At 71.2% G+C, this 55,303-nt stretch carries 50 protein-coding genes and 1 pseudogene (1 of these 51 cut by a window edge); 26 read left to right on the top strand and 25 right to left on the bottom strand.

Annotated features, from left to right (window positions below):
* The 3 genes from ACK4YQ_RS17425 to ACK4YQ_RS17415 all read right to left on the bottom strand — a co-directional run.
* On the bottom strand, positions 1–617 hold the 5' portion of the coding sequence (locus ACK4YQ_RS17425; RefSeq protein WP_409613086.1) for a hypothetical protein. 34 nt of this gene lie to the left of the window's left edge; 617 of the gene's 651 nt are visible here — the first part of the coding sequence; its start codon is at positions 615–617; the stop codon falls past the left edge of the window.
* A gap of 88 nt (positions 618–705) precedes the next feature.
* Complete coding sequence (secA, locus tag ACK4YQ_RS17420) at positions 706–3,459, bottom strand: preprotein translocase subunit SecA (RefSeq protein WP_409613085.1); 2,754 nt, start codon at positions 3,457–3,459, stop codon at positions 706–708.
* A 446-nt stretch (positions 3,460–3,905) separates the two neighbouring features.
* On the bottom strand, positions 3,906–5,072 hold the full coding sequence (locus tag ACK4YQ_RS17415; protein WP_409613083.1) for an acetyl-CoA C-acyltransferase: 1,167 nt from the start codon (positions 5,070–5,072) through the stop codon (positions 3,906–3,908).
* Between the two features lie 149 nt (positions 5,073–5,221).
* Here ACK4YQ_RS17415 and ACK4YQ_RS17410 point away from each other — a divergent pair, with 149 nt between their 5' ends.
* Together ACK4YQ_RS17410 and argJ are read left to right on the top strand one after the other, a co-directional pair.
* Entirely contained in the window at positions 5,222–6,187 is a 966-nt protein-coding gene (locus tag ACK4YQ_RS17410; RefSeq protein ID WP_409613082.1) for a peptidylprolyl isomerase, read from the top strand.
* 68 nt (positions 6,188–6,255) lie between these two features.
* Positions 6,256–7,659, top strand: coding sequence for a bifunctional glutamate N-acetyltransferase/amino-acid acetyltransferase ArgJ (gene argJ, locus ACK4YQ_RS17405; RefSeq protein WP_409613139.1), 1,404 nt, complete (start codon positions 6,256–6,258; stop codon positions 7,657–7,659).
* 87 nt (positions 7,660–7,746) lie between these two features.
* Here argJ and ACK4YQ_RS17400 read toward each other — a convergent pair whose 3' ends face one another.
* Positions 7,747–9,192, bottom strand: a complete 1,446-nt coding sequence (locus tag ACK4YQ_RS17400; RefSeq protein WP_409613080.1) for a DEAD/DEAH box helicase — start codon at positions 9,190–9,192, stop codon at positions 7,747–7,749.
* A gap of 284 nt (positions 9,193–9,476) precedes the next feature.
* Here ACK4YQ_RS17400 and mutT point away from each other — a divergent pair, with 284 nt between their 5' ends.
* Together mutT and ACK4YQ_RS17390 are read left to right on the top strand one after the other, a co-directional pair.
* Positions 9,477–9,884 carry an 8-oxo-dGTP diphosphatase MutT gene (gene mutT, locus ACK4YQ_RS17395; protein ID WP_409613078.1) on the top strand — a complete coding sequence of 136 codons (408 nt, stop codon included), beginning with the start codon at positions 9,477–9,479 and terminating at the stop codon, positions 9,882–9,884.
* Complete coding sequence (locus ACK4YQ_RS17390; protein WP_409613076.1) at positions 9,881–10,045, top strand: Flp family type IVb pilin; 165 nt, start codon at positions 9,881–9,883, stop codon at positions 10,043–10,045. The genes mutT and ACK4YQ_RS17390 overlap by 4 nt, the downstream gene beginning before the upstream one ends.
* An 18-nt stretch (positions 10,046–10,063) precedes the next feature.
* Here the strand turns inward: ACK4YQ_RS17390 and ACK4YQ_RS17385 are convergent, their stop codons facing one another.
* Positions 10,064–10,987 (bottom strand): methyltransferase domain-containing protein, encoded by a 924-nt coding sequence (locus ACK4YQ_RS17385; protein WP_409613074.1) that lies wholly within the window; start codon positions 10,985–10,987, stop codon positions 10,064–10,066.
* Between the two features lie 88 nt (positions 10,988–11,075).
* Here ACK4YQ_RS17385 and ACK4YQ_RS17380 point away from each other — a divergent pair, with 88 nt between their 5' ends.
* The 6 genes from ACK4YQ_RS17380 to ACK4YQ_RS17355 all read left to right on the top strand — a co-directional run bounded on the left by ACK4YQ_RS17380 (position 11,076) and on the right by ACK4YQ_RS17355 (position 16,853).
* The gene (locus ACK4YQ_RS17380; RefSeq protein ID WP_409613072.1) at positions 11,076–11,810 is read left to right on the top strand and encodes a ComF family protein; all 735 of its coding nucleotides are present in this window, start codon (positions 11,076–11,078) and stop codon (positions 11,808–11,810) included.
* Between the two features lie 33 nt (positions 11,811–11,843).
* Entirely contained in the window at positions 11,844–12,101 is a 258-nt protein-coding gene (gene grxC / locus ACK4YQ_RS17375) for a glutaredoxin 3 (protein ID WP_409613070.1), read from the top strand.
* A gap of 3 nt (positions 12,102–12,104) precedes the next feature.
* Positions 12,105–12,926, top strand: coding sequence for a carbon-nitrogen hydrolase family protein (locus ACK4YQ_RS17370; protein WP_409613068.1), 822 nt, complete (start codon positions 12,105–12,107; stop codon positions 12,924–12,926).
* Positions 12,927–12,930: 4 nt separating this feature from the next.
* Positions 12,931–13,359 (top strand): DUF1178 family protein, encoded by a 429-nt coding sequence (locus ACK4YQ_RS17365; protein ID WP_409613067.1) that lies wholly within the window; start codon positions 12,931–12,933, stop codon positions 13,357–13,359.
* Between the two features lie 95 nt (positions 13,360–13,454).
* On the top strand, positions 13,455–14,864 hold the full coding sequence (locus ACK4YQ_RS17360; RefSeq protein ID WP_409613065.1) for a M20/M25/M40 family metallo-hydrolase: 1,410 nt from the start codon (positions 13,455–13,457) through the stop codon (positions 14,862–14,864).
* A gap of 72 nt (positions 14,865–14,936) precedes the next feature.
* Positions 14,937–16,853, top strand: coding sequence for an alpha/beta hydrolase family protein (locus tag ACK4YQ_RS17355; protein ID WP_409613063.1), 1,917 nt, complete (start codon positions 14,937–14,939; stop codon positions 16,851–16,853).
* Here ACK4YQ_RS17355 and ACK4YQ_RS17350 read toward each other — a convergent pair whose 3' ends face one another.
* The gene (locus ACK4YQ_RS17350) at positions 16,854–18,137 is read right to left on the bottom strand and encodes an OmpP1/FadL family transporter (RefSeq protein ID WP_409613061.1); all 1,284 of its coding nucleotides are present in this window, start codon (positions 18,135–18,137) and stop codon (positions 16,854–16,856) included.
* Between the two features lie 153 nt (positions 18,138–18,290).
* Here ACK4YQ_RS17350 and ACK4YQ_RS17345 point away from each other — a divergent pair, with 153 nt between their 5' ends.
* The 4 genes from ACK4YQ_RS17345 to clpB all read left to right on the top strand — a co-directional run bounded on the left by ACK4YQ_RS17345 (position 18,291) and on the right by clpB (position 24,675).
* A complete protein-coding gene (locus ACK4YQ_RS17345; RefSeq protein ID WP_409613059.1) occupies positions 18,291–20,522 on the top strand; it encodes an arylsulfatase in 2,232 nt (743 codons plus the stop codon).
* Positions 20,523–20,602: 80 nt separating this feature from the next.
* The gene (locus tag ACK4YQ_RS17340; protein WP_409613057.1) at positions 20,603–21,637 is read left to right on the top strand and encodes a sensor histidine kinase; all 1,035 of its coding nucleotides are present in this window, start codon (positions 20,603–20,605) and stop codon (positions 21,635–21,637) included.
* Positions 21,634–21,990: a response regulator gene (locus ACK4YQ_RS17335; RefSeq protein WP_409613056.1), complete on the top strand. Its 357-nt coding sequence runs from the start codon at positions 21,634–21,636 to the stop codon at positions 21,988–21,990. The genes ACK4YQ_RS17340 and ACK4YQ_RS17335 overlap by 4 nt, the downstream gene beginning before the upstream one ends.
* A 102-nt stretch (positions 21,991–22,092) precedes the next feature.
* The gene (clpB, locus tag ACK4YQ_RS17330) at positions 22,093–24,675 is read left to right on the top strand and encodes an ATP-dependent chaperone ClpB (RefSeq protein WP_409613054.1); all 2,583 of its coding nucleotides are present in this window, start codon (positions 22,093–22,095) and stop codon (positions 24,673–24,675) included.
* A gap of 89 nt (positions 24,676–24,764) precedes the next feature.
* Here clpB and ACK4YQ_RS17325 read toward each other — a convergent pair whose 3' ends face one another.
* The 4 genes from ACK4YQ_RS17325 to ACK4YQ_RS17310 form a co-directional block, all read right to left on the bottom strand.
* Positions 24,765–25,184 carry a hypothetical protein gene (locus ACK4YQ_RS17325; protein WP_409613052.1) on the bottom strand — a complete coding sequence of 140 codons (420 nt, stop codon included), beginning with the start codon at positions 25,182–25,184 and terminating at the stop codon, positions 24,765–24,767.
* A gap of 96 nt (positions 25,185–25,280) precedes the next feature.
* Positions 25,281–25,814: a hypothetical protein gene (locus ACK4YQ_RS17320; RefSeq protein ID WP_409613050.1), complete on the bottom strand. Its 534-nt coding sequence runs from the start codon at positions 25,812–25,814 to the stop codon at positions 25,281–25,283.
* Between the two features lie 66 nt (positions 25,815–25,880).
* Entirely contained in the window at positions 25,881–26,303 is a 423-nt protein-coding gene (gene arfB, locus ACK4YQ_RS17315; RefSeq protein ID WP_409613048.1) for an alternative ribosome rescue aminoacyl-tRNA hydrolase ArfB, read from the bottom strand.
* A 23-nt stretch (positions 26,304–26,326) separates the two neighbouring features.
* Positions 26,327–26,809 carry a Fur family transcriptional regulator gene (locus tag ACK4YQ_RS17310; RefSeq protein WP_409613046.1) on the bottom strand — a complete coding sequence of 161 codons (483 nt, stop codon included), beginning with the start codon at positions 26,807–26,809 and terminating at the stop codon, positions 26,327–26,329.
* Positions 26,810–26,914: 105 nt separating this feature from the next.
* Between ACK4YQ_RS17310 and ACK4YQ_RS17305 the strand changes: the two genes are divergently transcribed.
* Positions 26,915–28,954 carry a TonB-dependent receptor gene (locus ACK4YQ_RS17305; protein ID WP_409613044.1) on the top strand — a complete coding sequence of 680 codons (2,040 nt, stop codon included), beginning with the start codon at positions 26,915–26,917 and terminating at the stop codon, positions 28,952–28,954.
* 161 nt (positions 28,955–29,115) lie between these two features.
* On the opposite strand, the gene ACK4YQ_RS17300 is transcribed toward ACK4YQ_RS17305, so the two are convergent.
* The 3 genes from ACK4YQ_RS17300 to ACK4YQ_RS17290 all read right to left on the bottom strand — a co-directional run bounded on the left by ACK4YQ_RS17300 (position 29,116) and on the right by ACK4YQ_RS17290 (position 31,864).
* A complete protein-coding gene (locus ACK4YQ_RS17300; protein WP_409613042.1) occupies positions 29,116–29,964 on the bottom strand; it encodes a DUF4167 domain-containing protein in 849 nt (282 codons plus the stop codon).
* Between the two features lie 257 nt (positions 29,965–30,221).
* On the bottom strand, positions 30,222–31,091 hold the full coding sequence (gene prmC / locus ACK4YQ_RS17295; RefSeq protein ID WP_409613040.1) for a peptide chain release factor N(5)-glutamine methyltransferase: 870 nt from the start codon (positions 31,089–31,091) through the stop codon (positions 30,222–30,224).
* The gene (locus ACK4YQ_RS17290; RefSeq protein WP_409613038.1) at positions 31,088–31,864 is read right to left on the bottom strand and encodes an MOSC domain-containing protein; all 777 of its coding nucleotides are present in this window, start codon (positions 31,862–31,864) and stop codon (positions 31,088–31,090) included. The genes prmC and ACK4YQ_RS17290 overlap by 4 nt, the downstream gene beginning before the upstream one ends.
* Positions 31,865–32,039: 175 nt before the next feature.
* Between ACK4YQ_RS17290 and ACK4YQ_RS17285 the strand changes: the two genes are divergently transcribed.
* Positions 32,040–33,182, top strand: coding sequence for a YihY/virulence factor BrkB family protein (locus tag ACK4YQ_RS17285; protein WP_409613036.1), 1,143 nt, complete (start codon positions 32,040–32,042; stop codon positions 33,180–33,182).
* 3 nt (positions 33,183–33,185) lie between these two features.
* On the opposite strand, the gene prfA is transcribed toward ACK4YQ_RS17285, so the two are convergent.
* Positions 33,186–34,262: a peptide chain release factor 1 gene (gene prfA / locus ACK4YQ_RS17280; protein ID WP_409613035.1), complete on the bottom strand. Its 1,077-nt coding sequence runs from the start codon at positions 34,260–34,262 to the stop codon at positions 33,186–33,188.
* 83 nt (positions 34,263–34,345) lie between these two features.
* On the opposite strand from prfA, the gene ACK4YQ_RS17275 reads away from it, so the two are divergent.
* Entirely contained in the window at positions 34,346–34,933 is a 588-nt protein-coding gene (locus ACK4YQ_RS17275) for a pyridoxamine 5'-phosphate oxidase family protein (RefSeq protein ID WP_409613033.1), read from the top strand.
* Positions 34,934–35,021: 88 nt separating this feature from the next.
* On the opposite strand, the gene ACK4YQ_RS17270 is transcribed toward ACK4YQ_RS17275, so the two are convergent.
* From ACK4YQ_RS17270 to ACK4YQ_RS17230, 9 genes are all read right to left on the bottom strand, one after another.
* Complete coding sequence (locus ACK4YQ_RS17270; RefSeq protein WP_409613032.1) at positions 35,022–35,315, bottom strand: hypothetical protein; 294 nt, start codon at positions 35,313–35,315, stop codon at positions 35,022–35,024.
* Between the two features lie 30 nt (positions 35,316–35,345).
* Positions 35,346–35,870 carry a hypothetical protein gene (locus ACK4YQ_RS17265; protein WP_409613030.1) on the bottom strand — a complete coding sequence of 175 codons (525 nt, stop codon included), beginning with the start codon at positions 35,868–35,870 and terminating at the stop codon, positions 35,346–35,348.
* A gap of 93 nt (positions 35,871–35,963) precedes the next feature.
* The gene (gene ispG, locus ACK4YQ_RS17260) at positions 35,964–37,121 is read right to left on the bottom strand and encodes a flavodoxin-dependent (E)-4-hydroxy-3-methylbut-2-enyl-diphosphate synthase (RefSeq protein WP_409613029.1); all 1,158 of its coding nucleotides are present in this window, start codon (positions 37,119–37,121) and stop codon (positions 35,964–35,966) included.
* Between the two features lie 55 nt (positions 37,122–37,176).
* Positions 37,177–38,127, bottom strand: coding sequence for a helix-turn-helix domain-containing protein (locus ACK4YQ_RS17255; RefSeq protein ID WP_409613137.1), 951 nt, complete (start codon positions 38,125–38,127; stop codon positions 37,177–37,179).
* A gap of 193 nt (positions 38,128–38,320) precedes the next feature.
* On the bottom strand, positions 38,321–40,585 hold the full coding sequence (gene ptsP / locus ACK4YQ_RS17250) for a phosphoenolpyruvate--protein phosphotransferase (protein WP_409613027.1): 2,265 nt from the start codon (positions 40,583–40,585) through the stop codon (positions 38,321–38,323).
* A 131-nt stretch (positions 40,586–40,716) separates the two neighbouring features.
* Positions 40,717–42,414, bottom strand: a complete 1,698-nt coding sequence (locus tag ACK4YQ_RS17245; RefSeq protein ID WP_409613025.1) for a hypothetical protein — start codon at positions 42,412–42,414, stop codon at positions 40,717–40,719.
* 138 nt (positions 42,415–42,552) lie between these two features.
* Positions 42,553–43,215: a glutathione S-transferase family protein gene (locus ACK4YQ_RS17240; RefSeq protein ID WP_409613023.1), complete on the bottom strand. Its 663-nt coding sequence runs from the start codon at positions 43,213–43,215 to the stop codon at positions 42,553–42,555.
* Between the two features lie 16 nt (positions 43,216–43,231).
* Entirely contained in the window at positions 43,232–43,696 is a 465-nt protein-coding gene (locus ACK4YQ_RS17235; RefSeq protein WP_409613021.1) for an SRPBCC family protein, read from the bottom strand.
* Positions 43,693–44,052 (bottom strand): ArsR/SmtB family transcription factor, encoded by a 360-nt coding sequence (locus tag ACK4YQ_RS17230; protein ID WP_409613020.1) that lies wholly within the window; start codon positions 44,050–44,052, stop codon positions 43,693–43,695. The genes ACK4YQ_RS17235 and ACK4YQ_RS17230 overlap by 4 nt, the downstream gene beginning before the upstream one ends.
* Positions 44,053–44,165: 113 nt before the next feature.
* Between ACK4YQ_RS17230 and ACK4YQ_RS17225 the strand changes: the two genes are divergently transcribed.
* The 4 genes from ACK4YQ_RS17225 to ACK4YQ_RS17210 all read left to right on the top strand — a co-directional run bounded on the left by ACK4YQ_RS17225 (position 44,166) and on the right by ACK4YQ_RS17210 (position 47,210).
* Positions 44,166–44,879, top strand: a complete 714-nt coding sequence (locus tag ACK4YQ_RS17225) for a YceI family protein (protein WP_409613019.1) — start codon at positions 44,166–44,168, stop codon at positions 44,877–44,879.
* An 83-nt stretch (positions 44,880–44,962) separates the two neighbouring features.
* The gene (locus ACK4YQ_RS17220) at positions 44,963–45,334 is read left to right on the top strand and encodes a YciI family protein (protein ID WP_409613017.1); all 372 of its coding nucleotides are present in this window, start codon (positions 44,963–44,965) and stop codon (positions 45,332–45,334) included.
* The gene (locus tag ACK4YQ_RS17215; RefSeq protein WP_409613015.1) at positions 45,331–46,593 is read left to right on the top strand and encodes an RNA polymerase sigma factor; all 1,263 of its coding nucleotides are present in this window, start codon (positions 45,331–45,333) and stop codon (positions 46,591–46,593) included. Before ACK4YQ_RS17220 ends, ACK4YQ_RS17215 begins: the two co-directional genes overlap by 4 nt.
* Positions 46,594–46,685: 92 nt before the next feature.
* Positions 46,686–47,210 (top strand): SRPBCC family protein, encoded by a 525-nt coding sequence (locus ACK4YQ_RS17210; protein WP_409613013.1) that lies wholly within the window; start codon positions 46,686–46,688, stop codon positions 47,208–47,210.
* 6 nt (positions 47,211–47,216) lie between these two features.
* Here ACK4YQ_RS17210 and ACK4YQ_RS17205 read toward each other — a convergent pair whose 3' ends face one another.
* Entirely contained in the window at positions 47,217–47,837 is a 621-nt protein-coding gene (locus ACK4YQ_RS17205) for a helix-turn-helix transcriptional regulator (protein WP_409613012.1), read from the bottom strand.
* Positions 47,838–47,908: 71 nt separating this feature from the next.
* Between ACK4YQ_RS17205 and ACK4YQ_RS17200 the strand changes: the two genes are divergently transcribed.
* Positions 47,909–49,312 (top strand): MFS transporter, encoded by a 1,404-nt coding sequence (locus ACK4YQ_RS17200; protein WP_409613010.1) that lies wholly within the window; start codon positions 47,909–47,911, stop codon positions 49,310–49,312.
* On the opposite strand, the gene ACK4YQ_RS17195 is transcribed toward ACK4YQ_RS17200, so the two are convergent.
* Positions 49,303–50,553 carry an aspartate kinase gene (locus ACK4YQ_RS17195; protein ID WP_409613008.1) on the bottom strand — a complete coding sequence of 417 codons (1,251 nt, stop codon included), beginning with the start codon at positions 50,551–50,553 and terminating at the stop codon, positions 49,303–49,305. The genes ACK4YQ_RS17200 and ACK4YQ_RS17195 overlap by 10 nt on opposite strands.
* 135 nt (positions 50,554–50,688) lie before the next feature.
* Between ACK4YQ_RS17195 and ubiG the strand changes: the two genes are divergently transcribed.
* The 4 genes and pseudogenes from ubiG to ACK4YQ_RS17175 form a co-directional block, all read left to right on the top strand.
* Positions 50,689–51,447: a bifunctional 2-polyprenyl-6-hydroxyphenol methylase/3-demethylubiquinol 3-O-methyltransferase UbiG gene (gene ubiG, locus ACK4YQ_RS17190; RefSeq protein ID WP_409613006.1), complete on the top strand. Its 759-nt coding sequence runs from the start codon at positions 50,689–50,691 to the stop codon at positions 51,445–51,447.
* A gap of 27 nt (positions 51,448–51,474) precedes the next feature.
* Positions 51,475–52,278, top strand: a complete 804-nt coding sequence (locus ACK4YQ_RS17185; protein ID WP_409613004.1) for an FkbM family methyltransferase — start codon at positions 51,475–51,477, stop codon at positions 52,276–52,278.
* A 38-nt stretch (positions 52,279–52,316) separates the two neighbouring features.
* Complete coding sequence (locus ACK4YQ_RS17180) at positions 52,317–53,072, top strand: DUF4336 domain-containing protein (protein WP_409613003.1); 756 nt, start codon at positions 52,317–52,319, stop codon at positions 53,070–53,072.
* Between the two features lie 150 nt (positions 53,073–53,222).
* Positions 53,223–55,303, top strand: a pseudogene (locus ACK4YQ_RS17175) (autotransporter domain-containing protein); the annotation flags it as partial.

Raw genomic sequence — 55,303 nt, 5'->3', positions numbered from 1 at the left:
GCGCGGGTGCGCAGGGTGAGGTCGCGGCGGCGCATGAACAGGTCGCGGACCTCGGGCGCGGGATCGCGTGACGCTTCCCAGACGCCATGGTCGGCGTAGCGGGTGACCAGCAGCATCCGCAGCGTGCCTGCCCTGGCCTCGGCCTCGGTCTGGACCGTCCGGAACAGGCCGAAGATGTCGCTGTCGAATCCGCCCTCGAAGCCGGTCCAGGCCTTGCCCGAAAGCTCGACGAACAGGTCGAGGTCGCCAGCGGCGATCTCGAAGGTGCGGTGCACGAAGATTCCGCCGGGGGGCGGCACGTCGCCGGAGGCCGGCCGCAGGGTGGGGGCCAGGCGGTCGCGCCGGCAGGCGGCGAGGCCCGGGTCGGCGGCGATGGCGGCGAGGACCGCGTCCCGGCCCGGGGCGGCCTCGGGCCAGCGCAGCAGGAGGGCCGCTTCGTCCGAGCCCCAGCCGAGCTGCGGGGTGAAAAGGCCGATCAGCTCGCCGCCAGCCTCGGCGATGCGCGCGCTGCCCTCGGCGGCGAGCCGCCGGGCGAAGTCCCGCGGCGCCGTGCGGGCGGCGGCGACGTCGAACGTCAGGAACAGATAGTCGTAGTCGGCTGCGGCGGCGCTCGTCATGCCCATCTCCCTGGCGCGCCGCGGCCCGAGGGCGGCGCAGGAGGAACTGTCACGCCGGAGTGACGCCTAAGTCAACGCCGCGCCGGCGTCAGACCAGCGCGCCGTGGCAGTGCTTGAACTTCTTGCCCGAGCCGCAGGGGCAGGGGGCGTTGCGGCCGGTGTCCTCCCAGCCGTCGGGCAGGGCGGTGATCGGCAGCGCCTGGCGCTGCTCGGGCGAGAGCCCCTCGGGCAGGGCCCCCATCTGGGCGGCGTTCTCCCCGGTGAGCGGGTCCAGGTGCACCTCGGTGAAGGCCACCGGCGGCGGCTCCGGCTCGGCGAACTGGAACTCCACCGTCATCAGCCAGCGGGTCACGCTCTGGCGCAGGTCAACCAGCAGCTTCTCGAACAGGGAGAAGGCCTCGGTCTTGTACTCGTTGAGCGGATCGCGCTGGCCATAGCCGCGCAGGCCGATGACCGCCCGCAGATGGTCCAGGTGCATCAGGTGCTCGCGCCACTGCAGGTCGATCATCTGCAGCAGGAAGTTCTTCTCCAGCCCGCGCATCTGCTCGGGGCTGACCAGGGCCTCGCGCTCGGCCGCCCGGGCCTCGGCGGCCTTGAGCAGGCGCTCCTGGATCTCCTCGTTGGCGATGCCATCCTCGGCCGCCCAGGCCTTGATCGGCAGGTCCAGGCCCAGGAGCTCCTTGACGTGCTGCTCCAGCCCCTCCACGTCCCACTGCTCGGCGTAGGCCTTGGGCGGCAGGTGGCGGGCGACGAGATCGTCGATGGTGTCCTCGCGCATCTCGCGCACCACCGTGGACAGGTCCGGCGCCTCCATGAACTCCTGGCGCTGCTCGAAGACGGCCTTGCGCTGGTCGTTGACGACGTCGTCGTACTTCAGGAGGTTCTTGCGGATCTCGTAGTTGCGCTGCTCGACGCGCTTCTGGGCGGTGGCGATGGCGCTGTTCAGCCACTTGTGAGTGATGGCTTCGCCTTCCTGGACGCCGAAGGTGCGCATGATCGCGTCCAGCCGGTCGCCGGCGAAGATGCGCAGCAGGTCGTCCTCGCACGACAGGAAGAACTTGGAGCGGCCCGGGTCGCCCTGACGGCCGGTCCGGCCGCGAAGCTGGTTGTCGATGCGCCGGCTCTCGTGGCGCTCGGTGCCCAGGACGAACAGGCCGCCGGCGGCCAGGGCCTTTTCCTTCAGGTCCCGGATCTCGGCCTCGATCTGCGCCTTGTACTCGGCCGCCGCCTCGGGGGTGACCTCCAGGCCAAGGCCGCGCTGTTCCTCGCGCCAGCGGGCCACCTTCATGTCGACGTTGCCGCCGAGCTGGATGTCGGTGCCGCGGCCGGCCATGTTGGTGGCGATGGTCACCGCGCCGGGCACCCCGGCGTCGGCCACGATCATGGCTTCCTGCTCGTGGTAGCGCGCGTTCAGCACGCTGTGCGGAATGCCCTTTTGCGTCTTGCCGTCGATCTCGAAGGTGTGGGCGTTGAGCAGTTCGGACAGCTGCTCGGACTTCTCGATGGAGACGGTGCCCACCAGGATCGGCTGGCCGCGGCGATAGCAGTCCTCGATCTGGGCGATGATCGCGGCGTTCTTCTCGGCGCTGGTGCGATAGACCTCGTCGTCGTCGTCGATGCGGGCGATCGGCCGGTTGGTCGGGATCTCCAGGACGTCCATCTTGTAGATGTCGAGGAATTCCTGGGCCTCGGTGGCCGCCGTGCCGGTCATGCCCGACAGCTTGGAATAGAGGCGGAAGTAGTTCTGGATCGTGACCGAGGCCAGGGTCTGGTTCTCGGGCTGGATGTGGGCGCCTTCCTTGGCCTCGATGGCCTGGTGCAGGCCCTCGGACAGGCGGCGGCCGTGCATCATGCGGCCGGTGAACTCGTCGATCAGGATCACCTCGCCGGCGCGGACGATGTAGTCCTTGTCGCGGGTGTAGAGGATGTTGGCCCGGAGCGCCTGGTTGACGTGGTGCACCACCGAAACGTTGGCCGGGTCGTAGAGGCCGGCGGAATCCTCGGCCAGGTGGCCGCGCTCGGCCAGCATCTCCTCGACCTTCTCGGAGCCCTCTTCGGTCAGCAGCACTTGGCGCTGCTTCTCGTCGTGGTCGTAGGTGGCGGGGTCCTGGATCAGCTCGCGGACGATGACGTCGACGGTCTTGTAGAACTCGCTGCGGTCCTCGGTGGGGCCCGAGATGATCAGCGGCGTGCGGGCCTCGTCGATGAGGATGGAGTCCACCTCGTCGACGATCGCGAAGTTGTGGCCCCGCTGGACCATCTCCTCGACGTCGTAGACCAGGTTGTCGCGCAGGTAGTCGAAGCCGAATTCGTTGTTGGTGCCGTAGGTGATGTCGCTCTGGTAGGCCTGCTTGCGCTGGCCCTGGCTGAGGCCGTGGACGATGACGCCCACCGACAGGCCCAGGAAGTTGTAGATCTGGCCCATCCACTCGGCGTCGCGCTGGGCCAGGTAGTCGTTGACCGTGATGACGTGCACGCCCTTGCCGGACAGCGCGTTCAGATAGACGGGCAGGGTGCCGACGAGGGTTTTGCCTTCACCAGTGCGCATCTCGGCGATGCCGCCGATGTGCAGGGCCATGCCGCCGACCATCTGCACGTCGAAGTGACGCAGGCCGATGGTGCGCCGCGAGGCCTCGCGCACCACGGCGAAGGCCTCCTCCATCAGCTGGTCGAGAGTTTCGCCCTTGGCGATGCGCGCCTTGAACTCGTCGGTCTTGCCGCGAAGCTCGGCGTCCGACAGGGCCTGGATCTTGGGCTCCAGCGCGTTGATCTTGGCGACCCGCGCCTGGTAGGCCTTGACCTTGCGGTCGTTGGAAGAGCCGAAGAGCCGTTGGAAAATCATAAAGCGAGGCGTCCGATTGTGCCGTCTTGAGGGCGCTGTCGGCGGACGCGCGGGCGCGGTGAAACCTTTCGACTGCCCGGAATTCCGCTCTCTAAAGCGCGCGCGAGACTTAAGCAGGCGCCCCTGCGGTGTCAACGCAAGGGCGCGGTCCGCGGAGCCGCCGCCGCCGGGCGCGCCTCCCGCGCAAACGAAAAGGCCCTCCCGCGAGGGAGGGCCGATCATTCAGCAGAGGCCGAACCGTCGAGGTCTTAGTAGACCTCGAACAGGCCTGCCGCGCCCGCCGAAATCGCGGGGCGATTTCGGCCTAGTCCCTGTTGATGGGCGCGGGCGGACGGCCGATCGAGGTCTTAGTAGACCTCGAACAGGCCTGCCGCGCCCGCCGAAATCGCGGGGCGATTTCGGCCTAGTCCCTGTTGATGGGCGCGGGCGGACGGCCGATCGAGGTCTTAGTAGACCTCGAACAGGCCTGCCGCGCCCATGCCGCCGCCGATGCACATCGAGACGACGACCTTCTTAGCGCCGCGGCGCTTGCCTTCCTGCAGGATGTGGCCGGCCAGGCGCGCGCCGGTCATGCCGTAGGGGTGGCCGATGGCGATGGAGCCGCCGTTGACGTTGTACTTCTCCGGGTCGATGCCCAGGGTGTCGCGGCAGTAGAGGCACTGGGAGGCGAAGGCCTCGTTCAGCTCCCACAGGTCGATGTCGTCGACCTTCAGGCCGTGGCGCTCCAGCAGGCGCGGGATGGCGAACACCGGGCCGATGCCCATTTCGTCGGGGGCGCAGCCGGCGACCACCCAGCCCTTGAAGGCGCCCATCGGCGTCAGGCCCTTCTTCTCGGCGGCCTTGGCTTCCATCATCACCACGGCGGCGGCGCCGTCGGAGAGCTGGCTCGCGTTGCCGGCGGTGATGAACTTGCCCTCGCCGCGCACCGGCTGGAGCTTGGCCAGCCCCTCGAGGGTGGTGTCGGGGCGGTTGCATTCGTCGCGGTCGACCACGTAGTCGACGACGGACTCTTCCTTCGTCTCCTTGTTGACCACCTTCATCTTGGTCTTCATCGGGACGATTTCGTTGGCGAACTTGTTGGCCTGCTGGGCGGCGGCCATGCGGCGCTGGGATTCCAGGGAGTATTCGTCCTGGGCCTCGCGGCTGACGTTGTAGCGGGCGGCGACGATGTCGGCGGTGTCGATCATCGGCATGAAGATCGCCGGGTAGTTCTGCGTCAGCTCGGGATCGACGTTGCCCATGGCGCCGCCGCCGGGCATCGACAGGGACTCCACGCCGCCGGCGACCACGCACTCGGCGCCGTCGTTGCGGATGTAGTTGGCGGCCACCGCGATGGTGTTCAGGCCCGAGGAGCAGAAGCGGTTGATGGTCATGCCCGAGGTGGTGATCGGCAGGCCGGCGAGCAGACCGACCGTGCGGCCGATGTTGCCCGAGCCGTGCGCGACGTTGCCCATGAAGCAGTCCTCGACCTCTTCGGGGGCCACGCCGGACTTGGCGACGGCGTGCTTCACCGCATGGGCGCCCATCGACATGGTCGGGGTCATGTTGAAGCCGCCGCGGGCGGCCTTGGCCAGCCCGGTGCGGGCGTAGGAGACGACAACTGCTTCGCGCATCGGAAAAATCCTCCCTCAAAACGAATGGCGGCCGCGCGCCTTCGGCCGGCCGCGGCGCATGATCGGCGGGACCTTTGCATCCCGCCGCGTAAATAGCTAGGGACGGATGTCGCCGCGCGCGCGGTGCGCGGCCTTATGGATGCATCCCCATGGCGCATGCTGGTGCGGTTCGACTTTGGCGTGTCGCGGCGGCCCTGGCCGCGGGCGCCCTCGTCCTGGCCGCGTGCGGCGATCGGGGCGGCGACGAGCGTCCGCCGCAGCCCGGCGACGAGGCGGTGGCCCAGGTCAACGGCCGCACCGTCTGGGCCTCGGACGTCAAGCGCGAGGCGGTGGCCCAGGGCCTGATCGGCGAGGGCGAGCCGCTGGACGCCTCCTCCGAGCTGTTCCGCCAGGTGCTGGACGAGGTGATCGACCAGAAGCTGCTGGCGGCCGAGGCGCTGAAGCGCAAGCTGGACAAGGACCCCATCGCCCAGCGCCGGCTGGCGGCCGCGCGCGAGCGGATCCTGGGCGACATGCTGGTCGAGAGCGTGGTCGCCGACGCCGTGAATGAAAACGCCATCAAGGGGCTCTATCAGGAGCAGCTGAAGCTGGCGCGCCAGTCGGAGGAGATCCGCGCGCGCCAGATCGTTGTGGCCACCGAGGAGGAAGGGGAAGCGGTGAAGAAGCTGCTCACCACCGGCGCCTCCTTCGAGGCCCTGGCCATGGAGCGCTCCACCGATGCGGCGACCCGCTTCAACGGCGGCGATCTTGGCTACTTCACCGCCGACGTGATGCCCGAGGCCTATGAGGCGGCCCTGAAGGACGCCAAGGTGGGCGAAGTCGTCGGGCCCTTCCAGGTCGACGAGGGCTGGGCCATCGTGAAGGTCGAGGACCGCCGCTCGGAGCAGCCGATAACCCTGGAGGCCGCGCGGCCGCAAATCGTGCGCTTCCTCACCTACGACCAGATCCGCGACCTTCTGGAAAAGCTGCGGGCCAGGGCCAAGATCGAGACCCTGATCGGACCGCCGCAGGACGTGCCGGGCCAGCCGCAGGAGCCGGCCTCCGCGCCGCCCGCTGCCTCGGGCCCGCCGCCCGTGAAGGACGCCAAACCCCCCGCGAAGAGCCAGACGCCTTGACCCGCAAACCCACGCCCAAGAAGCCGCCGGCCAAGGCCGGAGCGCCGCGCACCTCTACCTCCAAGGCGCTGGAGGCGGCGGCCAAGCCGGTGGAAGTGGTCGGCCAGACCCTGGAGCGCGCCCTGGACCCCCTGGCCAGCGCCCTCAAGCGCGCGGCCCTGAAGCGCGCCGACAAGGAGAGCCGTCAGTTCGCCGCCGCCGAGACGTCCGCGGCGGGCGCGACCCCGGCCAAGGGCGCGCTGCCGGTCTCGCCCCTGGCCGTGCCGTTCCCGAAGATCCCGCCGATCGCCGGGGTGGAGCTGGCGACGGGCCGGGCCGGTTTCTACAAGCACGAGCGCCCCGACCTGATGGTCATGCGGTTCGCCGAGGGCACGACGGTGGCCGGCGTCTTCACCCGCCACGGCGTCGGCTCGGCCCCGGTGGACTGGTGCAAGCGCCAGCTTGCGGCGACCAAGGGGTCGGAGGTGCGGGCGCTGGTGGTCAACGCCGGCTGCGCCAACTCCTTCACCGGCCGGCCCGGGGCCGACGCCGTGCGGCGGGTGGCCTCGGCCGCGGCCAAGCGCTTCGACTGCCGCCAGCGCGACGTGATGATGGCGTCCACCGGGGTGATCGGCGTGCTGCTGGACGACGCCAAGATCACCGCCCGCCTGCCCGAGGTGGAGGGCCGCCTGGCCGAAGACGGCTGGGCCGCCGCGGCGCGGGCGATCATGACCACCGACACCTTCCCGAAGGGCGCCTACGCCGAGGCGGTGATCGAGGGCGAGACCGTGCGCATCGCCGGCATCGCCAAGGGCTCGGGGATGATCGCGCCGGACATGGCCACCATGCTGGCGTTCGTCGCCACCGACGCGGCGATCTCGCCCACGGCCCTGCAGACTCTGGCCAGCCTCTACACCCGCACCACCTTCAACTGCGTGACCGTGGACGGCGACCGCTCGACCAACGACACCCTGTTGCTGTTCGCCACCGGCCAGTCGCCGGCGCCGAGGATCAGCCGGGCCGGGGACAAGCGCCTGGCCGACTTCCGCGAGAAGCTGGAGGGGGTGCTGCTGGACCTGGCCCTGCAACTGGTGCGCGACGGCGAAGGCGCGACCAAGTTCGTTAAGATCAACGTGACCGGCGCGGAGACCCCCGCCTCGGCGCGCAAGATCGCCCGCACCATCGCCGAGAGCCCGCTGGTGAAGACCGCCTTCGCCGGCGAGGACGCCAACTGGGGCCGCATCGTGATGGCCGTGGGCCGGGCCGACGAGCCGATCGACCGCGACCGCCTGAGCGTCAGGTTCGGCCCGCTGACCGCCGCGCAGGACGGCCTGATCGCCCCGACCTACGACGAGGCCAAGATGAGCGCCTACATGAAGAGCCAGGAGCTGGAGGTCAGCGTCGACGTCGGCGTAGGCCGCGGTTCGGCCACGGTGTGGACCTGCGACCTGACCAAGCAGTACGTGGCGATCAACGGCGACTACCGCAGCTAGGCGCGTGTGGCGGCGCGCAGCCGCCACGACCAAACAGGAAGCCCTGACCCCCGCTCACCGCGCGGTGAGCGGGAGAAGGCTTCAATCTTAGTCCAGCGGGCTCCAGCGGGCTGGCTGGGGCTTGCGCTTGGGACCCTTGTAGGCGTTGGAGGCGGCGACGGCCTGGGCGGGACCTTGCGGGGCGTGGCTCTGGCTTTGCCCCTGGCCCTGGGCCTTGTTGGGCCGGCGGCGGCGCTTGCGGTTGGCCGGGGGCAGATCGCTCGCCGTCTCCGGGCGATGGCCGCCGGCGCGGTGGTGCGGCTCGTGGCTGCGGCTGCGCCCGCCGCCCTGGCCGCGGGTGTCGGGGCGGTCGGCCTTGACGCCGGCGACCTCGGGCAGAGCCGCGGTGGCCGCGCCGAGTTGACGGTCGTTGCGCCGGTCGAAGGACGGGATGGTCTGGCGCGTCACCTTCTGGATGTCGCGCAGGAGGTTGCGCTCGTCGTCGGCGCAGAAGGCCACGGCCGAGCCCGAGGCGCCGGCCCGCGCGGTGCGGCCGATGCGGTGGACATAGGCTTCCGGCACGTTGGGCAGCTCGTACTGGACGACGTGGGTGACCGCGTCGATGTCGATGCCGCGGGCGGCGATGTCGGTGGCCACCAGGGCCCGGACCTGGCCGGCCTTGAACGCGGCGAGGGCGCGCTCGCGCTGGCCCTGGGACTTGTCGCCGTGGATCGAGGCGGCCTCCACGCCCACCTGGACGAGGCCCTTGGCCACCCGGTCGGCGCCGCGCTTGGTGCGGGTGAAGACGATCACGCGGTTGAAGGACGCGTCGTCGAACAGCTCGGCCAGAAGGGCGCGCTTGCGCTGCTGCTCGACGAACAGGACCTGCTGCTTGATCCGCTCGACCGTGGTGGCGGCCGGGGTGACGGACACCTTGAGCGGATTGCGCAGGAGCCCGCCGGCCAGTTCGCCGATCTCGGCCGGCATGGTCGCCGAGAAGAACAGGTTCTGCCGCTGGGCCGGCAGGTGGGCGACGATCTTCTTGATCGGCTGGACGAAGCCCATGTCGAGCATCTGGTCGGCCTCGTCGAGGACGAAGATCTCGGTCCCGGAGAGGACGGCGCTCTTTTCGCCGAGGTGGTCGATGAGGCGGCCGGGGGTGGCCACCAGCACATCGACGCCGCCGGCCAGGGCGCGCATCTGCGGGCCGTACTTCACGCCGCCGAAGACGATGGCGACGGTGAGGCCCAGGTGGCGGCCATAGGCCTTGAAGCTCTCGGCGATCTGGGTGGCCAGCTCGCGGGTGGGGGAAAGGACCAGGGCGCGGCAGCCGCGGCGCGGCGCCGGACGGCGGTCCTCGGCCAGGCGGTGCAGGATCGGCAGGGCGAAGGCGGCGGTCTTGCCGGTGCCAGTCTGGGCGATGCCCAGCAGGTCGCGGCCGGCCATCACGCCGGGAATGGCCTGGGCCTGGATCGGGGTCGGCTGGTCATAGCCCTTGTCGGCCAGGGCCTTGAGGAGGGGCTTGGCCAGGCCAAGGTCGGTGAACTGGGTCAAACTGATGTCTTTCGCACATGCGCCGAACGCGGCCGCTCACAGGTCGTGAGGGTCGCGGGACGCGAGGTATCTGGGGAAGCGCCCCGCGTGGCCGGGCGATCTATGAAGCTTCAGGGCGCTCTACAGGCTGAGCCTCGCGGACGAGGCCCTCACGCGGCTGGAGCACCGATAGCGCCATTCCAGGCGCAAGATGCACATCGGGCTTCGGCGGCCACAAGTCAAGTTGCTGCAGCGCAATAGGTCGAGGCTGTTGCATTTACGGCGCAGAGCGGCGATCCAGCCGCATGGCCGAAAAGAAGATGCTCCTGGTCGCCGCCGCCGCCCTCGTCGACGTGGACGGGCGGGTGCTCATCTGCCAGCGCGCCAAGGGCAAGCAACTCGCCGGGCTGTGGGAATTCCCGGGCGGAAAGGTGGAGGCGGGCGAGACGCCGGAGGCCTGCCTGATCCGCGAACTGGAGGAGGAGCTGGGGATCGTGGTGACCGGCGCCTGCCTGGCGCCGTTCGTTTTTGCGAGCCACGATTATGAATCCTTTCACCTCCTTATGCCCCTCTTCCTTTGCCGACGCTGGACCGGCGTCGTCACGGCGAAAGAACATGAGGCCCTGGCATGGGTGAAACCCTCCAGACTCGGCGACTACCCGATGCCGCCGGCGGACGCGCCGCTGGTCGCCTGGCTGCGCGACCTGTTGTGAAGCGCCTGGCCGGCGACGAACGGGGAGCCACGGCCATCGAATACGCCCTGCTGGTGGCCATCCTGGGAATCGGCGTGATCACCGCCGCGAGCGGGCTGAAGAACCAGATCTACAACACGCTCAACGGCATCGCGAACGCGATGGACAACACCGCAGGCTGATCCCCCGGCCCCTGGCCGTCAGGACCGCGCCTCGTCGTCTCCCCGCGGCACGCGGGTCTCCTCCACCCCCAGGGCGTCGGCCAGGCGCATCTTGGCCGAGCCGGGCCGCAAGGGCTTCTGCTGGCTCTCGTGCGGCGCCCAGCCGGTGAGGGTGAGAATCTCGAAGGTCGCCGGGACCTTGCCGTCCGGTTCGGCGAACCGCTCGACATAGATCTCGCAGGCGCGGCCGACCAGGGCTCGGGTGAGCGGGCGCGGATGCCGCTCTGCCAGGACGTTGGTCTCGCCCATGCGGCGCAGGTCCGCCATCAGGTGCAGGGGATGGCGGTAGCGCACCGTCACGCGGTCCACGTCAGCCACCGGCAGGGCGAAGCCGGCCCGCTGCAGCAGGCCCGCCGCATCGAGGGCGTCGGCGAAGGGCGAGATGCGCGAGCCGGCCCCGCCCAGGAGCTCGGCCTCGGCGGCCATCAGGGACTGGCGCAGCTCGGTCAGCGTCGCTCCGCCCAGGAAGGCGCCGATGAACAGGCCGTCGGGCTTCAGGGCGCGGCGGATCTGGATCAGGGCCCCGACCACGTCGTTGACCCAGTGCAGCGACAGGGTGGAGACGGCCAGGTCGAAGGCGCCGGGGGCGAAGGGCAGGCGCTCCTCGTCGGCCGCCAGGCGCGCGCCGTCGCGGCCGCGCAGCATCGCCGAGGACAGGTCGGTCTCCACCAGCAAGCCGACGCGCGCGGCCGCGTCGCTGGCGGCCAGGGCCTGGCCGAACACGCCGGTGCGCGCGCCCAGGTCGACGGCGCGGGGGAAGTCGCGCAAGATCGTCTCCAGCCGGGCGACGGCGTCCTCGGCGGCGCGGCGCTTGAGGAAGTCGGCGTCGGCGTAGCCGGCGGCGGCGCGGTCCAGACGCTTCCTGTGCAGGGCGCGGTCGAAGATCAGGGGCGGGGAGGACATGGATCGGGAAATCAGGGCGGAGCGGGAATTCAGGGGGGCGGCGACAGGCCCGCAACATGGGCTTTCGACGGCTCCCTGGAAACCCGCCGTGACCGCGGCGTTTCGCGGCGCGCTCGACCTGGTGTTCCCGCCGCAGGCCCTGGACGGGGGGCCGGCCCCGCAGAGCCAGGGATTTTCGGCCGACGGCTGGAGCCGCATCGCCTTCCTGGACGATCCGGTGTGCGACGGCTGCGGGACGCCCTTCGACTATCCCCTGGGAGACCGCGCGCGCTGCCCGGCCTGCATGGCCCGGCCGCGGGCGTTTTCCAGGGCCCGGGCGGCCTGCCTCTACGACGAGGCCTCGAGCCCCGGCATCCTGCAGCTCAAGCACGCCGACCGGCTGGACCTGGCGCCGCTCTACGCCCGCTGGATCCTGCGCGCGGCACGCGAGCTGGTGGCCGAGGCGGACGTGATCGCGCCCGTGCCGATCCATCGCTGGCGGCTGCTGGCGCGGCGCTACAACCAGGCCGCCGAGATCGCCCGGCCGCTGGCCCGGCTGGCGGGGCGCCCCTACCTGGCCGACGCGCTGGTGCGCACCCGCGCCACGCCCAGCCAGGCCGGCCGGTCAGGGTCGGGCCGCCGGCGCAACGTGGCCGGCGCCTTCGCCGTGCCCGAGGCCAAGGCGCGGCGGGTGGCGGGCCGCGCGGTGCTGCTGATTGATGACGTCCTGACCACGGGCGCCACGGCGGAGGGCTGTGCGCGGGCGCTTCTGGCGGCCGGGGCCGCGCGCGTAGATGTCGCAGTGGCGGCGAGGGTGAAAGAAGCCGCTAACCTCGCCATATGACATTGCAGAGACAGGCGTTATGTACTGAGAGCCATGGCCAAGGTCACCATCTACACAAAGCCGTTCTGCCCCTACTGCATCCGCGCGCTCGACCTCCTGACCAAGAAGGGGGTCGCCTTCGACGAGATCGAAGCCGCCTTCGATCCGGAGAAGCGCCAGGAGATGATGCGCCGTTCGGGCCGCTCCACCTTCCCGCAGATCTTCGTGGGCGACACCCACGTGGGCGGCTGCGACGACATGATGGCGCTGGAGCGCGAGGGCAAGCTCGACCCGCTTCTGGCCGCGGCCTGAGGCATGCTGACGGTCGGCCTGGTCCAGACCCGCACGCCGGCCTCCCAGGCGGCCGCGCTCGACCACGTGCTGCCCCTCGTGCGCGAGGCGGCGGCCAAGGGCGCACGCCTGATCGCCACGCCGGAAGGCACGAACGTCCTGCAGAAGGACAAGGCCGCGCTGCTGCCGCAGCTTGCGAGCCTGGAGGACGACGCCTGCGTGCGCGGCCTGCGCGAGGCCGCCGCCGATCTGGGCGTCTGGCTCCTGATCGGCTCGGCCCTGGTGCGGCGCGAGGACGGCAAGGCGGCCAACCGCTCGGCCCTGGTCTCGCCGCAGGGCGAGATCACCGCCACCTACGACAAGCTGCACATGTTCGACGTGGACCTGCCGACCGGGGAGACCGCGCGGGAATCGGAGACCTACGAGCCGGGCGATCGCGCGGTGGTGGCCGAGGCGGCCGGCGCGAAGCTGGGCCTGACCATCTGCTATGACGTGCGCTTCCCCGCGCTGCACCGGGCCCTGGCCCTGGCGGGGGCCCAGGTGCTGACCGTGCCGGCGGCGTTCACCCGTCCGACCGGCGAGGCGCACTGGGAGGTGCTGCTGCGCGCCCGGGCGATCGAGACCGGCGCCTTCGTCGTCGCCCCCGCCCAGGGCGGCTTCCACGAGGACGGCCGCGGCACGTATGGGCGCACCCTGGCGGTCGCCCCCTGGGGCGAGCTGATCGGCAAGCTTGACCACGACGAGCCGGGCGTGTTGATCGCCGAGCTCGATCTCGCCCAGTCGGCCAAGGCCCGGGCGGCGATCCCGAACCTGAAGAACGCGCGAGCCTTCTGCGGCCCGGCCTGAGCAAATGATCCGCTACGCCCTCGTCTGCGACCACGACCACGAGTTCGAAGGCTGGTTCGGCGCCTCGGCCGATTTCGACGACCAGCTCGCCCGCGGGCTCCTGGAGTGCCCGATGTGCGCGTCCAAGGCCGTGCGCAAGCAGATCATGGCTCCGGCCGTGGCGGGCACCAAGCGCACCACCCCCGATGCGCCGCCGCAGATGCGCACCATGGTGATGGAAGCCATGCGCAAGGTGCGCGCCCACGTCGAGGAGAACTTCGACTACGTCGGCGACGCCTTCGCCGCCGAGGCGCGGGCGATCCACGAGGGCCGCTCGGAAGACCGCGGCATCTATGGCGAGGCCTCGCCCGCCGAGGTGCGGAAGCTGGTCGAGGACGGCGTGCCGATCGCCCCGCTGCCCCCCGAGCCGCCGAAGAAGACCGACGTCAACTGAGGCGCCGGACGGTCCGGCGGCCCGGAACGGCGGCCAGGCTTTGACTCCCGCGGCCTTGCGCCTACGGTCACGCTCCGCAGAGTCTGGAGGGCCGCATGTTCCGTTCGATGTCCGCCGCCGCCGTCGCGCTTGCGACCGCCACCTTCGCGCAAGGAGCCGGGGCCGCCGACCTCACGTCGGACCAGGCGGCGTTCCGGGGCCTTTACAAGGAGCTGGTGGAGATCAACACCACCCTGTCGTCGGGAAGCTGCACGGCCGCGGCGCAGGCCATGGCCACGCGGCTAAAGGCGGCGGGCTATGCCGACGCGGACATCCGCATCCTGGCGCCGGCCGAGCGGCGGAAGGACGGCAACCTGATCGCCGTGCTGCCGGGGACCGACCGCAAGGCCAAGCCGATCCTGCTCCTGGCCCACATCGACGTGGTGGAAGCCAAGCGCGAGGACTGGGAGCGCGATCCCTTCACCCTGGTGGAGGAGAACGGCTACTTCTACGGACGCGGGGCGAGCGACGACAAGGCCATGGCCGCGGCCCTGACCGACGCCATGATCCGCTACAAGACCGAGGGATTCAAACCGCGCCGGGGCCTGAAGCTGGCCCTGACCTGCGGCGAGGAGACGCCGGACGAGTTCAACGGCGTGGCCTGGCTGCTGGCCAACCATCCCGATGCGCTGGACGCCGAGTTCGCCCTGAACGAGGGCGCGGGCGGGCGCGTGGACGCGGCGGGCAAGCCGGTGTTCCTGGGGATCCAGGCGGGGGAGAAGGTCTACCAGGACTTCCAGCTGGAGGCGACCAACCCGGGCGGGCACTCCTCGCGGCCGGTGAAGGACAACGCCATCTACCATCTGGCCGGGGCGATCTCGCGGCTGGCGGCCTACGACTTTCCGGTGGCGATCAACGAGGCGACCCGCGGCCACTTCGAGGCCATGGCCGGGATCGAGGGCGGCCAGTCGGCGGCGGACCTGAAGGCCGCGGCCGCCGGCGACGCCGAAGCCATCGCCCGCGTGGCGCAGGACCCCAGCCGCAACTCGATGATGCGCACCACCTGCGTGGCGACCATGGTCGACGCCGGCCATGCGCCGAACGCCCTGCCGCAGCGGGCCCGGGCCAACGTCAACTGCCGGATCCTGCCGGGGGAGAGCATCGAGAGCGTGAAGGCGCGGCTGGAGGAGGTTTTCGCCGATCCGGCGGTGAAGGTGACGACGGTGGGCGAGCCCAGCCCGGTGACCCCGCCGCCGCCGCTGTCGGCCAAGATCGTCGGGCCGGCCAAGGCCGTGGCCGCCGAGCTCTGGCCCGGCCTGCCGCTCGTGCCGGCCATGGCGACGGGGGCGACCGACGGTCGCTTCACCAACGCCGCGGGCGTGGCGACCTATGGCCTGTCGGGGATGCTGGGCGACACGGACGGCAACGGGGCGCACGGCCTGAACGAGCGGATCCGGGTGAAGTCGCTCTATGACGGACGCGAGTTCCTCTACCGGGTCGTGAAGCTCTACGCGAACCAGCGCTGAGGTCGTCCCGCCGGCTTGATCCCCGCCCCCGCCTGCGCCACCTTGGGCTGGGGAGACGGGGGATCATACACCATGACGAGCGTTCGGCTCTGGCTGGCCGGCCTGCTGGCCGCCTTGTTGGCGACGCCTGCCCTGGCCGCGCCCCTCGAGGCCTACGGCAGCCTGCCCGGCATCGAGGCGGCCGCGCTCTCGCCCAGCGGGGAGCGCCTGGCGGTCATCTGGACCGACGGCGAAACCCGCAAGGTGGTGGTCAAGGACCTGGCCGCCGACAAGATCAAATGGGTCGTGCCCGCCGGCGAGGTGAAGGTCCGTGCGCTCGACTGGGCCGACGACGATCACCTGCTGATCACCTCCTCGACGGCGGCCGACGCCCTCGGCGTCGTCTCGCGCCGGCGCGAGTGGACCATGGTGTTCAACCTCGACCTGGCCAGCGACCGGCTGAAGCAGCTCATGCACGACGTTCCCGACGCGATGAACGTGGTCTATGGGCGCCCTGCGATCCGGATCATCGACGGCAAGCCCTACGCCTATGTGGCGGGCGTGCACTTCGTGAACCACCGCGGACGGATGTCGCTCTTCCGGGTCGACCTGACCAATTCGCGCGCCGAGCTTTCGGAACAGGCCCGGGAAGACACGCGGGACTGGGTGGTGGACAAGGAGGGCCGGGCGGTGGCGCAGGCCGAGTACGACCCGGCGAAGGGGCGATGGACGCTCAGCGTGCGGAGCGGCGGCGGCTGGCGCGAGGTCCGCAGCAACGAGTCGGCGTACGAGCTGCCGGACCTGGTCGGCCTGGGCCGTGACGGCCGGTCGATCGTGGTGGCCGACTATCAGGCCCAGGGCGCGGCCCTGCGCGAGATCTCCCTGGAGGCGCCGTCCTGGGGCGAGCCGTTCACCACCGAGGCGCTGGACGGCCACCTGTGGGACCCGTCCGACCACCGGCTGATCGGCCTGCGCGGCCTGGTCGGCGACGACTACCGCTATGAGTTCTTCGATCCGCGCGACCAGCGGGTCTGGGCCGCCGTGGTCAAGGCGTTTCCTGGGGACCGGGTGCACCTCGTCGACTCATCGGCCAATCGACGCCGCTTCGTGGTGCTGGTGGATTCGGCCGTGTCAGGCCCGGCCTACGCCCTGGTGGACCTGGACAAGAAGTCCGCGGTGTGGCTCGGCGGCGTCTACCGGTCCCTGCGCACCGACGACATCTCGCCGGTGAGGGCGATCACCTACCAGGCCCAGGACGGCCTGCAGCTGACCGGCTACCTGACGCTGCCCAAGGGGCGGCCGGCCAAGGCGCTGCCGCTGGTGGTGTTCCCCCACGGCGGTCCCGCGTCCCGCGATGCGCCGGGGTTCGACTGGTGGGCTCAGGCCATGGCCTCGCGCGGCTACGCCGTGCTGCAGGTCAACTACCGCGGCTCCGACGGCTTCGGATGGGAGTTCCTGTCGGCCGGATTCGGCGAGTGGGGCCGCAAGATGCAGACCGACCTGTCGGACGGCGTGCGCTATCTGGCGGGCGAGGGGACGATCGATCCCAAGCGGGTGTGCATCGTCGGCGCCAGCTACGGCGGTTACGCCGCCCTGGCCGGGGCGACCCTGGACCGCGGCGTCTACCGCTGCGCCGCCTCCGTCGCCGGTCCGGCGGACCTGCGGCGCATGGTGGTCTGGTCGCGGCGGCAGAACAGCGTCGCCGCCCAGCGCTACTGGCTGCGGTTCATGGGGGCGGAGGATCCCAACGATCCGAAGCTGGCCGAGATCTCGCCGGCGCTGCATGCCGACCAGGTCGAGATCCCGGTGCTGCTGATCCACGGCCGCGACGACACGGTGGTGCCGTTGGAGCAGAGCCGGGTGATGGCCGAGGCCCTGCAGAAGGCCGGCAAGCCGGTGGAGCTGATCGTCCAGAAGGGCGAGGACCACTGGATGTCGCGGGGCGACACCCGGCTTTCCATGCTGCAGTCGGTCGTAGCCTTCCTGGAGCGGAACAACCCGCCGGACTGATCAGAAGGTGTGGCGCAGACCGACGGAGAGGACCCCGCCGCTGCCCTCGACGCCGCCGCGCAGGCGGGTGACCGTCTGCGCCGGCGTGCCTTCGTAGAACACCGTGTCGTGGTGGATCCGGCTGTCGTCGAAGTCGATATAGGCGGCGGCGACGTCGAGCTTGGTGGCCGGCCCCAGGCGCGCGGTGGCCCCGGCGGCGTAGAGCCAGCGGTCGCCGTCGGGCACGCGGGCGGTGCGCTCCAGGTCCGGCGTCGGCGTGGGATCGTACTGGACGCCGGCGCGCAGGGTCAGCCGCTCGTTGACGGCGTAGTCGACGCCAAGAGCCCCGGAGGTGGTGTCCTCATAGTTCTGGGCGAGGGTCTCGCCACCGAGGGGCGTGCTCACCTCGATGGCGTCGAACTCGCTCCAGCCGAAGCGCTGGATCTGGCCGTTCAGCGCCAGCTTGTCATTGACCTGCCAGCGCGCGCCCAGGGTGGCGATCCAGGGCGTGGTGAAGGCGGCCGAGCCGGCGACGTCCCGGTTGGCGGCGGCGAGGGGGCCGGCCAAGCCCATCACCAGCACGCGGCCGTCCAGGTCGTGCTCGATGGCCGAGCGGTAGCTCGCCCCGAAGGTCCAGGCGCCGGCATGGGCCTGGGCCCCGGCGGTCCAGCCGTAGTCCCAGCCGTCGCCGCTGAGCTGGGACACGCCGTCGGGCAGGGCGGGGGACAGGTTCGGATAGGCGGTGGAGAGCTTGGCGTCGGCGTACTCGGCGTTGGCCGAGACCCCGAGGTCGAGCCAGTCGGTGACCCGCATGGCGGCGGTGAGCTGCAGGTCCGCCGTGTTCAGCCGCGAGCGAAGGGCGTCGTAGCGGGCCCAGGCGACGTCGCGGTACTCAGTGGTGAAGTTGAACGGCGCGGCGACCGACAGGCCCAGGGCGAAGCGGTCGCCCACCGGTGTGGTGATCGCGAAGTTGGGCGCCACCCCGTCCTGGATCGGCTTGTAGGCCCGCGGCTCGCCGCCCACGGGGACGGTGACGCCCCCGGGGTAGGTGATGGTCGAGCCGGTGTCCGTGGTCCGGGAATTGATCAGCAGGCCGTGCACGCCGACGTAGACCTCGCGCGGGGTGCGGGCGATGGCGGCCGGGTTCCACCACAGGGACGCGGCGCCCTGGTCCGCCGCTTCGCCCGAGAAGGCGCGGCCCAGCCCGCGGACCGACTGTTCCTGGAGGTAGAAGCCCGCGGCATGGGCCTGGGCGGCGAGGCTCGTTCCGGCCAGGCAGGCGAGGGCGAAGAGGGAAGAACGCATACGGAGACTCCAATGGACCGAGCGCGCACGCCGGCGCGTGCTGCTAAAGCGCGGTGACCCAGGAGTTGTTGCGTCGGGGGCAGATCGCGGCGGTTGAACCCCGCTGTTAGTGGCAGTAAGTGTGCCATAAGCTGCTCATCACGGGAGGACGCCATGAGCCAGGCGAAGATCGGTCGCACGCTGGCGGACTCCACGCCGTATTGGCCGCCCCAGCCCAGCCCGCCCAAGGGCGCGCCCAACATCCTGGTGGTGCTCTTCGACGACGTCGGCTTCTCGGACTTCGGCTGCTACGGCTCGCCGATCGCGACGCCGACCATCGACGCCCTGGCCGCGACCGGCGTGCGCTACACCGGCTTCCACACCACGGCGATGTGCTCGACGACGCGGGCGGCGCTGCTGACCGGACGCAACCACCACTCGGTCGGGGTAGGCTGCCTGGCGAACTTCGATTCCGGCTATCCGGGCTATCGCGGCAAGATCGCCAAGGAAGCCGGGACCCTGCCGGAGATGCTGCGGCCGCACGGCTACCGCACCTACATGGTCGGCAAGTGGCACGTGACGTCGCTGACCGAGACGGGGCCGACCGGGCCGTTCGACGGATGTCCCCTCGGCCGCGGCTTCGACCGCTTCTACGGCTTCATGGACGCCGAGACCGACCAGTATTCGCCCGAGCTCGTGCGGGACAACACCCCGGTCGATCCGCCCGGAACCTACGCGGACGGCTACCACCTGACCGCCGACCTGGTGGACGAGTCCATCCGCATGCTGGCCGACCACGCGGCCAACGCGCCGGACAAGCCCTGGCTTCTTTGGCTGGCGTTCGGCGCCTGCCATGCGCCGCACCAGGCGCCGCAGGAGATCATCAAGGCCTACGACCCGGTGTTCGCCCACGGCTGGGACGCCGAGCGCGAACAGCGCCTGGCGCGGCAGAAGGCGATGGGGATCGTGCCGGCCGACACCCGCCTGCCGGCGCGCAACGACGGGGTGCGGGCCTGGGACGAGTACGGCGAGGACGAGCGGCGGGTGTTCACCCGGCTGCAGAGCGCCTTCGCCGGCATGCTCGACCACACCGATCGCCACCTGGCGCGGCTGGTGGACTTCCTGGAGCGCACCGGGGTGAAGGACGACACCCTGATCTTCGTCCTGTCCGACAACGGGGCCAGCCAGGAGGGCGGGCCGCTTGGCTTCATCAACGCCATGGGGCCCTTCAACATGAAGCCCGAGCCGATGGCCGAGAAGCTGGCGCGGATCGACGACATCGGCGGGCCGGACACCCACTCCAACTTCCCGCACGGCTGGGCGATGGCCTCGAACACGCCGCTGCGGCGCTACAAGCAGAACACCCACGGCGGCGGCATCCGCGATCCGCTGGTGGTGAGCTGGCCAAGCCGCATCCCCGCTCGGGGCGAGCTGCGCCACCAGTTCTGCCACGCCAGCGACTTCGCGCCGACGATCCTGGAGCTGGTGGGGCTGGAGCCGCCGGCGAGCGTCAACGGCGTTCCCCAGACGCCGCTGGAGGGCGAGAGCTTCGCCGCTTCCCTCGCCGATCCGGCTGCGCCGCCGCGCCGCCGGCCTCAGTACTTCGAGATGTTCGGCCACCGCGGCCTGTGGAAGGACGGATGGAAGGCCGTGGCCTTCCATCCTCCGGGCTCGGCGTTCGAGGACGACCGCTGGGAGCTGTTCCACCTGGACGCCGACTTCTCGGAGACCAACGACCTGGCCGAGGCGCATCCCGAGACGCTGAAGGCGCTGATCGAGGAATGGTGGACGCAGGCGGAGGCCTGCCAGGTGCTGCCGCTGGACGACCGCTTCGGCCCCCGCTTCGCTGAGAACGCGGCCCGCTTCCATGGCCCGCGCAAGCGCTTCGTCTTCCATGCAGGGATGGGCCACCTTCCCACCGACATGGCCCCCGACGTGCGCAGCCGCAGCTATCGCATCGAGGCGGACGTCACGATCCCGCCGCAGGGCGCGGAGGGCGTGCTGATCGCCCACGGCGACGCCACCTGCGGCTACAGCCTGTTCTTGCGGAACGGGCGCCTGCACCACGTGCTGAACATCGGCGGCATGAAGGCGGAAGTGGCCTCCGACCGGCCTGTGCAGCCCGGCGCGCGGCGGCTGGGCGTGGTCTGCCGCCAGGGCCAGGCGCGCAGGTTCACCCTGACGATCGACGGCGCGGCGGTCGGCGAGATCGAGACGCCGCTAGGCTTCGCCACCCTCATCTCCTGGTCGGGCCTCGACATCGGCCGCGACCGGGGCAGCCCGGTGGCCGACTATCCGGCGCCGTTCACCTTCACGGGCGTGCTACGCAAGGTGACGGTGACGATGGACGAGGACCAGACCCTGGACGGGGACGCCGTCGGGGCGGCGGAGATGGCCCGGCAATAGGCCCGGCGCCGTCGCAACGCCGCCTTCCCAGGCTCAATCTGGACGCGTATGGTTCCCTATTCTCGGCTGTGGATCGTGCTGTGGAGCCATCTGGGGACCGCAACAAAAACGACGGCCTCGCCGCTCTCGTCCAGGGGGAGGCGCGCTACCGAGCCATATTCGACACCGCCGTCGACGCGATCGTCGTCATCGACGAGGCCGGAGTGGTCCGAGCGCTCAACCCCTCCGCCGAGCGCCTGTTCGGCTACGCGGGGCCGGAGGTGATCGGCCGCAACGTCAACCTGTTGATGGCCGAGCCTTATCGCAGCGCCCACGACGGTTATCTGGCGCGCTATCGCGAGACCGGCGAGCGGCGGATCATCGGCATCGGCCGGGCGGTGACCGGCCAGCGCAAGGACGGGTCCACCTTTCCCCTGGAGCTTTCCGTCGCCGAATGGCGCGAGGAGGGCGAGCGCTTCTTCACCGGCGTGATGCGGGACGTGACCGAGCGCACCCGGGCCGAGGAACAGCTTCGGCTGATGGTGCATGAACTCAATCACAGGGTGAAAAACACCCTGGCCACGGTTCAGTCGGTGGCCTTGCAGACCCTGCGCAACGCCGTCTCGCTGGAGAGCGCTCGCCAGGCGCTGAACGAGCGGCTCCTGGCGCTGGCCAAGGCGCACGACGTGCTCACTCGTGAAAACTGGGAGGGCGCGGACCTCGCCGATATCGTCGCCTCGGCGATCGAAGCCCACGCGGGGCGGGAGCGGGTGCGCGTGGCCGGCCCGGCGGTGCGGCTGAAGCCGAAGCCGGCGGTGGCGCTGTCCCTGGCCCTGCACGAACTCTTCACCAACGCCGCCAAGTACGGGGCCCTGAAGGGCGAGGCCGGGACGATCGAGCTGACGTGGGCGAGCACGGGGCCTGGAGACCTCACCTTCACCTGGCGCGAGAGCGGCGGGGCTCCCGTGATGCGGCCCACGCGGCGCGGGTTCGGCGTACGCATGATTGACGGACTGGCCCGGGATTTGGGCGGGGCGGCCTGGCTCGATTTCTCTCCGGAGGGGCTGGTCTGCGAGATTCGCACGGGCGGCCCCGACGCCGAGGCCCTGGACCGGCCCGGCGAAGTCGGCGGGTGAGGCGGCCGGCGGTGCGCGTGCTGGTGATCGAGGACGAAGCCATGGTCGCCATGCTGATCGAGGACCTTCTGGAGGAGATGGGGTGCACCGTGGCCGGGTCGGCGGCCACGGCGCGGGAAGCGGTGGCGCTGGCGCGCACCTGCGAGGCGGACTTCGCGCTTCTGGACGTCAACCTCGGGGACGGCGCGACCTCGGTCGAGGCCGCCGACGTGCTGCGGGCGCGACGGGTGCCCTACGCCAGGCTCACCGGCTATGGCGCCCAGGGCGTGCCGCAGGGCCACCAGGACGCACCCCTGCTGCAGAAGCCGATCCACCCCGGCCGACTCGAAGCCGTAATCCGGCGCCAGGCCTGAGCTGAGGCGCCCTTGTGTGGCTGATATGCCACACTACATCCGGTCCGTCGGTGTTGCGCTTGGTCAAGGCGGCGCCGGCCCATCCGCCTAACGAGGGGACCCATGAACATCGACCTCTATTCCGATCGCGCCAAACAGGCGATCCAGTCGGCGCAGAGCCTGGCCCTGGCCCGCCGCCACCAGCAACTTGCGCCCGAGCACCTGCTAAAGGTGCTGCTTGAGGAGAAGGACGGCCTGTCCAGGGCGCTGATCCAGAGCGCCGGCGGGCGGCCCGACGAAGCCGACCGCGCGGTCGAAACCGCGCTGGGCAAGATCCCGAAGGTCGAGGGCGGCTCGGGCCAGCTCTACATGAAGCCGGAAATGGCCGGGGTGTTCGCCCAGGCCGAGGAAGGCGCCAAGAAGGCCGGCGACGCCTTCGTCACCACCGAACGCCTGTTGATCGCGATTTCCGGCGAGAAGGGCGCGGCCGCCGACGCCCTGAAGGCGGCGGGCGTCAACACCGCCGGGCTGGAGGAAGCGGCCAAGGCGATGCGCATGGGCCGCACGGCCGATTCCGCCTCGGCCGAGGAAGGCTACGACGCGCTGAAGCGCTACGCCCGCGACCTGACCCAGGCCGCGCGGGACGGCAAGCTGGACCCGGTGATCGGCCGCGACGAGGAGATCCGCCGCACGATCCAGGTGCTCTCGCGGCGCACCAAGAACAACCCCGTGCTGATCGGCGAGCCCGGCGTCGGCAAGACCGCCATCGTCGAGGGCCTGGCCCTGCGCATCGTCAACGGCGACGTGCCCGAGAGCCTGAAAGACAAGAAGCTGCTGGCGCTCGACATGGGCGCCCTGATCGCCGGGGCGAAGTACCGCGGCGAGTTCGAAGAGCGCCTGAAGGCCGTGCTGAACGAGGTGACCGCGGCCGAAGGCTCGATCGTCCTGTTCATCGACGAGATGCACACCCTGGTGGGCGCCGGCAAGGGCGACGGGGCGATGGACGCCTCCAACCTCCTGAAGCCGGCCCTGGCGCGTGGTGAGCTGCACTGCGTAGGCGCCACCACCCTGGACGAATACCGCAAGCACGTGGAGAAGGACGCCGCGCTCGCCCGCCGCTTCCAGCCGGTGTTCGTGGAGGAGCCGACGGTCGAGGACACGATCTCGATCCTGCGCGGCCTGAAGGAGAAGTACGAGGTGCACCACGGGGTGCGCATCTCCGACAGCGCCATCGTCTCGGCCGCGGTGCTCTCCAACCGCTACATCGCCGACCGATTCCTGCCGGACAAGGCGATCGACCTGGTGGACGAGGCGGCCAGCCGCGTGCGCATGGCCGTGGACTCCAAGCCCGAGGAGCTGGACGAGATCGACCGGCGCATCGTGCAGCTCAAGATCGAGCGCGAGGCGCTGCAGAAGGAGACCGACGCGGCCTCCAAGGCGCGGCTGGAGAAGCTGGAGGAGGAGCTCGACGACCTGGAAGGCCAGTCCGCCGAGATGACCGCCCGCTGGAAGGCGGAGAAGGAAAAGGTCGGCCAGGCCGCCCAGGCCCGCGAAGCCCTGGACCGGCTGCGCGCCGAACTGACGGCCGCCCAGCGCCGGGGCGACCTGCAGCGGGCGTCCGAGATCGCCTATGGCGAGATCCCGTCCCTGGAGCGCCGCCTGCAGGAGGAGGAGGCCGCCGGACAGAGCGAGGCCCTGGCCCCCGAGGTGGTCGACGCCGAGCAGATCGCCGCTGTGGTCAGCCGCTGGACCGGCGTGCCGGTGGAGAAGATGCTGGAAGGCGAGCGGGAGAAGCTGCTCACCATGGAGGACAACCTGCGCAAGCGGGTCGTCGGCCAGGAGGAGGCGCTCATCGCGGTGTCCGACGCCGTGCGCCGCGCGCGGGCCGGGCTGAAGGACCCGAACCGGCCGATCGGCAGCTTCCTGTTCCTGGGGCCGACCGGGGTCGGCAAGACCGAGCTCACCAAGGCGATGGCCGAGTTCCTGTTCGACGACGAGTCCGCGATCACGCGGCTCGACATGAGCGAATACATGGAGAAGCACTCGGTCAGCCGGATGATCGGCGCGCCTCCCGGCTACGTCGGCTACGACGAGGGCGGAGCCCTGACGGAGGCGGTGCGCCGCCGGCCCTATCAGGTCGTGCTGTTCGACGAGGTCGAGAAGGCCCACCCCGACGTCTTCAACGTGCTCCTGCAGGTGCTGGACGACGGGCGGCTGACCGACGGCCAGGGCCGCACGGTCGACTTCCGCAACACCCTGATCATCATGACCTCGAACCTGGGCTCGGAGTTCCTGGCCAACCAGCCGGAAGGGGAGGACGTGGACGTCGCCCGGCCAATGGTGATGGACGTGGTCCGCCGCCACTTCCGGCCCGAGTTCCTGAACCGGATCGACGAGATCATCCTGTTCAAGCGCCTGGGGCGCGGAGAGATGGACTCTATCGTCCGCATCCAGCTGGAGCGGGTGGAGAAGCTGCTCGCCGACCGGCGCATGGCCATCAACCTCGACGCCGAGGCCCTGCACTGGCTGGGCGACCGGGGCTACGACCCGGTCTACGGCGCGCGCCCGCTCAAGCGCGTGATCCAGAAGGAGCTGATCGACCCGATCGCCCGCAAGCTGCTGGCCGGGGAGCTCGAGGACGGCTCGGTGATCCACGTCGGCGCCGGGCCGGAGGGCCTGGAGATCGGCCGCGCCCAGGTGCACTGAGGCGAGCGCCAGGGCATGACGAGGAGGGCGCCTGCGGGAACGCAGGCGCCCTTTTCGCGTGAGGAGCCTCTATCGCTGGGGCGGGCGGCTCACCAGCAGCGCGTGCGCTGCACATGCCCGTAGTAGGGGTCCCAGTAGCGGGTGGTGCGGCACGTGCGGTTGTAGGGACGCGGGGCGTAGTACCCGGAATAGCCGGAGTAGCCTGAATAGCCGCGGCCGTAGCCATAGCCGGGCTGGCGGTGATAGCCGCGGTCGTAGCTGCGCCCGTTGTCGTTCCAGCCGGAAGCCAGGGCCGCGCCGAGGGCGAGGCCGACCACGCCGGCGGCGATGGCAGCCCCGTCGTCATCGTCGTCACGGCGGTGGTGATAGTAGCGGCCGTCGTGGCGGCCGTCGTAGTGGCGGCCGTCATAGTGGCGCTGGTGCGGCGGCCGAGCCTCGGCCTCGCTGGCGGCCGCGACGCCTCCGGCGACCGTGACGGCGGCCAGGGCGCAGGCGAGCATGCGTTTCATCGGATCCTCCTGGCGGACCATCCCTCAAGGGAAGAACGCGCCAGGCCAACCGAAGCTCCGCCCTGCGACATTGCGCGCGGGCGGCCCGCGCCCGGCTCAGAGCTCGACGTTGATGGTGCGCCCCCCGCGGGTGGTCACGCGGCGCATGATGGCCATGGTCTCTCCCTGCGAGCCGACCGGCCGCGCCACGGTGATCACGAACCAGGCGCCGTCCGGCAGGCCGCTGAAGCTGAACCGGCCCGCCGCGTCGCACGTCGTGCGGCGAACGAAGGCCGAATAGTCGTCATTGGGCGCCGAGGGCGTGCGCGCGCGCACCTCGTCGGCGGGCAGGGCCGCCCGGTCCGGCGAATTGTAGAGGATGGTCATGCGCCGGCGGGTCCAGAGGGTCTCCGGGGTCAAGACCACGGTCATGCCCTGGCAGGTGTAGCGCAGCGGGCCCTGGTGATAGCCGAGGCGGCCCTCGATGCGCCCGTAGCCGGGCACGGCGGACCAGGAGAAGTCGCCCGGCCGGAACACGGTGGCCGAGGGGGGGCTCTCCCGGAACGGCGGCGGGGGCGGCGGTCCGGCCGTCTGGCAGGCCGCGAGGACGGCGGCGGCGGCGGCGAGGGTCAGAATGCGGGCGAAGGACATGACAGCCTAGTCTAGGCGCTAGGCGGCCCCGTCGCCAAGCACGTGGGGGAGATTCCGCCCTGGCGATCAGTCCTCGCCCCGGGGACGGCCGCGCATCGACTTGACCCCGGAGCGCCGGGACTTGGCCTCGAGCCGGCGGACCTTGGAGGCCAGGGTCGGGCGCGTGGCCTTGCGCCGCTTGGGAATCTCGGCCGCCCGGCGGATCAGCTCGATCAGGCGTTCCACCGCTTCCTGCCGGTTCAGCTCCTGCGAGCGGCGGGACTGGGCGAACAGGACAATTACGCCCTCGTTGGTCAGCCGGCTGCCGGCGAGCCGCTCCAGCCGGGCCCGCACCGGCTCGGGCAGGGAGGGAGAGCGGCGCGCATCGAAGCGCAGCTCCACCGCCGTGGACGTCTTGTTGACGTGCTGGCCGCCGGGGCCGGAGGCCCGGACGAAGGCGTAGGTGATCTCGTCCTCGTCGATGGCGATGGCGTCGGTGACCTGAATCATGGCGCGGGCGCCGCCGAGGCGGGCTAGTCGGCCTGGCAGGCGGGGCAGAGGCCGCGGGCTTCCAGGGTCACGGCGCGCACGGCGTAGCCGGAGCGGGCGGCCGCCTTCAGCTCGGCGGCGAAGTCCGGCTCGAACTCCTCGGCCGACCCGCAGCACTCGCAGATCAGGAAGGCCGCGCGGTGGGTCTCCCCTTCCTTGCGGCAGGGCACGTAGGCGTTCAGGCTCTCGATGCGGTGCGCAAATCCCAGGCGCTCGAGGAATTCGAGGGCGCGATAGACCGTCGGCGGCTTGGCCGGTTCGCCGTCGGCGCCGTAGGCGGCGATGAGGTCGTAGGCCTTCATGGGCGCGTCGGCGCCCAGCAGCAGCTCCAGCACCCGGCGTCGGGGCGGGGTGAGCCGCTCCTGGGTGGCGCCGCAGCGGCGCTCGGCGTCGGTGAGCGCCTGGCTCAGGGCCGCCCCGGAGAGCCCGGGGTGCGAGCCGTCGGCGTGGTGGCACTCGGTTCCCATGGGCAACTGGCTACCTGTCCGCGAATTCTTTCGCAATGGGCTTGACGTGTCGTTATGTTATTTCATAACGCATCGACTCCTTTGCAACCCGTCCGAGTACGTTCCATGTCCAAGGCCCTACTTCTCGCGTCAGCCTCCGTCGCCCTGGCGCTCGCCGGGCCCGCCCTCGCCGGGGAGGCGCCGGACAAGACGGTTTCCGAACTGGTGGTCACGGGCGCGCCCTATGCGGTGTCGCTGGACTCGGCGACCACCAGCGTGGACGTGCTGAAGCGCGAGGACCTGGAAGCCGGCCCGCCCGGCGGCCTGGGAGACGCCCTGGCCGGGCTGCCCGGAGTGCGCTCGACCTTCTTCGGCCCGGGGGCCAGCCGCCCGGTGATCCGCGGCCTGGCTGGTCCGCGGGTCCTGGTGCTGACCAACGGCATGGGCGCGATCGACGCCAGCGCCCTGTCCCCGGACCACCAGGTGGCCACCGATCCCCAGGAGGCCGAGCGGATCGAGGTGCTGCGGGGGCCGTCGGCCCTGGCCTACGGCGGCTCGGCCATCGGCGGGGTGGTCAACATCATCGACGACCGCATCCCCGACCAGCGGGTCGAGGGGCTGCACGGGCGCGTGAACGGCGAGGTCTCCTCGGTGGATGACGGCGAGGCGCTGTCCGGCGCCTTCAAGTACGGAACCGGCAACTGGGTGTTCTCGGTCGATGGGACGCACCGTGAGAGCGAGGACTACGACATCCCGGTGCCCGCTGAGTCGCGCCGCCAGATCGAGTCCGAGGGCGAGACCTATCCCGGCGAGATCGACAGCACCGTGGAGAACACGGCCGTGGACCTGTCCGCCTATGGGGCGGGGCTCTCCTATGTGGGCGACCTCGGCTACGTGGGGCTGTCGGCGAAGCGCACCGAGACCACCTACGGCGTCCCCGGCCACGAGCATCACGAGGGCGAGGAGGGCGAGGAGGGCCAGGAAGAGGCGGGGGAGGAAGAAGGCTCCGTCTCCATCGACCTGGAGCAGACCCGCTACGACCTGCGCGGCGAACTGAACCAGGCGTTCGGGCCATTCTCCACCGTCCGCTTCTCCGCCGGCTACGCCGACTATGAGCACGTGGAGCTCGAAGGCGGGTCGCCGGGCACGCGCTTCCTGTCGGACGGCTGGGAAGGCCGGGTCGAGCTGATCCAGCCCGACCGCGACGGCTGGCAGGGCGCGGTGGGGGTCCAGGGCCTTCGCCGCAACTTCGACGCCATCGGCGACGAGGCCCTGGTGCCGCGCACCAAGATCACCGAAGCGGGCGTCTTCACCCTGCAGCGGCTGGACCGGGACGCCTGGGGCGTGGAGGGCGGCCTGCGGGTGGACACCCGCAAGCTCGACAGCCTGGCCGGCGAGCGCGACTTCACCAACGTCTCGGCCTCGGCCGGCGGCTTCCTGCGCCCCGCCGAGGGCTGGTTCCTGGGGCTCTCGGCCTCGCGCACCAGCCGCGCGCCGACGGAGGAGGAACTGTTCGCCGACGGGCCGCACCCGGCCACCCGCACCTATGAATCGGGCGATCCGACCCTGGACCAGGAGGTGGCCTATTCGCTGGACGCCACGGTCCACTACAACGCCGGCCGCTGGACCTCGGACCTGCACGCCTTCACCGTGCGCTACGACGGCTTCATCGACCTGGTCCCGACCGGGGTGGACGACGCGGACTCCGGCCTGGCCATCTTCCAGTTCGTGCAGACCGACGCGACCTTCTGGGGCGGCGAGGCCGAGGCGGCCTACAGGCTCTGGGAGTCCGGCGAGAAGAGCCTCAGCCTGGAGGGCGAGGCGGACTATGTGCGGGGCGACACCGATCTCGGCGCGCCGGCGCGCATCCCGCCGTGGTCGGTCACCGGCCGCGTCCGCTACGAGGGCGGCTGGTGGAACGGCAAGGTCGAGGTTCGCCACGTGGCCGAACAGGACCGCGTGGCCGAGTTCGAGCTTCCCACCGACGACTACACCATGGTCAACGCCAACGTGACCGTCCGGCCGCTCCCCGACCGGGACCTGCGGCTGTTCGTGGACGTGCGCAACCTGACCGACGTGGAGGCGCGCGAGCACGCCTCGTTCCTGAAGGACCTGGCGCCGCTGCCGGGCCGCAACGTCCGCTTCGGGATCGGCTACAGCTTCTAAGGAGGCCGTCAGCCGGCGCGGCCGCCGCTTCTTCGGACATCCCCACTCGGAGGAGCCGGCGGCCGCGGGCCGGGCTGCGAGGCGGCGCCGTCAGCGCGCGGACGGCCTTGGCGCGTCCGGCTCTCATGGATAAGGCTCCCCCGCAGGGGAGCCCTTCAGATTCAGGCTTCTTCAGTCTCGCCCGAGGGGGCGTCGGCGCCGCCTTCGAAGCTGCGCGGGGCGCGGCGGCGGCGCGGTTTGCGCGCCGGCTCCTCGCCGCCTTCGGCCGGAGCGGCGGGACGGGCCTGCAGGAAGGCCGGGGCGTGGCTTTCGCCGCCCTCGGCGTCGCGGAGCATCGGCGAGGTCCGGCCGGCTTCGCGTTCGTCGGCGACCAGCGGGGCGCCCTGCGGTTCGACGACGGCCAGCGGATCGCGGGGTTCCCGGGGCTCGCGGTCCTGACGATCCTGCCGGTCGCGGCGATCGTCGCGGTCGCGCCAGCGGTCACGCCGGCTCTGGCGGCCTTCCTCGCGAGGACGCTCGTCGCGAGGACGCTCGTCGCGGGGCCGGTCGTCGCGCTGCCGGTCATCGCGTTGACGGTCGTCGCGCTGACGGTCGGACCGGTCCTCGCGCTCGCGGCGAGCCTCGGTCTCGCCCTCGGCGCCTTCGCCCTCGCCTTCGGAGGCCTCTGCGGACTGGCCGCCGACCTCGTCCTCGAAATCGATGTCGTAGCCCGACGCGAACTGGTCGCGGCCGAGAATCTCGGCGGCGGGGCGCTGGGGCTGAATGGCGCGCACGAGGCGGAAGTAGTGCTCGGCGTGCTGCAGATAGTTCTCGGCCAGCACCCGGTCGCCCGCCGAAGCGGCGTCACGGGCCAACTGCTGGTACTTCTCGAACACGTGCTGAGCGTTGCCGCGCACCTTGACCCCATCGGGCCCGTTCGACTCGAAGGCGCGGTTGGCGTTCTGCTGCGGCTTGCCGCCGCCGCCACGATTGCGCCCGCGCTGGCGCTTCATACCCTTGAAATCTCTCATCCTGCGGTGACCGTCCTGGGTCCGCGCCTGGGCCGGACCGTCTTGGATCCGCCCTTTGGCTCTGTATGTCGGGGCAGGGCCGTGGCCCTTGGCTCCGAAGTTGAAAACGAAAAGTTCCCCGTCATCCGCCCGGGGCTGGTAAGGCGCTCGTTTCGCGATTCTCACGATCGGCTGCGCCCGCCGGAGCGGCGCTGCATCCTGAGATGCTTGAACCCTGACGCCGGCGATTTGGGAGGAGACGCTTTTGATGTAGCGATTCAGGCGCTTCTTTCCAAGGCCCTTTTTTCGCCGGTGACCACACGGTCGCGGCCCGACAGGTCGGGCCAGGTGCGGATGGCGAGCGCCCCGGCCTCGGCGAACAGCCGCTCGACGGCGGCTTTCTGGTCGTAGCCGATCTCCACGGCGAAGCGGCCGCCGGGCCGTAGCACGCGCAGGATCTCCGGGGCCAGGAGGCGGTAGGCGTCCAGGCCGTCCGGCCCGCCGTCCAGGGCCAGGCGCGGCTCGTAGTCGCGCACCTCGGGCTCGAGGCTGGCGATCACGTCGCTGGCGATATAGGGCGGGTTGGAGACCACCAGGTCGAAGCTCGCGCCGTCGAGGCCGGCGGTCCAGTCGCCCCGCAGCAGGGCGCAGCGGCCGGCGAGCCCGAGGTTGGCGGCGTTCTCACGGGCCACGGCCAGCGCCTCCTCCGAAGCGTCGATCCCCAGGCCCCGGGCCGCCGGCCGCTCGGCCAGGATCGCCAGGATCAGGGCCCCGGAGCCGACGCCGAGATCGAGGATCGAAAAGCGCTCGTGCTCGCCATAGGACTTAAGGGCGAAGTCGACGATGGCCTCGCTGTCCGGCCGGGGGGTCAGCACGTCGGCGGTGACGCGGAGCATGACCTTCCAGAAGCCCTTGCGCCCGAGGATGTGGCTGACCGGCTCGCGGCGTTCGCGACGGGCGAGATAGCCGTCGAGCGCGGCTTCCTGTTCGGCCGTGAGCGGGCGATGGGGGTCGGTCACGATGTCGGTGCGGGTGACCTCGCAGGCGGCTTCGAGCAGCAGGCGCGCGTCGATCACCGGACCGTCGAGGCCGGCGGCCTCCAGCCGCTTGCGGGCCGCGCTCCAGGCCTGGACGAGGGTCAGGCTCATGCGGGGGTCTCCTGCGGCGCGGTCGCCGCATCCCCCGGGGCGATCCGCCCGCCCTCAGTGACGTGGACGTAGACCCCGCAGTTCATGTGGCCATAGTTGTCGAACAGCGCCTTGACCACGTCCATGTCGCGTTCGGCGGTGGCGGGGTCCACATGGGTCGCCGCGCAGCGCACGATCGGCTTGAACACCTTGGCCCGGGCCCAGCCGAGCATCAGCTCGCGCCCCTCCCAGCCGTTCTCGGCCCAGGCGGGCCAGCCTTCGACATAGACGTTGGCGCGGAAGCGAAGCGGGTCGACCGGCCGGCCGATGCGGGCCTCCAGGTCACGCACGCTGGCCAGGTTGATGATCGAGACATGGCCCTTGGGGTGGTCCATGAACCGGTGGTCGCCCGGCGCCTGGAGCACCTTGAGCGGCCCGCGGGCGGCCTCCCCCAGAAGGTCGGTGAGCCAGGCCGCGAAGGCCTCGCGCCCGGCTTCCTCGGTCAGGCGCACGGACAGGGGGGGACGGCCGTCGGCGGCGGCGTGAAGCACGCCGGCGGCCTCGTCGTACCTCGTCTTCGCCCTGGCGACCTCGGCGATGTGCGCCAGCACGGCGAACTTCTGCTTGGGGATGAAGCCGGGCGCGTCGGGGTCGAACCCGCTGGGGCCGTTCTCCACCGTGTAGAGGCGGTCGCAGGGAAAGGTCGCGCCGGCCTTCAGCTCGGCGGCGTCCAGCCGCTCCGGCGTGAAGCCCTTCACGGGGTGGCGGTAGAGGGCGGCGATGTGACCGGTCATGGTGCTGTGTTGCCCCAAGGCGCGCCGCGCGACAACCGTCGATCGCAAGGGGGAACGCCGGCCCCGCGGCGGTGTTGTTCCGCCCAGGATGACTGGCGAGGGACGAGAGGCGGCGCGGGCCAGGGGGCGCCGCAGGGCGCCGCGGACGACGGCGCGAAGGGCGGGGCGGCTGATCATGAGCCTGGCCCCCTGGGTGCTGCTGGCCGCGACGTCGACGGCCTTGCTGCGGCGGCGCGGGCCGCCCCCTCCGGGCATGAGCCTCGACCATGTGGACACGCCCGCCGGCTACGACGCGCGCGAGCCCGCCCGCGGACGGCTGGCGCCCTGGCCGCCGGCGATCCCGGCGCGAGGCTGGGGCGACGTGCTGTGGCGCACGGTGATGGAGATCCCGCGGGACCGGCTGCCGGCGGTGGCCGGCGGCGTCACCTTCTACAGCCTGCTGTCGGCCTTTCCCGCGCTTGGGGTGTTCGTCTCGGTCTACGGCCTCGTCGCGGACGTCTCGACGGTGCGCCGGCAACTGGAGCAGATCGCCGCCTTCGTGCCCGACGAGGTGCTGGGGCTGATCGCCGGCCAGATGATGGCCCTGGCCGAGAGGCCCGATTCCTCCCTGGGCGTGGCCTTCGCGGTCAGCCTGGCCCTGTCGCTCTGGACCGCCAAGACCGGCGTGGCGGCGCTGCTGGACGGCCTGAACATCGCCTATGACGAGGAGGAGAAGCGGCCCTACGTGCTGCGCACGCTGCAGGTCTACGGGGCGACCTTCGCGGCGATCCTGCTGCTGGCGGTGTTCGTCGGGCTGCTGGTCGGGGCGCCGATCGTCCTGGAGCGCGTCGGCCTGGGCCGGGTGCTGGCGATCTACGGGCCGATGCGCTGGGTCGCGGCCCTTGTGCTGGCGTTCGGCGCGCTGGCGCTGCTCTATCGCCACGGCCCCTCGCGGGCGACCCCGCAATGGCGCTGGGTGTGGTGCGGCGCGGCGGTGGGCGCGGTGATGTGGATCTGCGGCTCGCTCGGCTTTTCCTGGTACGTGAACTCGGTGGCCAACTACGACGTCACCTACGGCTCGCTCGGCGCGGCGGTGGTGCTGATGCTGTGGATCTGGTTCTCGGTGATGGTGGTGCTGGTCGGGGCCGAGCTGAACGCGGAGATCGAGCACCAGACGGCCCTGGACTCCACGGTCGGCCCGGTCAAGCCGATCGGCCGGCGGGGCGCGGTGGTCGCCGATACGGTGGGCCTGTCGATCGACGCCCGCGCGGCGATCGGCAAGGCGTTCAACAGCCGCCAGCGCCAGGCCCGGCGCCTGTTCCACCGCTTCGCCCGCTAGGCCTCAGCCGAATTCGTCCTCCAGGGCGGCCAGGCGGGCGGCCTGGTCCTCGGCGATCAGCGGGTCGATGATGTCGTCCAGGGCCTCGCCCTCCATCACCTTGGCGAGGTTGTAGAGCGTCAGGTTGATGCGGTGGTCGGTCACCCGGCCCTGGGGAAAGTTGTAGGTGCGGATGCGTTCGGACCGGTCGCCGGAGCCGACCTGGCTCTTGCGGGCGTCGGCGCGGGCGGTGTCCAGGGCCTCGCGCTGCATGTCGTAGAGGCGGGCCTGCAGCACTTTCATGGCCCGCGCGCGGTTCTGGTGCTGCGACTTCTCCGAGGAAGTCACGACGATGCCGGTGGGCAGATGGGTGATGCGCACGGCCGAGTCGGTCTTGTTGACGTGCTGGCCGCCGGCGCCGGACGAGCGGTAGGTGTCGATGCGCAGGTCCTGGTCGCGGATCTCGATCTCCACGTCCTCGACCTCCGGAAGCACCGCGACCGTGGCGGCCGAGGTGTGGATGCGCCCGCCGGCCTCGGTCTCCGGGACCCGCTGCACGCGGTGCACGCCGCTTTCGAACTTCAGACGGCCGAACACGCCCTCGCCGGTGATCGAGGCGATGATCTCCTTGTAGCCGCCGACCTCGCCCTCGGAGACCGAATCGATCTCCACCCGCCAGCCGCGGTTCTGGGCGTAGCGCTGGTACATGCGGAAGAGGTCGCCGGCGAACAGGGCCGCTTCGTCGCCGCCGGTGCCGGCGCGCACCTCCAGGATCGCCGAGGCGTTCTCGTCGCGGTCCTTGGGGGCCAGCAGCAGGGCCACTTCGTGCTCGAGCTTGGGCAGGCGCTCGTCCAGCGCCTCCAGTTCGTCGCGGGCCAGGGCGGCCATGTCGGCGTCGCCGGCCTTGGCCATCTCCTCGAGCTCGGGGCGTTCGGCGCGGGCGCGTTCGAGGGCCGCCACGGCGTCGGCCACGGGCTTCAGCTCGGCGTGCTCCTTGGACAGCCGCACGATCTCGGCGCCGTCGGCGGCCGCGCCCATGCGCGCCTCGATCTCGCGGAAGCGGTCGAGGACCTGGTCGAGCCTGGCCTGGGGAAGTCGCAAAGGTCTGGACGCCTGAAGTGAAGGGGAGCTTCCTCTAGCGTCCCGGAGCCCGCTTGCCAAACCGTCGAATGAGGATGTCGGCCATGTACCACGAAGGAAACCGCGCCCTGCAGGACGCCTTCGGCAGCCGCGCCCTGGCCGACCGGCTGGAGGAGAAGCTGCGGCGCGAGCGCTTCAACGCCGACGACGCGGCGTTCATCGGGTCGCTGGAGTTCTTCTTCCTGGCCACGGCGGACGCGCAGGGGCGGCCGGACTGTTCGTTCAAGGGCGGCCCGGCGGGATTCGCCCGGGTCGCGGCGCCGGACCTGCTGGTCTTCCCCGACTACGACGGCAACGGGATGTTCAAGAGCCTGGGCAACCTCAGGGTCAATCCGAACCTGGGCCTGTTGTTCATCGGCTTCGGCGAGGCGCCGCGGCGGCTGCGGGTCAACGGGACGGCGGCGGTGGTCGAGGACGATCCGGAGATGGCGGAATTCCCCGGGGCCCAGTTGCTGGTCAAGGTCACGCCCGGGGCGATCTTTCCGAACTGCCCGCGCTACATCCCCGCCCTGGAGCGGACCGCCGGCTCGGACGACGCGCCGAAGCCGGGGGAGGCGCCGGTCGAGCCGAAGTGGAAGAGCTTCGAGATGTTCGCCGACGTCGTGCCGCCCCGCCGGCGCCAGGGCCCCTAGCGGCGGCGGATCACCTGGGCGGGGCGGACACGCAAAACCCCCGCCGTCGCCGGCGGGGGTGGCTTGAAGCTCAGCCGTGACGGCGAGATCAGGCGCGAACGCCCGTAAGAGACGCGTTGCCGAAGGCGCCCAGCTTGACGTTGCCGGTCATGTTGTCGCCGGCCACGGTCGCCGTGAACTCCAGCGTCATCGGCATCGGCGAGGTGATGTTCGTGCTCCAGGTCAGCGTGTCGCCGTTGACCTTACCCTCGACCGACTGCTCGCCCATCTGGCCCTTGGTCGTGCCGGTGAAGGTGTCGCCGTTCGTCGTGATCGAGGCGTCGACCGTTTGCGCGCCCATGGGGGTGTTGATGGTGATCTTCCAGTTGCCGTCCGCGGACATGGCGTCCTCCCTGTTGGAGGCGGCACCTAATCAACTGGACCGGAGCGGCGCAAGTGGTGACGCTGGCGTCAACTGCCGAGAAATTTCGCCGTTTTCCTCCAGGCAGCCGAAGCTGAAGCCGGCCTCGCGCAGCCGTGCGACGAGGTTCAGGAAGCGCGCGTAGAACTCGTTGGCGCTGGCGAGCTGGTCGGGCCGGGCGAACACGGCGGAGGGGACCATGAGGCCCCCGGGCAGGCGCTCGACATCGCCCGTCGCGATCAGGTCGTCGAGGTAGCGGTCGAAGATCTCCTGGGGAAGGCCCAGCATCTCGCGCAGGTCGGCTTCGGGGACCGGCCGGCGGTGCGTGTCGGGCGGAATGTCCTGGAGCTGGGCGAAGCGGTCCGGCGAGGCCAGGTGGGCGCTGTTGGACGTCCAGATGGTCGTGAAGATGAGGTAGCGCAGAATGTCTCCGCCGTGCGCCGCCGACATGGCCACCATGATGCGGGTCAGCTCGCTGCTGAAGATGCGCAGCGTCAGGCGGCGGTTGTCGAGGGCGGCTTCTGAAATAAGCGTCACGGGCGGTTGTCCACGGAACAGGTTCGCTGAAATGGCGTCCTGAATGCGCGGATCAGCCTTAAGGCGCGGTTAGACCCGGGTGCGGCGGATTGTCTATTCGGCCGCCTGGGGCGGGGCGGCGCCGGCCGTCCTGGCGGCCGCGGCCTCGATCTCGGCGGCGCGGGCTTCCACGAGCTGGACGATGTGGTCGACCATCTGCGCGTTGTCCATCTTGTGGTCGGGCTTGCCGGCCACATAGACCATGCCCGAACCCTTGCCGCCGCCGGTGAAGCCGAGGTCCGTCATCAGGGCCTCCCCGGGGCCGTTCACCACGCAGCCGATGATCGACAGGCTCATGGGGGTGGAGATGTGCGCCAGCCGCTGTTCCAGCGTCTCCACCGTCTGGATGACGTTGAAGCCCTGACGGGCGCAGGAGGGGCAGGCGATGATGTTCACCCCGCGGTGACGCAGGCCCAGGGACTTCAGGATGTCGAAGCCGACCTTGACCTCCTCCACCGGATCGGCGGCCAAGGACACGCGGATGGTGTCGCCGATCCCGGCCCACAGAAGCGAGCCCAGGCCGATGGAGGACTTCACCGTGCCGGAGCGCAGGGCCCCCGCTTCGGTGACGCCCAGGTGCAGCGGGCAGTCGATAGCCTCGGCCAGCATCTGGTAGGCGGCGACGGTCATGAAGACGTCGGAGGCCTTCACGCTGATCTTGAACTCGTGGAAGTCGTGGTCCTGGAGGATGCGGGCGTGGTTGAGCGCGCTCTCGACCATCGCCTGCGGGCAGGGCTCGCCGTAGCGTTCCAGGAGCTCGCGCTCCAGCGACCCGGCGTTGACGCCGATGCGGATCGAACAGCCGTGGTCGCGGGCGGCCTGGACCACCTCGCGCACCCGGTCCGGCGAGCCGATGTTCCCGGGATTGATGCGCAGGCACGCCGCGCCCGCCTTGGCCGCCTCGATCCCGCGCCGGTAGTGGAAGTGGATGTCGGCCACCAGGGGCACGCGGGCGGCCCGCGCGATCTCCCGGAAGGCGGCGGTGGAGTCCTCGTCGGGGCAGGACACGCGAACGATGTCCGCGCCGGCCTCCTCGAGCTGGCGCACCTGGGCGATGGTCGCGGCCGCGTCGGCCGTGACCGTGTTGGTCATGGACTGGACCGTGATCGGCGCATCGCCGCCGACCTCGACGTCGCCGACGCGGATCTTGCGCGAGGGCCGGCGCGCGATGGCGCGCCAGGGGCGGACGTGGGTGTGATCTTGGCTGGACATGCGCGGCGGAAAATAGGGCCTTCGCGGCGAATCCCCAACCGCCGATCGCGGCGGATCAGCCGGCGAGCTTGGAGATCGTCGTCTGGGCGGCGGGCAGGCGGCCCTTGGTGGCGCCGGCCACGAACACCTGGAACGCGGCCGGATCGGACACGTCGGCGACCAGACCGTGCAGCATCGGCGCGCGATAGGCCTCGCCGGCGGAGAGCTGGCGGGCGAAATAGACCGAACCGTCGGCGCCGCGCACGATCAGGGCCGCGGCCTTAAGCGCCTGCAGGGTGACGACCGATTCCTGGGCCGGCGCGCCGTAGACCTGGCCGTTCGGCTGGAACGTCGGGGCCAGGGGCGCCAGGGGCTCGGCCGGGGCTTCGGCCGCGCCTTCGGCGGCGGCGAGCTTGGCGGCGGCCATGGCCGCGTCGACCGAGCCGTCCGCGGCGGCGGCGGCGGCCAGGCCGGGGGTTTCGTAAGGCGGCGGCGTCGTCGATTCCACCGGCGCCGGCAGGGGCGCGCCCAGGGCCACTGGGCCGGAGGCGGTGACGATCGGCGCGGCGGTCTCCGGCGCGCTCGCGGCGGGCGGAGCCTCGTCGGTGATCGCCCGCTGGGCGATGTTCCAGAGCACGATGGCGCCGATGATCAGGGCCGCGCCCACCGCGATGGCCGCAAGGCGCGGGTCGCCGCCCCGGGTCACGCCGACCGGGGCGCGCAGCCCGTCCTCGGGCGCCGGGGTCTCGGCGCGGAACCGCTCGACGGCGGCCTCGCCGTCCAGGCCGAGGGCGCGGGCGTAGGCGCGGATGTAGCCGATGGTGAACGGGCGCGAGGGCAGCTTCTCGAGCTGCATGGTCTCGATCGCCAGAAGATAGGCGCCGCGGATCCGCGTCGCCTCGGCAAGTTCAGTCAGGGATAGACCGCGGTGCTCGCGTGCTGCGCGAAGGGCAGACCCGATGTCGGGGCCAAAGTGGACCGTCGGGACGTAGGTATCCGGCTGCCCGGGACCTGATTCCCCTTCCAAGCGAAAATTGAGCTGCGTCAGTCCGCCAGTATCCAGCGGCATGGCTATTTCTCGCCCCCAACCTAAGGCTGCGAACATACCTCGCGCCCGGCGACTCTTACCGGTACCAAACATACGTTAACAGCCTATTGTCCGTAACATCCAAGCATCTGGGAGGCAATGCGCTATTCGGTCACGCGGCCGAATACGGCGATTACACGGCAAGGTACAGTTTTCGAGCCAGGGTCTCGATCTCATTGCGCACCGAGCCGGCGCCGCCCCGGATCAGGGCTGAGACGCCGCGATAGGCCGCCTCGCGGTCGCAGGACAGCACCATCTGCTTGACCGGGCCGACACCGGCCGGCGGCATGGACAGCCGCTCGAATCCAAGCGCTACAAGGACGAAGGCCTCCAGGGGGCGCCCGGCCATCTCGCCGCAGACCGACACCGGCGTGCCGGTGTCGGCGCAGGCCTTCTGGATGGATTCCAGCACCCGAAGCGCGGGCGGCGAAAGCGGATCATAGCGATCCGATACTCTTGGATTGCCGCGGTCGGCGGCGAACAAATACTGCATCAAGTCATTGGTGCCGACGGAGACGAAGTCGGTCATCGGCAACAGGGCGTCCAGGTGCCACACCAGGGCTGGCGCCTCGACCATGGCGCCCACGTCCAGGCGGGCCGGAGCGGGCCGGCCGCGGCGGACCGCCCAGGCGACCTCGGTGTCGACCAGGGCGCGGGCGGCGCGGAACTCGTCGACACTGGCCACCAGCGGGAACATCACCCGCAGGGGCCGGCCGTGGGCCGCGGCGATCAGGGCCCGCAGTTGAAGGCGCAGGAGGGCCGGACGGTCCAGCCCCATGCGGATGGCCCGCCAGCCGAGGGCGGGGTTGTCCTCGCGCTCGGCCTCCAGGTAGGGCAGCACCTTGTCGCCGCCCAGGTCGAGGGTGCGGAAGGTCACCGGCATGTCGCCGGCCGCGTCCAGCACGCGCTTGTAGAGGGCCGCCTGCGAATTGAAGCGCGGCAGTTCCTCGGCGACCATGAACTGGAACTCGGTGCGGAACAGGCCGATGCCCTCGGCGCCCGTCTCGCCCAGGATGTCGAGATCGACGTCCAGCCCGGCGTTCATCAGCAGGGTGATCTTGGCCCCGTCGCGGGTGAAGGCCGGAGTGTCGCGCAGGCGGGCGAACTCGGCGCGGCGCTGGGCGCGCACGTCGATGCGGGCCTGGATGGCCTTCACCACGTCCACCCGAGGGCGCAGGTAGGCCTCGCCGGTCTCGGCGTCGACGATCACCGGATCGCCTTCGGACACGCGGTCGCGCAGGCCCGGTAGGCGGCCGACGCAGGGGATGTCCAGGGCGCGGGCGACGATGGTGGCGTGGCTCGCCGCCGAGCCTTCCTCCAGCAGAAGGCCCGCCAGCTTGGTGCGGTCGTATTCCAGCAGGTCGGCGGGACCGAGGTTGCGGGCGATCAGGATGGCGTTCTCAGGCAACTCGCGGGCGGTATGCCCGTCGCCGGACAGGTGGCGCAGGAGCCGGTCGTTGAGGTCCTCGAGGTCGTGCAGACGTTCGCGCAGGTACGGGTCGCGGGCCTGGCCCAGGCGGGCGCGGTGCTCGGAGCGGACGCGCTCGACCGCCGCCTCGGCGGTCAGGCCGTTCTTTACCGCATCTTCGAGCGAACGGTTCCAGCCGCGGTCGTGGGCGAACATGCGGTAGGATTCGAGCACCTCGTAAGAGGCTTCGACGAGGCCGCGCTGGCCTTCCAGCATGTCGTCGATCTGGGCCTGCAGCGCCGCCACGGCGGTCTTCAGCCGCTCCTCCTCGGCGGCCACGTCGTCGGCCAGGAGCTGAGACGGCGCGACCGGCGGTTCGTGCAGCACCGCCACGCCGTAGGCGAGGCCGTCGGAGAAGCGCGAGCCCTTCAGCCGCTCGGGCCGGTGCGGGGCGAGCTCGACGCCCTTCAGCTCCTCCTCGCTGATGAGGTCGCCGCCGGCCACCATCTCGGCCAGGACCATGGCGACGATCTGCAGGTCCTCGACCTCGTCCTCGGTGTAGACCCGCTCGGTGCGATTCTGGACGACCAGCACGCCGATGGCGCGGCCGCCGCGCAGCAACGGCACGCCGAGGAAGGCGTGGTAGGGGTCTTCGCCGGTCTCGGGGCGGTAGGAGAAGGCCGGATGGTTGGGGGCGTCGGCCAGGTTCAGCGGCCGGCCCAGGCGCATGATCTCGCCGACCAGGCCCTCGCCAGGCTTCATCTGGGTGACGTGGACGGCGCCGACGTCCAGGCCCTCGGTGGCGAACAGCTCCATGTCGCCCGCCGCGCGGCGCATGTAGAGCGAGCACACCTCGGCGACCATGGAGCGCGCGATGATGCGCACCACCATGTCCAGCCGCTCCTGCGCGGGCCCTCCGCCGGCCAGGGCCTCGCGGATCTGCCGGAGCAGACTGCGCTGGCCCCTTATGGCGACGCCGGGAATGGCCATCCGCCGCAACCTCCTGTCCCTTCTGGTCTCCTAGCAGTTTTGGACGTCGGAACGGAGACCGAATTGCGGCGTCTGCGGCAGATGGTCCGCATACGGCCGCCCCGGCTGTGGACGGCCGCCGGGCGGGGCGCTCAGAGCTCGGCCATCAGCTCGCGGAGCTGGCGCAGGGCGCCCGGATCGCGGCCGAGTTCCGCCATGGCGTCGGGGGCCGCCAGCAGGCGCTTGGCCTCGGCCTTGGCCCGTTCGGCGGCGGGGCCGGGGGGCGCGGTTTCCCCGGCGGCCATGCGCAGGAGCGCGCCCAGGCGGTGAGGAAGGGCGATCTGGGCGCGGCTGAGCTGGCGCACGAGGCCCTTGGACGCCTCGAGGCGGTCGCCCATCTCGCCGAGGCGTTCCAGCAGCGGCTCGACGCCGCCGGCGTCGTGGCGCGAGCGCGCCAGCATGCGGTGCAGGCGCGCCAGCATGAGCAGCCGCGTGGACGCCGAGTCCGGGCCCGAGGTGAGCTCGGCGTCGAACCGCGGCGAGGAGATCGTGGCCTGGATCCAGCGCACCGCCTGGGTGCGGTTGGCCGCGCCGGCGAGATTGTCCAGGAGTCGGGCGAGATCGAAAGCTTCCTGCATCGCCGGCCGCTCGGCGCGCAGGAAGGCTTCCAGGAAGTCCTGGCCGACCATCAGGCGCGAGCGCTCGATGATGGCGGCGCGCACCTCTTCGGCCGGCAGCACGCGCGGATCGGCAGCGCTGAGGGCGAAGCCGAGGGCGCGGGCGAGCTCGACCTCCTCGGCGGGGTCGGAGGGGCGCAGCCGGCGCGGAGTGGTGAGGGCCTGCAGCAGGCGGCGCACGACAGCGCCGCGGATGTCCTCATAGCCGGGCAGGGCGAGGCGCTCGGCCAGGCGCTGGGCGACCGGCCCCAGCGGCGGGATCAGGGAGCCCGCCTCCGGGTCCACCTGGGCCAGGGCCTCGACCGCTTCGTTGGCCACGAGCCGCGCCGCGGCGGCGACCTGGCCGCCGAGGTCGAGGTCGGCGCCCAGCAGTTCGGCGGTCGCGGCCTTGGCCGCCAGGATCTCCGACAGGGGCTGGCAAAGCACCTGCAGCGCCAGGGCGCGTGCGGGGTCCTCGTCCGGGGCGGCGTCGGCGAGGTCGAGCAGGCGTGCGCACTTTTCGCTCCAGTCGCCGCCCCCGGCCAGGTGGTCGGCGACGCCGCCGGCCAGCCGATAGGCGCCGTCCGCAGCGCCGGCCAGGTCGCGGCAGACGGCGGCGAAGGTGTCGGGCGCCAGCGCGGGAAACAGTGCGGCCGCGCGGTCCGCCCGCAGACGGCCGATCGCCTGGTCGACGAGCTGCTGCACGGTGCGGACCATCTGGTGCACGCCCACGCCGCGGCCCAGGGACTGGGTCACGGCGACCTTCTGGACGGCGTGCTGCATCTCCGCGCCGGTCGTCTGCAGCCGCTCGGCCAGGTCCAGCCGGTGCAGCAGCTCGAAGGGCGTCGCCTTGACCTTGCCGAGCCAGCCTTCCAGCAGGCGGGCGATCTGCGCGCGGGAGGCGGCGGCGTAGAGGTCGGCCGGGGCGCGGCAGGCCGGGCCCATCTCCTCTGCGCCGGGCCGGGCCTTGCCCTCGTCCTGGTCGCCTCGCTTCAGGAGGACGGCGGACCTGAAGGCGCCAGTCTCAGGGTCCAGGGTCTCGCGCACCACCCGCACGCCCGCGAACTCGCCGCCGGCGAACATCTCCTCGGCCACGCGTACGGCGTGGTCCTCCCGGGCATGGGTGAGCTCCAGGTTCATGGCGCCGCCGGGGCGCTTGGCGAAGACTTCGTAGTGGACGCTGGACAAGAACATGTTCCCCCAAACATGCGCCGCCCACTCGAACGCAAAGCGATTAAGCCCGGCTTTACGGATCGCAGATCCCGTGCGGCGAGACGTCGCCCCCGGACGCGTCGCTTCCGACGCGCCGCCCGCCGGAGCCGGTTGCTGCGGTCAGTCCCGGTCCGGGGCGCCCAGGGGGAAGAAGGCGCGGTAGGGCCGGCCCGCCTCGATCGCCCGGGCGAAGGAGGGGCGGGCGTTCAGCCGGGCGCGGTAGGCCTTGAGGGCGGCGAAGGCCTCGTCGATCGGATGGCTCCAGTCGGCGTAGAAGAGCGAGGGGCCGGCGGCGCAGTCGGCGAGGCTGAAGCGCTCCCCCGCGGCCCAGGGGCGGCCCTGCATCCGCGCGTCCAGCCAGGCGTATATCGTCTCCAGCGCCCCGCGCGCCTTCGCCACGCCGAGGGGATCGCGCACGGCGCCGGACGGACGCAGGGCGTCCTCCACCAGCTTCTGCTGGACGTTCATGACGTAGTTGTCGAACACCCGGTCCATGAAGCGGACCTCCAGGGCCTCGCGCGGATCGTCGGGGATCAGCTTCACAGGCCCCGGATGGAACGCCTGCAGGTGTTCGATGATGACGCTGGCCTCGATCACCGGACGGCCGCCGTCGACCAGGACCGGGAACTTGCCGAGCGGCCAGATCGCCGTCAGCTCGGCGAAGGCTTCGGGGTGCTCGCCGTCGAGCATGCGGAACTCGAAGGGAACGTCGTTCTCGTAGAGGGCGATCAGCGCCTTCTGGCAGTAGGACGAGAAGGGATGGGCGTAGAGGACCAGCGACATGGGGCGCTCCCTTCCTTCAGGCCGCGTCGGCCAGGGAGCGGCCAAGGGCGTCCAGCAGTTCGCGCGTGCCCTCCTCGCGGGCGCCGGCGTCGTCGTAGCCGTCGAGGAAGGCGCCCTGCTCGGTCAGCACCAGCTTCGTGCCGCCGCCCTGGGGCTTCAGCTCGATGGTGGTCAGGGAGACCGAGATGCGCACGCCGTCCAGGTGCATCTCGTAGGCGTAGACGATCCGTTCGTTCTCGACGATGTCGTAGTAGAGGCCGTCGAAGCGGTGGAGCGTCCCCCCGGGGGGGCCGCCCGCATTGACCTCGCGGCCGCCGACGCGGAAGTCCATGCTGGTCTCGGTCGAGGTCCAGTCCGGCGGGCCCCCGAACCACAGCGCCTTGGCGGCGGGGTCGGCGAAGGCCTTGAACACGCGCGAGGGGGAGGTGGGATAGATCCGCTCGATCGCGAACATGGCGTGTGTGACGGAACGGGCGGTCATCTGGGGCTCCTTCGGGAGGGATCGGAATCGTCGGCGGTGCGGGCGAGGAAATCGCCCAGGCGGTCGAGGCGGCGCTCCCACCCGGCGCGGCGCTGGGCCACCCAGGTCTCCACCGTCTGCAGCGCCTGGGGCTCGATCCGGCAGGTGCGCACGCGGCCCACCTTCTCGGAGCGCACGAGGCCGCTGGCCTCCAGCACGGCCAGGTGCTGCATCACGGCGGGCAGCGACATGGAAAGCGGGGCGGCCAACTGGCTGACCGACAGCGGGCCCTGGCTCAGCCGCTCCACGACCGCCCGCCTGGTCGGGTCGGCGAGGGCCTGGAACACCAGGTCGAGGGAGGGCTGTTGGTTAGGCATCGACTTAACCAACGTCACTTGACGGTGTTAGTCAAGCATTTACTTAAGTGTCTGTCTTCGCCGTTGACGCGGCTCGTTGAGCCGCGTTCTGCTCGCGTCCAAGGAGAAAGCTCATGAAGAAGCTCGTGACCGCCTGCGCCCTGCTCGCCCTCGCCGCCTGCTCGCCAAAGGCCGAGAAGGCGGCGGACAAGGCGCCGGAGACCGCGGCCAAGACCGCGCCGGCCGCGCCCGTGACCGACGCGCCGGCCGGGACCTACACGCTGGACAAGACCCACGCGAGCCTGGTCTTCCGGGTGAACCACCTGGGGCTGTCCAACTACACCGCCCGCTTCACCAAGCTTGACGGCGAGCTCAAGTTCGATCCGGAGAATCCGAGCGCCTCCAGCGTCACGGCCACCATCGACCCGCGCTCGATCGAGACCGACTTTCCGAATCGAGAGCCGGACTTCGACGCCGAACTCGCCGGCAAGTCCTGGCTCGACGCCGAGCAGTTCCCGCAGATCACCTTCCGCTCCACCGGCGTGGACCTGACGGGGCCGAACACGGCGCGGGTGACCGGCGACCTGGAGCTGCACGGGGTGACGCGGCCGATCTCGTTCGACGTGACCTTCAACGGCGGCTACGCCAGCTTCCCGCCGGACACCTCCGGCTCGCGGATCGGCTTCTCGGGCCGCGGCACTCTGAACCGCTCGGACTTCGGCGTCGCCTACGGCATCCCGCCGGAGGGCTCGACCATGGGCGTCGGAGACCTGGTCGAGTACCAGATCGAGGTGGAGTTCGTGCGTCCGACCGACGCCCCTGCGGCGGCCGCGCCCGCGAAGAAGTAACCGCGAAACCGCCCACGAAAACTCGCCCCCGTTGTAGGAGGCGGGCATAGTCGTTCGTCCTAGGCCCGAGGAAAGGACGCGCGATGCAATACGCCATTCTCTGCTACAACGACGAGGACGTCGTCTGGTCCTGGACCAAGGAGGAGGACGACGCGGTCATGGCCCGCCTGGGGGTGGTGCACGACCGGCTTATCGAGCAGGGCAAGTTCGGGGCGGGCATCCGGCTCCTGCCGACGACGGCGGCCACGACCCTGCGCAAGAACACCGATCCGCCGGTCGTGGTCGACGGCCCCTACGCCGAGACCAAGGAGCAGCTGCTCGGCTTCTACATCATCGACGTGGAGAACCTGGAGGAGGCGCTCGAGGTCTGCCGCGACCTGACCAGGGCCAATCCCGGCGGCGCCTACGAGGTGCGGCCCCTGGCCCTGTTCGTGCCGGGGACGCAGATCGGATGAGCGAACTCGCCTGGATCGACGCGGCGCTCACCGCCGCCCGGCCCCAGGCGGTGGGGGCGTTGCTGCGCTACTTCCGCGACCTGGACACGGCCGAGGAGGCCTTCCAGGACGCCTGCCTGCGCGCCCTGAAGAAATGGCCGGTGAACGGGCCGCCCCGCGATCCGGCCGCCTGGCTGATCATGGTCGGCCGCAACGCGGCGATCGATGCGACGCGCCGGGCCAAGCGGCTGACGGCCCTGCCGGACGAGGACCAGCTTTCGGATCTGGAGGACGCCGAAACGGCGGCGGCGGAGAACCTGGACGGTTCGCACTATCGCGACGACGTCCTGCGGCTGCTGTTCATCTGCTGCCATCCGGAGCTGCCGGCCACCCAGCAGATCGCCCTGGCCCTGCGCATCGTCTCGGGCCTGTCGGTGCGCCAGATCGCCCGGGCCTTCCTGGTGGGCGAAAGCGCCATGGAGCAGCGGATCACCCGGGCCAAGGCCAAGATCGCGCGGGCGGGCGTGGCCTTCGAGACGCCGGGACCGGTGGAGCGGTCCGAGCGGCTCGCCGCGGTGGCGGCCATGATCTACCTGGTTTTCAACGAGGGCTATTCCGCCGGCGCGGCCGAGGCGGCGGCCCGCGGCTCGCTCTGCGAGGAGGCGATCCGGCTGGCGCGGCTGCTGCTGCGGATGTTCCAGACCGAGCCGGAGATCATGGGCCTGACGGCGCTGATGCTGTTGCAGCACTCGCGGGCGCGGGCCCGGTTCGACGCCGAGGGTGCGATCGTCCTGCTGGACCAGCAGGACCGGAGCCTGTGGAACCGCGACCTGATCTCCGAGGGGCTGGCCCTGATCGACAAGGCGATGCGTCACCGCCGCCCCGGCCCCTATCAGATTCAGGCGGCGATCGCGGCCATGCACGCCCGCGCCGCGCGGCCGGAGGACACCGACTGGGCGGGCATCGACCGGCTGTACGCGGTGCTGGAGGTGATCGATCCATCGCCGGTGGTCACGCTGAACCGGGCCGTGGCGACCTCCAAGGTGGCCGGACCGCAGGCGGCCCTCGCGCTGATGGAGCCGCTGGGCGAGCGTCTGTCCGGCTATTTCCACTACCACGGGGCGCGGGGCGCCTTCCTGTTGCAGCTCGGGCGCGCCGGCGAAGCGCGGGAGGCCTTCAGCCGCGCGATCGCCCTGGCCAACACCCCGGCCGAAGCCGCCCACATCCGCGAGCACCTGGACCGTCTGTCGGACGGAACCCCGGCCAGCGGCGCCGGCTGACCTTTCTCCTTCGCCGATGTCGGATCGGCGGGGCCTGGCGCGTCCTTGGAGCATGAGCCGGCGCCGTCCGGCGGACCTTCTGGGGGAAAGCCATGTTCAAATCCATCGCCATCGCCGTCCTGGTCGGGCTCGGCGGCTTCCTGGCCTTCGCCGCGACCCGGCCCGACAGCTTCCGGGTGGAGCGCACGACCGTGATCAAGGCGCCGCCCGAGCGGGTCTACGCCCTGATCCAGGACTTCCGTCGCTGGACCGAATGGTCGCCCTACGAAACCCTCGACGCCGACCTGAAGCGCATCTACGGCGGACCGCTCTCCGGCGAGGGCGCGACCTACGCCTGGGAAGGGCGCGAGGCCGGATCGGGTCAGATGCGGATCATCGGCGCCGAGCCCGCCTCCCGCGTGCTGATCCGCCTGGAGTTCACCAAGCCGATGCAGGCGGTGAACACCGCCGACTTCACCCTGGCGCCGGTCGCCGAGGGCACGCGGGTGACCTGGGCCATGTACGGACCCATGACCTTCGTCTCCAAGCTGATGAGCGTCTTCTTCAGCATGGACAGGCTGGTCGGCAAGGATTTCGAGGCGGGCCTCGCCAAGCTGAAGGCCCAGGCCGAGGCCTGACCTGGTTCAGGCCGGGGTGACGCGGTAGGCGCAGCGGCGGGCGCCGGCCAGCAGATGGTCGGTCCGCTCCACCCGCGCCGGCGCCAGCAAGTCGCGGAACAGGTCGAGCTCGGACCGGCAGAAGCCCCTGCAGGCCGCCGCCGCCGCGCAGATGGGGCAGTGGTTCTCGATCAGAAGCCAGCCCTCGCCGTCCGCGGTCCATTCGCACATGTAACCCTCGGCGGTGCGCAGGGCGGCGAGGCGCTCCAGCCGGGCTTCGACGCCCGCCGCGCCGTCCAGAGCTTCGGCGTAGGCCTCCGCCGTGGCGCGCTCGCGCCTGGCGATCAGACGATCCAGCCCCGGCTCCCCGAACTCGGCCCGCACGGCCTCGATCAACTCGACGGTCATCTGGGCGTGAGCGTCCGGGAAGCGGGCGTGCCCCCTGGACGTCAGCGACCAGGCGCGGCTTGGCCGGCCCACCCCGCCGCCGGGCGGGGCGGCGGCTCGGACCAGGCCATCGGCGAGCAGCCTGTCGATCTGCTGCACCACCGCCTGGCGGCTGATTCCGAGGCGGGCGGCGAGCGCGCCGGCGGTGGTCGGGCCGCGGGTCTTGAGGATCAGCAGGATGGCGTCGGCGGTGGTTTTCATTTCGCAAGCAAATGATTGCAAAATTGAGGCTCAGAGTCTAGGTGGGGCCCTCACCGAGGCAGGAGGAGCAAATGGCCAAGGCGGAGGTCACGGACGGCGGTTGGGCCGACGTGGTGGGCGAGGGGCGCTTTCCCCTGTTCGCCCTCATCTGTCTGGGCGTGTGGCTGACGGCCGCCGATTCCCTGGTCACGGCCACCATCATGCCCAGCGTCGGCCAGGCGCTGGGCGGCTACGGGTATTTCGGCTGGGCCACCGCCGGCTTCCTGCTCGGCTCGGTGATGGCGGGGGCGAGTTCGGGCCTGCTCGCGCAGCGCTACGGCCTGCGCCTGGGCATGGCGGGGGCGGCCCTGGTCTACGCGACTGGCTGCGCCCTCAGCGCAGCGGCGCCGGAGATTCTGGGCTTCCTGGCCGGCCGGGTGCTGCAGGGAATCGGCGGCGGCTGGGTGGTGGGCTTCTGCTCGGTGGCCATCGGCCTTCTTTTTCCCGACCGGACGCTGGCGCGGGTCTATGCGGCCATCACCTCGGTCTGGGGGATCGCCACCCTGGTCGGGCCGCTGCTGGGCGGCGTCTTCGCCGACGCCGGCGCTTGGCGCTGGGTGTTCTGGTTCTTCGCCATCCAGGGCGCGGGGGTGGCGCTGGTGGCCCTGCGCCTGTTGCCGCGGGGCGGGGCCGACGCCGGATCGGCCGTGGCCTGGCCGCAGCTTGGCCTGATCGCCCTGGCCGTGGCGGCGATCGGCTACGCCGACGTGGCCGGGGGCGCGCTCGGCGCGGGGCTGCTCACCGCGCTCGGCGTGGCGATCCTGGTGTTCACGGTGCGCTTCGACGCGCGCGCCAGCGTGCGGCTGCTGCCGAAGGGCTCGGACGACCTGTCGGAGATCCCGGGGTCAGGCTACGCCACCATGTTCCTGCTGACGGCGGCGTCGATGGGATTTTCGGTCTATGGGCCGCAGGTTCTGCAGACGCTGCGCGGCTATTCGGCGCTGTTCGCCGGCTATGTCGTCGCGCTTGAGGCCCTGGCCTGGACGGCCGCGGCGCTGCCGGTGTCGAGCCTGGCGGGACGGTGGCCGGCGCGGATGATCCGCCTGGGGGCGCTCTGCATCCTGGCCGGGCTTGGCCTGTGCGCCCTGGCGTTCGGCCACTGGCCGCTGCCGGCGGTGGTCGCCGCCGCCGCCCTGCTCGGCGCAGGGTTCGGTCTGTCCTGGGCCTTCATGAGCCAGAAGATCATCACCGCCCTGCCGGCGGAGGAACGCGCTATCGGATCGGCGGCCATCACCACCGTGCGCATGACCGGCGCGGCGGCGGGGGCGGCCCTGGCGGCGGTGGTCGCCAACCTTCTGGGGTTCGACGAGGGTGTGACCGTTCCGGTGGCCGAAGCGGTCAGCGTGTGGGTGTTCGCTGCCGTGCTGCCGGTGGCGGCGCTGGGGGTTTGGACGGCCTGGCGGCTGGGCGCCGCCGAGCCTGCGCCTCAGAGCTGATCCAGGCCGTAAGCGGCGTGCAGGGCGCGCACCGCGAGTTCGGTGTAGGCCGCGTCGATCAGCACGCTGATCTTGATCTCGGAGGTCGAGATCACCTGGATGTTCACGCCTTTGTCGGCCAGGGCGCTGAACATGGTCTTTGCCACGCCCGCGTGGCTGCGCATGCCGACGCCGATCACCGAGACCTTGGCCACGTCCTCGTTGACGGCCACGTCCTCGAAGCCGATCTGGTCGCGGGCGGCGCGGACGATCTCGACGGCGCGCTGGGCGTCGCGCTTGCCCACGGTGAACTCCATGTTCGCCGTGTCCTTGGTGCGCGCGTGGCTCTGCACGATCATGTCGACGTTGACGTTCGCGTCGGCCAGGCGGCCGAAGATCTCCGAGGAGACCCCCGGATGGTCCGGCAGGCCGAACAGGCTGATCTTGGCCTCATCGCGGCTGTAGGCCACGCCGCTGACGATCCGCTTTTCCATGATCTCTTCCTCGTCGCAGACGATGGTGCCTTGGCCGGGCGCCTCGCCCGGTTCGACGAAACTTGAAAGGACGCGCACTGGGACGTGCTGGGCCATCGCCAGTTCGACCGAGCGGGTCTGCAGCACCTTGGCCCCCAGGGAGGCCATCTCCAGCATCTCCTCGTAGGAGACCTTGGCGAGCTTGCGGGCCTTGGACTCGATGCGCGGGTCGGTGGTGTAGACGCCGTCCACGTCGGTGTAGATGTCGCAGCGCACCGCCTTGACCGCCGCGGCGACGGCCACGGCGCTGGTGTCGGAGCCGCCGCGCCCCAGGGTGGCGATGCGCCCGTCGCGGGTGACGCCCTGGAAGCCGGCGATCACGGCGACCTCGCCGGCGTCGAGCGCGGCGTCGAGGTTCTCGGACGGAATGTCGTCGATGCGGGCGCGCCCGTGGGCGTCGTCGGCGATGATCGGGATCTGCCAGCCCATCCAGGAGCGGGCGCGAAGACCCATGTTGCGGAGGGTCATGGCCAGCAGGCCGGCCGTGACCTGTTCGCCCGAGGCCACCACGGTGTCGTACTCGTCGTCGGACGGCGGCAGCCCCTGGGCGGCCGGCCCGGCCCCGTCTGTCCAGGCGACCAGCTCGTTGGTCTTGCCGGCCATGGCCGAGACGACGACGGCGACCTTGTGCCCGGCCTCGACCTCGGCGGCGACCAGCCGGCCGACGCGGCGGATGCGCTCCAGGTCGGCCACCGACGTGCCGCCGAATTTCATCACCAGACGGGACATGGGTCCTTGCGATCGCTCCTTGGGCCCCGAAAGGGGGTGGCGCCTTCTAGCGACGCAGCGGGCGCGGGGCAATGGCGCCGAAGGTTCTGCGGGCGAGCGCTTCGCACATGCCCGGCGGCGGACTATGTAGCGCCCATGAACGCCACCCCCGACGCCCGCTCCAGCATCGATCCCGCCGAGGTCGAGCGCTTTTCCCGCATCGCCGCCGAATGGTGGGACCCCAAGGGCAAGTTCGCTCCGCTGCACGTCTTCAACCCGGTGCGGCTGGAGTTCATCCGCGAGCAGGCCCTGGCCCGGTTCGGGCGCGACCCGGCCGCGCGCAGGCCGTTCGAGGGGCTGCGCCTGCTGGACATCGGCTGCGGCGGCGGGCTGCTCTCCGAGCCCATGAGCCGGCTGGGCTTTGCGGTGACGGCGGTGGACGCCTCGGAGCGCAACATCGGCACCGCCTCGACCCATGCGGCCGAGCAGGGTCTGGACATCGACTTCCGCTGCGCCACCGCCGAGCAGCTGCTGGCCGAAGGGGTCGAGCCGTTCGACGTGATCCTCAACATGGAGGTGATCGAGCACGTGGCCGACCCGGGCGAGTTCCTGCGCACCTGCGCACGGCTCCTGGCGCCGGGCGGGCTGATGATCGTCGCCACCCTGAACCGGACGCTGAAGGCTCTGGCGCTGGCCAAGGTGGGCGCGGAATACGTGCTGGGCTGGGTGCCGCGGGGCACCCACGACTGGCGCCGCTTCCTGAAGCCCTCGGAGCTGTCCGGCTTCCTCGAGGGCGAGCCGGTGCGCATGGATGGACCCTATGGGGTGGTCTATCAGCCGCTGAGCGGCCGCTGGGTCCGATCGACGGACTGCGACATCAACTACATGGTGACGGTGACCCGCGAGACGGCCTAAAGAGGCGGGAGGGGTTTAGGAGCATCCATGGCTTCGCTACGCGTGCTGGGTCACGCCTTCCGAGCCTGGCGGCGTAACCTGCGCTGGGCCAAGCACGAACCTGAGACGCCGTACCTGGCCGACCTGCTGAGCGGCTCGCCGGTGTGCCTGCACGTGGGCGCCAGCGACGGGCGCCACTCCTACGTGATGACGCAGGTGGCGCCCAAGGCGCGGATCTACGCCTTCGAGCCCTCGGCCTTCACCTTCGAGGTGCTGAAGACCTGCATGGCCTGGCACGGCATCGGCGGGCAGGTGACGCCGGTGCACGCAGCCGTCGCGGACGCGCCGGGCGAGCTGTTGCTGGTGACGCCGAAGAAGACCTCCGGGCGGATGGGCCGGGCGTACGCCTTCGTGGCCGAGGCGGCGCCGAAGGGCGCGGCGCGCCCCGACCTGCAGGACATGGGCCTGGAGCTCCAGCCGACGCCGGTGGTGGCCCTGGACGCCTTCTGCGCCGAGCGGGGCATCGACCATGTCGACTTCATCCGCATGGACATCGAGGGCGCCGAGCAGAAGGCCCTTGAGGGGGCGCTGAAGATCCTCGACCGTGACCGTCCGCACGTGCTGATCGAGATCCATCCGCTGATGCTGAAGGACCGCTTCGGCGGCTCGGCCCAGGCGGTGGTGGAGATGTTCCAGTCGCGCGGCTATCGCATGTTCGCCCTGAACGGCGACCGGCTGGAGGAGCGGGCCGAGGTGGACCCGGACCTTCCCTGGAAGGACTATTTCTTCATCCACCCCTCGCGGGCGTCGGGCCTGCCGGACGGCGTGTTCAAGGCCCGCATGGCCGCCTGACGCCGGCGCGACCGCCCGTCCACCACCGGAGAAGCGCCTTGGCCGACGACGCCTATGCGCCCTACGCCCCGCTCAACGTCCTCAAGGCCGTGGCCGAGGACCTGTGGATCGTCGACGGCCCTGAGATCCGCTTCGGCTACCTGGGCCTGAAGCTGCCGTTCCCCACGCGGATGACGATCGTGCGCCTGCCCGATGGGGCGATCTGGATCCATTCGCCGACGGTGGCCGCCGACGCCCTGGTCAAGCGCGTGCGTGAGCTCGGGCCGGTGCGCTGGCTGATTGCGCCCAACACCATCCACTACTGGTGGATCCCGGACTGGAAGGCGGCCTTCCCGGAGGCGCAGGTCTGGGCCGCGCCGGGACTGGCGCGCGCCGCCAAGCGCGAGCTGACCATCGACCACGAGCTGGGGGACGCCGCCCCGCCCGCCTGGGCCGAGACCATCGACCAGGTGCTGGTGGAGGGGGACATGCTGACGGAGGTCGACTTCTTCCACCGGCCGTCGCGCACGCTGATCCTGACCGACCTGATCGAGAACTTCGAGCCGGAGCGGGTGCGTCCGCGCCTGCTGCGCTGGCTGATGCGGCTGGCCGGCGCGGCGGACCCGGACGGCAAGGCGCCCATCGACATGCAGCTCAGCTTCGCCCGCCGCCGGCCGGCGGTGCGCACGGCGGTGGAGCGGATGATCGCCTGGGGGCCGGAGCGCATCCTTCTGGCGCACGGGCGATGGTATCCCGCCAACGGCGTCGCCGAACTGAGGCGGGCTTTCCGCTGGGTGCTCCAGGGGCGCGACTGAGCCGATCCTGCGCATGTAACCCGAAGGCCGCACAAACCGGCGCTCTCCCAACATTTCCGTTGCGGAGGGTTGTACAGTTTTTACTGAACTAGTATTTCCGCGACAATCAATCGCTGATGGTGCGGGCGCGGCCCGCCATGCGGAGACGCTATGTCGCGACGTCTATTCCTCCTCCTGGCGGCTTCGCCGCTGTGCTTCGCCGCTCCGGCGCACGGCGAGACGGTGGTCTCGACCACCGTGAGCACGCCGGTCTCCACCTCGACCGCGGCCAGCGGCGGGCGCGACGACGTGCGCGTCGCCTCGGGCGGCGTGGTCCAGCCGGCCGGCGGCTCGGCGATCACCCTGGACAGCGACAACTCGGTCACCATCGAGGGGACGGTGAAGATCCAGGACGCCGACGACGCCACGGGCCTGCGGGTGCAGGGCGGCCGGCGCGGCGAGGTCAAGCTCTCCGGCACGATCACCATCGACGAGTCCGCCGAGCCGAAGGACGGCGACGGCGACGGCGACCTGGACGGCCCGCTGGCGAGCGGGGCGCGGCGGCATGGCGTGCGGGTGACCGGGCCGGGCGCCTTCCAGGGCTCGATCGTCCAGACCGGCGGGGCGATCACCGTCGAGGGCCGCGAGTCCGCCGGCGTCTCGGTCGAGACCGCCCTGCAGGGCTCGCTCCGTCTGAGCGGGGCGGTGAACGTCACCGGCGACCGCAGCTACGGTGTCCGCGCCCAGGACGTGACCGGCGACGTGGTCGTGGCCGGCGCCGTGCAGGCGCGGGGCGAAGGGGCGGTCGGCCTGGCGGTCGACGGCGACGTGGGCGGCAAGCTCGTGATCGGCTCGACGCTGGCGGCCACCGGCTTCCGGTCGACCTCGCGCCCGGCCGACGCGGCCCTGGCCAAGCTCGACGCCGACGACCTCCTGACCGGCGGTCCCGCCGTACGCATCGGCGGCGATGTGGCCGGCGGAGTGCTGATCGATGCGCCGCCCGCCGACCTCGACCCCAATGACAAGGACGAGGACGACGACGGGATCGAGGACGCCGCCGAGACCACCGGCACGGTCAGCGTCTTCGGTCCGGCGCCGGCCCTCGCCATCGGCGGCGGACAGGACGTTCGCCTGGGCGCCGCGGCCGGCGGCCACGGCCTGACCGTCAAGGGCGTGGTCCAGGCTGCAGGGGTCTATGACGGGGTCGCGGCCCAGGCCATCCGCCTGGGCGGCGAGGGCGGGGCGGTCGCCGTGGAGCGCGGGGTGCGGGTCTCCGGCACGGTCACCGCCGACGCCCAGCAGGCCGACGCCACGGCCCTGCGCCTGACGGCCGGGGCCTCGACGCCGGTGCTGGCCAACTCCGGCTCCATCGGCGCCAAGTCCACCGCCGCCAACGCGGCCCTGGCGACGGCGATCCGGCTCGACGCCGGCTCCACCCTTTCGGCCATCTCCAATTCCGGCTCGATCAGCGCCAGCCTGTCCGGCGAAAAAGGGTCGGCCACGGCGATCCTGGACGCGTCCGGTTCGCTGGCCAGCATCGCCAACAGCCGCCTGATCTCGGCGGTGGTCGCCGCGCCGGAGGGCAAGACCGCCGCCGGTCGGGCGGTCGCGCTGGACCTGAGGGCCAACACCGCCGGCGTCCTCGTGCGCCAGACCCAGGACGCCGATCCCAAGGTGACGGCCGCAATCGTCGGCGACGTGCTGTTCGGCTCCGGCGCGGCCCGGCTGGAACTGCTGGCCGGGACGCTGACGGGGGACGTGGCGTTCGGGGCCGGCGCGGACGCGCTGACCATCGGCGGCGGCGCGGTGATGACCGGCGCCCTGACCGACGCCGGCGGCGGGCTGAGCGTGGACGTGGGCGAAGGCGCCCTGCGCATCGCCAACGCCGAGGCGGTGGACCTGACCAGCCTGAAGCTCGGGCCCAAGGGCGAGATCACCTTCGCCCTGGATCCGGCCCAGAACCGCTCGACGCGCCTGAACGTCGCCGGGTCGGCCAGCCTGGCCGACGGGGCGAAGATCGGCCTCAGCTTCACCTCCAAGCTGGTGGACCCGCGCACCTTCACCCTGGTGAGCGCCGGGGACCTTTCGGTGGGCGACCTCGAGGCGGTCGGCGCCGGCTCCACGCCCTGGCTCTACAAGGCGACCCTGAAGGTGGACGAGGCGCAGGACATGCTGCTCGCCGAGGTGCGCCGGCGCACCGCGGGGGAGGCTGGCCGGGGCGCAGCCGAGGCGGCCGCCTCCGCCGCGGTGTT

Origin of the sequence: Phenylobacterium sp., assembly GCF_046291545.1 — a bacterium.
GTDB lineage: Bacteria > Pseudomonadota > Alphaproteobacteria > Caulobacterales > Caulobacteraceae > Phenylobacterium.
Note: the sequence above shows the minus strand (reverse complement) of the source record. Positions and strands in the feature narration are given on the sequence as shown.

What these genes read in the sequence shown, in the direction of transcription:
- secA (WP_409613085.1), bottom strand. Translation starts at nt 3,459, where the DNA reads ATGATTTTCCAACGGCTCTTCGGCTCTTCCAACGACCGCAAGGTCAAG.
- ACK4YQ_RS17415 (WP_409613083.1), bottom strand. Translation starts at nt 5,072, where the DNA reads ATGCGCGAAGCAGTTGTCGTCTCCTACGCCCGCACCGGGCTGGCCAAG.
- ACK4YQ_RS17410 (WP_409613082.1), top strand. Translation starts at nt 5,222, where the DNA reads ATGGCGCATGCTGGTGCGGTTCGACTTTGGCGTGTCGCGGCGGCCCTG.
- mutT (WP_409613078.1), top strand. Translation starts at nt 9,477, where the DNA reads ATGGCCGAAAAGAAGATGCTCCTGGTCGCCGCCGCCGCCCTCGTCGAC.
- ACK4YQ_RS17385 (WP_409613074.1), bottom strand. Translation starts at nt 10,987, where the DNA reads ATGTCCTCCCCGCCCCTGATCTTCGACCGCGCCCTGCACAGGAAGCGT.
- grxC (WP_409613070.1), top strand. Translation starts at nt 11,844, where the DNA reads ATGGCCAAGGTCACCATCTACACAAAGCCGTTCTGCCCCTACTGCATC.
- ACK4YQ_RS17370 (WP_409613068.1), top strand. Translation starts at nt 12,105, where the DNA reads ATGCTGACGGTCGGCCTGGTCCAGACCCGCACGCCGGCCTCCCAGGCG.
- ACK4YQ_RS17365 (WP_409613067.1), top strand. Translation starts at nt 12,931, where the DNA reads ATGATCCGCTACGCCCTCGTCTGCGACCACGACCACGAGTTCGAAGGC.
- ACK4YQ_RS17360 (WP_409613065.1), top strand. Translation starts at nt 13,455, where the DNA reads ATGTTCCGTTCGATGTCCGCCGCCGCCGTCGCGCTTGCGACCGCCACC.
- ACK4YQ_RS17355 (WP_409613063.1), top strand. Translation starts at nt 14,937, where the DNA reads ATGACGAGCGTTCGGCTCTGGCTGGCCGGCCTGCTGGCCGCCTTGTTG.
- ACK4YQ_RS17350 (WP_409613061.1), bottom strand. Translation starts at nt 18,137, where the DNA reads ATGCGTTCTTCCCTCTTCGCCCTCGCCTGCCTGGCCGGAACGAGCCTC.
- ACK4YQ_RS17345 (WP_409613059.1), top strand. Translation starts at nt 18,291, where the DNA reads ATGAGCCAGGCGAAGATCGGTCGCACGCTGGCGGACTCCACGCCGTAT.
- clpB (WP_409613054.1), top strand. Translation starts at nt 22,093, where the DNA reads ATGAACATCGACCTCTATTCCGATCGCGCCAAACAGGCGATCCAGTCG.
- ACK4YQ_RS17325 (WP_409613052.1), bottom strand. Translation starts at nt 25,184, where the DNA reads ATGAAACGCATGCTCGCCTGCGCCCTGGCCGCCGTCACGGTCGCCGGA.
- ACK4YQ_RS17320 (WP_409613050.1), bottom strand. Translation starts at nt 25,814, where the DNA reads ATGTCCTTCGCCCGCATTCTGACCCTCGCCGCCGCCGCCGCCGTCCTC.
- arfB (WP_409613048.1), bottom strand. Translation starts at nt 26,303, where the DNA reads ATGATTCAGGTCACCGACGCCATCGCCATCGACGAGGACGAGATCACC.
- ACK4YQ_RS17310 (WP_409613046.1), bottom strand. Translation starts at nt 26,809, where the DNA reads ATGGGAACCGAGTGCCACCACGCCGACGGCTCGCACCCCGGGCTCTCC.
- ACK4YQ_RS17305 (WP_409613044.1), top strand. Translation starts at nt 26,915, where the DNA reads ATGTCCAAGGCCCTACTTCTCGCGTCAGCCTCCGTCGCCCTGGCGCTC.
- ACK4YQ_RS17300 (WP_409613042.1), bottom strand. Translation starts at nt 29,964, where the DNA reads ATGAGAGATTTCAAGGGTATGAAGCGCCAGCGCGGGCGCAATCGTGGC.
- prmC (WP_409613040.1), bottom strand. Translation starts at nt 31,091, where the DNA reads ATGAGCCTGACCCTCGTCCAGGCCTGGAGCGCGGCCCGCAAGCGGCTG.
- ACK4YQ_RS17290 (WP_409613038.1), bottom strand. Translation starts at nt 31,864, where the DNA reads ATGACCGGTCACATCGCCGCCCTCTACCGCCACCCCGTGAAGGGCTTC.
- ACK4YQ_RS17285 (WP_409613036.1), top strand. Translation starts at nt 32,040, where the DNA reads ATGAGCCTGGCCCCCTGGGTGCTGCTGGCCGCGACGTCGACGGCCTTG.
- ACK4YQ_RS17275 (WP_409613033.1), top strand. Translation starts at nt 34,346, where the DNA reads ATGTACCACGAAGGAAACCGCGCCCTGCAGGACGCCTTCGGCAGCCGC.
- ACK4YQ_RS17270 (WP_409613032.1), bottom strand. Translation starts at nt 35,315, where the DNA reads ATGTCCGCGGACGGCAACTGGAAGATCACCATCAACACCCCCATGGGC.
- ispG (WP_409613029.1), bottom strand. Translation starts at nt 37,121, where the DNA reads ATGTCCAGCCAAGATCACACCCACGTCCGCCCCTGGCGCGCCATCGCG.
- ptsP (WP_409613027.1), bottom strand. Translation starts at nt 40,585, where the DNA reads ATGGCCATTCCCGGCGTCGCCATAAGGGGCCAGCGCAGTCTGCTCCGG.
- ACK4YQ_RS17245 (WP_409613025.1), bottom strand. Translation starts at nt 42,414, where the DNA reads ATGTTCTTGTCCAGCGTCCACTACGAAGTCTTCGCCAAGCGCCCCGGC.
- ACK4YQ_RS17240 (WP_409613023.1), bottom strand. Translation starts at nt 43,215, where the DNA reads ATGTCGCTGGTCCTCTACGCCCATCCCTTCTCGTCCTACTGCCAGAAG.
- ACK4YQ_RS17235 (WP_409613021.1), bottom strand. Translation starts at nt 43,696, where the DNA reads ATGACCGCCCGTTCCGTCACACACGCCATGTTCGCGATCGAGCGGATC.
- ACK4YQ_RS17230 (WP_409613020.1), bottom strand. Translation starts at nt 44,052, where the DNA reads ATGCCTAACCAACAGCCCTCCCTCGACCTGGTGTTCCAGGCCCTCGCC.
- ACK4YQ_RS17225 (WP_409613019.1), top strand. Translation starts at nt 44,166, where the DNA reads ATGAAGAAGCTCGTGACCGCCTGCGCCCTGCTCGCCCTCGCCGCCTGC.
- ACK4YQ_RS17220 (WP_409613017.1), top strand. Translation starts at nt 44,963, where the DNA reads ATGCAATACGCCATTCTCTGCTACAACGACGAGGACGTCGTCTGGTCC.
- ACK4YQ_RS17215 (WP_409613015.1), top strand. Translation starts at nt 45,331, where the DNA reads ATGAGCGAACTCGCCTGGATCGACGCGGCGCTCACCGCCGCCCGGCCC.
- ACK4YQ_RS17210 (WP_409613013.1), top strand. Translation starts at nt 46,686, where the DNA reads ATGTTCAAATCCATCGCCATCGCCGTCCTGGTCGGGCTCGGCGGCTTC.
- ACK4YQ_RS17205 (WP_409613012.1), bottom strand. Translation starts at nt 47,837, where the DNA reads ATGAAAACCACCGCCGACGCCATCCTGCTGATCCTCAAGACCCGCGGC.
- ACK4YQ_RS17200 (WP_409613010.1), top strand. Translation starts at nt 47,909, where the DNA reads ATGGCCAAGGCGGAGGTCACGGACGGCGGTTGGGCCGACGTGGTGGGC.
- ACK4YQ_RS17195 (WP_409613008.1), bottom strand. Translation starts at nt 50,553, where the DNA reads ATGTCCCGTCTGGTGATGAAATTCGGCGGCACGTCGGTGGCCGACCTG.
- ubiG (WP_409613006.1), top strand. Translation starts at nt 50,689, where the DNA reads ATGAACGCCACCCCCGACGCCCGCTCCAGCATCGATCCCGCCGAGGTC.
- ACK4YQ_RS17185 (WP_409613004.1), top strand. Translation starts at nt 51,475, where the DNA reads ATGGCTTCGCTACGCGTGCTGGGTCACGCCTTCCGAGCCTGGCGGCGT.